The following is a 52,964-nucleotide window of genomic DNA, read 5'->3' on the forward strand; positions in this document are numbered from 1 at the left end:
CACGGTTTCAACGGCGGGTCCGCGTGCTGGCGTCCGCCGATGAAGCCGTCGCAGTTGTCGGGGTGGCGGTCCGGGTCGATCACCTCGCCGGTGCGGTCGTGGGCCATCACGTGCCGCCTCGGGCGATCACCGCGGCGATGACCTCGGCCAGGCCGGCCACGTGGGCGGCGTGGCCCAGGCAGGGCCGGCACCAGCGCCACGGCGCGTGGTCGCAGCCGTCGTCGTGCTGATGCGTGGTCTTCGTCCAGCCGAGCGCGTCGGCGAGCGGCACGAGGCGCCGGTTCCGGATCGAGCCAGAGCCGTTGCACAGCACCGTTTCGGCGGGGTGGCGCTTCTTCTTGCCGGGCTGGTAGCCCGGGCTGAACAGGTGGATCGTGGTGCCGTTGCCCCACGGGCGGACGGCGAGGATCTCGGTCACGCGGGTTCCTTCCGGGCCGTTCGGCGGCAGTGCGCGCAGGTGGCGGACTTGCCGGTGTCGGGGTGGGTGAACAGGCCGCCGTCGACGCCGTGCTCGCAGCGCTGGCGCGGGTCGCGGCGGGCCTCGTCGATGGCTTCGGCGATGAGGGCGCGGCGGGTGTCGGCGGTGGCGTCGTGCGCCTCGGCAGCGCGGCGGGCCGCACCGCAGGCGCCGCACGGCGGCGGGTGCTCGTCGTGCTCGTGCCGTGGGCAGCGGGGGGAGGGTCGTTCGGCCGGACTGGGCGCGGTGGTGACGGGCTCTACGGACTCTTCCCCCTGTTCTTGGGTGAGGGTGAGGGTGAGGGAGTCGTGAACGTTCGCCGCAGGTGCGTCCGAAGTTCGGCCGGACGTTCGCTGCTTGTTCGGGCGAACATTTCCCGAACGAATGCGCTTCATTCGGTCCCTGGCCTTGGCTTTCTCGTCCTCGATGGACGCTGCGGAGCGTTGCTCGTCGAGCCAGTTCGTGTACTGCCAGCCGGTCACGCCGTTGCGCTTGTCCGGCGTCCAGAGACCGACCTCGACGAGCTTCGCGGCGAGCTTTTTTCCGCTCGGCCAGCTCATGACGTAGTGCACGGGAACCCAGCCGTCGGTCAGGTGAGCGGGGTTCATGCACCACGAGCCAGCGGCCGCCCAGAGCCCGAAGGCGGCAATTCCCGCCGCGCGCAGCTGGTCGCTCTCGGCGGCGGTGTCGGGGACACGGAAGTCGGGGATCGGGCTCACCTCCAAGGTGTGAAGCCGCCGGCCGGGCTGGTGGGGAAGGGACCAGCCCGACCGGCGACGGATACGGGGGATGTGCGGGGCAGGCAGGGCTACTTCACGACCGCGACCACGAGGTGTTCGGCTTCGGGGTCGTCGACGAGCGGCGCAGAGATCGCGCCGAGCCCGTTGCGGTCGTCGTTGGGCAGGCTGCTGCCGAACTTGACGCTCATGGTCGGGGTTCCTTTCCTTGCGGGTTCAGGTCGAGGCGCTGGCGGGCGAGCCGCTTCCCGAGGCTCAGCTGCTCGCAGAGCGGCGATCCGCCGTTGAAGAGGCTCAGCAGCCGGGAGACGTCGTGCGTGCCGGTGACGACGAGCACGACGACCGGGTCAGGCCCGAAGCCGTCGCCGGTGTCCTTGTCGTAGGCGCGGGACTCGTACATCAGGAGCCGCCGAGGATGCCGCGCTGGTAGCCCACCGCGACCGCGTGCGCGCGGTCGCCGACGCCGAACTTCTGGAACATCCGGCGGATGTGCGTCTTCACCGTGTCCTCGGTGAGGTAGAGCTGCTGCCCGATCTCGCGGTTCGACAGCCCCTCAGCGATCAAGGTCAGGACCTCGAACTCGCGGTCGGTCAGCTTCATCCGCCGCGCGTGCTCAAGGTTCGCGATCCGGACCCCGGACGGCAGCACGTTGAACCGCGGCAGTTGCTCGGGGCTGACCTTCACAGCCTGGACGTGCACGCCGATCTGCGTCAGCAACGCGTGGATGGGGCCGACGAGGGTGGCATCGACGACGTAGGCGGCGCCGGGCGACGCGGCCGGCGCCGGGCTGATGGCGGTGGGAGCAGCCATGGTGTCCTCGTTTGAGCGGAGATGCGGAGGTCGGTGTAGGGCCAGCCGTCGTGGACGGGTGGCGGTGCGTCGGCGGCCCGGCGCAGGCGAGCCGCAAGCCGGGCCAGGCGGGTCCTCACGGCGTGCCCGCCTTGCGCCAGCTGTCGACGGCGTCGCAGACCATCTGCACGCGCCGGGGGCCCAGGCCGGACACGCGGGAGAGCGCGGACTGGATCGCCGGCGCCGCGCGGTGAGCGTCGACGAGGTAGGCGACGGCCTCGGCGGTGGTGTGGCCGGCGATCCGGAGCGGGGTGGTCTGGTGGTGGCTCAGGCCGTGCGCGTGCAGCTCTTTCAGTTCGGTCACGACTTCCACCCGGCCTTTTTGGCTTCGGCGCGGATCTGGTCGAGCAGCTTCGCCCAGGGCTCCGGCGGGGACGGGGGTACAGGTTCCGTCGGGACGACGGCACGCGGGTACGGGTGGCCGCACTCACAGGCCCGCGGTTCGGTGCCCGGAGCGTCCACGGCGTAGCGGTGTTGGTGCGGCGGCTTGGCCTGCTCGGCGGCAGCCAGCTTCGCGCGGAGTTCGTCGACGGTGGCGTGCAGCTGTTCGGCGTCGGCGTCGCGGCGTTCGATGATCGCGCCGCGGGCCTGCACCTGCTTTTCCAGCTCGGTCACGTGCGCGGTGAGGCGCTCGACGTCGGCCCCGGCCGCAGCGAGCTTTTCGCGCGCCGCGGTGAGGTCCTTCTCCAGCAGCTTGAACGCGGCCGTTCGCTCCTCGAGGGACTTGTCCCGCGCGGCGAGGTCTGCCTTCTGCCGTTCGATGACCTTGCCGCGCGTCTCGGCGGTCTTGCGCAGCTCCGCGATGAGCTCGCCCAGGCGCTGCTTGTCGTCGAGCAGCTGCTGCACCTGGCCGCCGTCGACGGGCCCGGCGGGCGCCTGGCCGAGCAGCGGCCGGACGGCGTCGGTGATCTGCTTCAGGTAGCCGGGTGCGGCGGGTTCGTCGCCGTGGCGGCGGGCCCAGCGGTCGTCGGCGCGGCGGACAACGTCGTCGAGGTCGGCCGGGGCGAGCGTGGTCGTCATGGCTGCACCGGCCGGTGGGCGAAGCACTCGTCGTGCCAGTCGGCCAGGAGCACGCACACGAGGCGCATGTCGCCGCCGAGCAGCAGCGGCCGGAATCCCTGGATGTAGGCCGTCGTCGACGCGGTGGCGTAGCACGCACCACCGAGGACCGTGCAGTCCTCGGTGAAGTCCTGGGCCACCACCGGCCGGGAGGTCGGCGAGTGCACGGTCACCAGGCCGTCGGCCGGGGCCGGGTCGTCGCCGCACGTCCAGGCCAGCTGGACGGCGCCGTTGGCGTTGTGGGCGATGATCGACAGGTCGCCGTCGGCGATCTGGCCGCGGAAGCTGAGCCCGGGGATGTAGAAGGTCGACGGGACAAGTTCGTCCACTGTGGTCGTCACGATGCCTCCAGAGCGGGTTTGCGTTGGTGGTAGTCGCCGAGGTCGTCGAGGTAGACGGGGCCCCAGAGCCAGTGGTCGAACGGGGTGAGGGCGGGGTCGGCGGTCGGGTGGACGAGCCAGCCGCGGTCGTAGTGCTCGGCGCGCTTGTTGGTCACGAGACCGTGGCAGCCGGTCGTGCCGTCTCCGCAGAGGTGGACGATGTTCGACGGCTGCCACGGCCCGCCCTGGCCCCGGCCCTTCCGGTGGTGCAGGGACTCGGCGCGGTGCTGGCCGCAGATCTCGCACACACCGGACGAGCGGACCGGGACGAACTTCCTGCACCGGGACTCGCTCACGTCTTCTCCAGGTGCTGGATGAAGCCGCGGAGCGTGGCCGGGTCGGCGGTGCTCCAGTCGACTTTTCCGTTGGCCCACTTGTCGAACTCGCGCAGCACGTGGATGAACTTCATGCGCTTGCGGTGGCCGACCTTCTGGGCCTCCTTCTTCAGCTGCTTCACCGTCTGCTCGACCGGACCGGCGGTCGACTCCTCGCCAGCGGGTTCCGGCGAGCCGTGCTGTACCTGGGCCTGTTGCCGCCGGAGGTACAACGCGACCTTGAAGCCTCGCTCGGCGGCGATCCGGATCGCGTGGCCGATGGCGATGAGCGCGGCGTCGCCACCCTTGCGGCCGTCGGCGTGGCCGTAGCCCTTGCGGCGCACGCCTTTCACGATGAGCCAGATCCAGAAGCCGCCGTACTCGTCGAACACCGGCAGTCCGTCGGGCCCGACCGCGAACGGTTCGTAGTCCCATTCCGGGTCGACGGAGAACAGCCGTTCGGTGACCTCGGCGTGCCCGATGTACTGGTGGTGCTCGTGGGCGGTGGTGATGATCTGGCGGCAGGTCTCGCACGGCTCGGCGTGGTGCTCGGCGCACTCGCGGAGCTCGCAGTCCCGGCACACGATGATCGGCTTGTGGCCGATCGCCTCGGGTGGGAACGGCGCCGCGAGTGCGTCGCGGTCTTCCTGGGTCAGCATGGCTGCTCGTCGAACGGGTTCGGCAGCTTGACCGCGCCGGAGCGGACCAGCTCGACGATGACAGCGGCCGCGTCGTCGTCGGGCAGGAACCGGACGGTCGACGGGGCTTCCTCGGCGATGACGATGCCGGGGACGTCGGTCTCGCCGCCGGGCCCGAGCGGCATCTTCGCCAGGTTGGACGCTTCGAGGATTTCGGCGCGCAGCTTCGGGGCGACGCGGTCGCGGGCGGTCATCAGGTGTCGGCCGCCGTTGGACCAGAGGAACGCCTTTACCTCGTCCTCGGGCGCGGTGATATCCGCATCGGCCTCGACCGACTTCGGGTAGTGCTCGCGGACCCACTCCAGCAGCGCGCCGGCGTCGCCGACCTGGGCGGTCTTCTTCGGCGCGGACTTCGAGACGGCGCCGAGCTTGGTCACGCCGTCGGGGGCGTAGACCATCTTCCGGTCGCCGCGCGCCATCACCTGCTCGGCCTCGGCGCGCACCGCCTTGTAGGCCTCGGTGGCGGCGTCGGCGGCGAGCTTGCGCGCGGCGACGCGCAGCCAGAGGTCGGTCACGGGTGGGTCCTTTCGGTGATGAACTGCTCGTAGAGGTCCGCGGCGTTGACCCGCGTGCCGTCGTGGGCGACGTAGAACTCGGCGAAGTCCTCGTCGTCGGCCTGGTCGAGGCGGTCGTCTCCGGCGTCGATGCGGGCGATGAGGTAGCCGACGCCTTCGGCGTGGCGGGTCGCGCGCAGGTGGAAGGCCACGCTGCGCTCGATCGCGGCCAGCTCCGGGTCGGCGGCGGCGGTCACCGCTGCGCCCCGGCGTCGCACCACGACGCGGGCTCGTCGCACGTCGGCCGGGCGGCAGGCGTGCCGTCCTCGCCGGTGCGGCAGCCCGCCGTGCTGAGCAGCACCGCGCCCGCCGTGACGGCGGCGAGGTGGAGCCGGAGCGAGCGGCGGAGCCCGCGGGCGAGCCGGGCGGCGCGCGGGTCTTCGGGCGGCTCGGGCGCGGCCGGGGGCGTGGTCTCCGGTTCGGGCGCCGGGCGGGGCGCCTCGAACTCGGAGACATTCTCGACCCAGCGGGCCGCGTCCTTGAACTTGCGGACGATGCCCATCGTCAGAACCTCGTTTCGAATTTCGTCCAGCGGCCGTCGCGGCCGAGGTGGTCGATGTGGATGTCCCGGTCGTCGTGCGCTTCGCGGCGGAGGCGGTCGAGCAGCGGCTCGGCGATCCGGAGCGGGCCGCGCCCCCAGAGGCAGCAGCGGCAGCCCTCGACCGGCTCGGTGAGGACGTCGCCGGGCGGGCACGGGCCCGGGTCGAGCACCGGGTAGGCGCGCCAGCGGATCCAGTGGCCCTCGTGCTGGCACCACGGACACGGCCGCAGCTCGCCCTCGTGCGCGACGGCCTGGTAGGTGCGGAGGTAGTCGCCGAGCGTGCCGGCGGAGCCGACCAGCGACGGGAACGCAGCGACAGCGGCCACGCTGACCTCGACCGCGGATCGGCAGGCGCGCTGCACGACATCGGTGGGCAGGGTGAGGAGCACGGTGGTGGCGGACATCAGCCCATCACCAGCCAGGCCACGAACCAGGTGGAGACGACGGCGGCGAGGACCGACAGCGCGAGGACGCGGGGCGGGGTGAGGTTGCGGCGCAGCCAACCCGGCTCGTCGGCGAGGTCGGCCTCCAGGTCGGCCCATTCGTCGGCGGTGTGCGGTTCGGCGAGGTACTCGGCGACGTCGTCCGGGCTCGGCATGTCCTCGATGGCCGCGAGGAGACGCTCGGCGCCTTCTCGGTCGGTGAGGATCTTGGCGACCGGGATTTCCGGGAGCGTGCCGCCCAGCGCAAGCGGCTCGGTCGGCAGGTCGACGCGGGCGATCGTCTCGGTGGGCCGGTCGTCGGCCGGGACCGCGCGGTGCCGGCCCGTGCTCTCCGCCGTCTGGTCCTCGGCCGCAGCGCGGCGGCTGTCGAGGACGTCCTGGCACACCTCGATGTCCATCAGGGCGCGGTCGCGCAGCTCCGCGGGCAGCGTGGGGAACGCCGCCTTGAGTTTCTCGATGGTGTCCTGCAGCAGGTCGGCATCGGCGTCGAACAGGAACGCCTCGGCGTCGGCGGCGTCGCGGACCCGCTCGACCACGGCCTCCCGGCCGGCGTCGGTGATCTCGAAGCCGCAGTCTTCGGTCCAGCGGACCAGGCCAAGGCCTTCCAGGTTGGTGAGGGTGCTCTCGTCGCGGGCGACCGGCGGCCGGTAGGCGACCCCGCCCGGGGTGGTGTCGGCGAGCAGGGCCTCCAGCTGCTCCAGCTGGACGGCCGTAAGATGCGTGGTGATCAAGAGGAGGTCCTTTCCTCGGGTCAAGCCCCGGCTTCAGGGCTCTGCCTGCTCCGCGCCCGGCATGGCGCGGGGCAGGCCTTTCTTCTGGGGGTCGTGCACCGGCGGTTCAGGCGGTGTCGGGTCACGCCTGAACCGCCGGCAGATCAGGCAGCCGCGGACACGCGGCGAGCGGTGAGCCGTTCGTAGGCGGGCGCGAAGATCGCGCGGAGGTGGTCTTCCTGCTCCCGGGTGAACGGGGGAGCAGCGGCGACGAGCTCGTCCACGTACGCCTCGATCTCGGCGCCGAGGTCGGCGTGTACCCGGGTCGGGGAACGCGTCGGCCGCGGCGGCGCGACCGGGGTAGTCGGTCCCGGACGCCGCGTCGGGTACGCCGGGCGTGTCGGCGCGGGCTGCGCAGGCTGCGGCTGCTGCGGCGACATCACGCCGCTACCGGGTCCGGCTCGCGGATTCGCTCGACGTCGACGCCGAGCGCGTTCGCCATCCGTTGGAGCACCTCGCGCGACACGCGGGGGTTGTAGCCGTTCTCGACGTTGTAGACGGTCTTCCAGGCGACTTCGGCCTTCTCAGCGAAGGTGCGCCTGGACATGCCCTGGCTCACCCTGATCGCCTCGATCTCGGCGCCCTTGGGGATCGGGTTGGGAACTCTTGCCATGCGAGTCACCTTAGGACTCTTTAGGACTATTGACAAGTCATCTCAGGTCGAGGGTTAATGAAGACGACATAAGGAGTCCTAAGGAGTCCTTGATTCGGGGAGGGTACGTGCGCCACGTGAGAAAGATCCGCAGGTCAAGACCCAAAAGTCGCATAGACAGCACCAGGCCGTTACGGCATGCTGTCTACGTGTCCGAAGGAGTCGTAAAGAGTCCTAGTGCCGCCCAGGAGCGCCTCGCGCTGGGCGTCGTGGCCGCGCGCGAACAGCTTCAGCTGACGCAAGAGGAGTTCGCCGAGAAGGCCAGCCTCTCCCTGAAGACCGTGCAGCGCGTGGAGCTCAAACGCGCCGCTCCGCAAGCCAAGACCTTCAACGGACTGGACCAGGGCGCCGGCTGGCTCCCCGGTAGCGCCCGGCTGCTCTACGAAGAGGGGCGCGAGCCCGTCGAGATCGGCCGGGTTGCTGAGTCGGCCTCCGGCGGGCGGCCGGCCGGGTTGCTCGAGTCCTGGACCGACGAGGAGATCGAGCGCCTCCGCGGTGCAACTCGTCAGCAGATCGCGGACGAGGCAGCCTCGATCGCGAAGTTCGCGGGCGAGGACGCCCACTTCAGGTTCCTGCACGACGTCGCGTTGATCAAGCTCGCTGCGGCCGGCGCCGACTCGGCATCACGGTGAAACTAGCTGGCCGCCGCTGAGGACGTGAACTCGATTCGCACGCTCCGCGGATCCGGGCGGCTTCGCGTTGCCGCCCGGTCCAGGTGCACGGTTATGATCGAGCGCACCACCTCGCGCCGCTGTGCAACCGACAGCTCGTCATCCCACACGGACGCTGCGTCGCCCTCGACCAGCCGGGTGATTAGCGGCGACTGCGCGGTCCGCACAGCGGCCAGCTGCCGCTCGGCCTGCTCGATCTGCGGCAGGTACTTCCGTTCCATGCGCGCGAGCCCGGCCGGTGAAAGGCGCTCGTCCTCGTCGTCGGACTCGGCCTGCTGGTAGTACTGCTCCATCTGCAGCTTGAGCATGGCCAGGTGGTCTCGGGCGCGGCGCGCTTCGTCGGAGGTGTCGCGTAGGTACAGCCGACTCGCGTCCTCCCGGTCCATCCGCTTGATCACCGCCAGCCGCACGATGCTGTCGACGAAGGCCTCGCCGCGCATCACGCAGTACTTCCCGCTGCACTGGTACTTCGGCCCGGTCTTGTGCGGGAGGAACCGCAGCGATGCCTCGCACACCGCGCACCGAGCGAGACCGGTCAGCAGGTGCTTGATCGCGCCGTCGCGCTGCTGCCGTTTGGCTGGGTCGTTGAGCCGCTCGACGAGCTGGTGATGCTCGTCGATGGTCAAAAGCGGCTTCCAGTCGCCCTCGCCTACGACCGCGCCCTGGTGCACTCGCAACCCCGCCAGTGCCGGCCGGGTCAGGGCCTGCTTGAGCGTCGCGTTGTGCCACTGCTTTCCCCCGCGGGGAGTCGGCACCTCGCGTGCATTGAGGTCGCGGATCACCGCGTACACGGTCTCCCCGGCGACGATCCGGTCCGCGACCTCCCGAACAAGCGGTGCGGTCACCGGATCGGGCTCCTGGCCGGCCAGCACGCCGGTCCGCTCGTCGTAGACCCGGCGGTACCCCCATGGCGCCGATCCGACCGGCGGCCTACCGCGTGCCGCTCCGCCGCGGTGACCTCGTGCCGCGCGTTCGGAGATCTGGTCGGCTTCGTCCTCGGCACGGAGCGCGTCCAGACCGGTCCGGAACCGGTCCTCGCGCTTCGACATGTCGAAGATCGTCCCGCCGTACCACCACAGCACACGGGCATCCGCGCAGGCGTTCCGCAGACCGGCGTAGAACTCCAGCTCTCTCGTGGCGCGGGAGAACTCCACCGTCATCAGCATGTCGACCTGGCCATCGGCGATCAGCTGCGCGACCTCCGGCCAGCGTTTGCGGGCCTTCTTCGCGTGGCGCGACGCCGAGCCGCTCTCGACGATGACCGCGACGACGACGTACCCTTCGCGCTCGGCCCAGGCGCGGCACTCAGACACCTGGCCTTCGGTCGACTTCCCGCGGTCGACGGACACGCGGGCGTAGATCACGACGCGGTTGCCGCGCTTCGGGACCGGGGTTACAGCGTCGATCAGTTGCTTTTTCGCAGGTCGCACGTTATAAGTGTATACGTAATCCGCTGGTCCCAGTTGAAGATGATGTCGGCGCCGAGGTCTTCGGCGGCCGACGCGGTGCGCCGGATGGTGTCGTAGTCGGCGTGCTGCGGCTGGAGCTGCAGGCCGATCCGGATGCGTCGTTCGGTCATGATCGCAGCCTACGACCGCCGCGGAACGTCTCGCGCGCCCAGATCGTGGCCAAGGGTGGTAGTGCCACCACCAGCCTGCGCCGCTTCGGCACCACCGCCCGCCGCGTCAGGATGTCGTAGTCCAGCGCGACGATCTCGTCGAGGATGCCCTCGTACAACGTCAACGCCGTCCGCACGCACGGCCGCGATTCGGGACGCAGCAACGCCACGCCCGCCTCGGCCCGGCGGTACACCGCTCGCGTCCGCGCGACGAAGTACGCCAGCGCCGCCCGGATCCGGGGATCCGGCCGCCGCCGCTCCAGCAGCTCGCGCGAGACGCCGAAGGCGGCCAGTTCCGAGGCCGGCAGGTAGAGGCGGCCACGGTCGAGGTCCTCGCCGACGTCGCGCAGGAAATTCGTCAGCTGGAACGCCTCGCCCAGCGCGATCGCGCCCGGCTCGGCGTCGGCCAGGGGACCGACCGTGCCGAAGACCGGCAGCATCTGCAGCCCGATCACCGCGGCCGAGCCGTACATGTATTCGCCCAGTTCGGCGAACGTCCGGTACTCGACCGGCGCCAGGTCCATCCGCATCGACTTCAGGAACGCGTCGAACAAGTCCCGCGAGAGACCGTAGCGCCGCACGGTGTCGGCCAAGGCGACGAGCACCGGCTCGGCCGGGTCGCCACCGGAGAAGACGACGTCGACCATCTCGCCGACCCGGTCCAGGGACTCGGCCGGGTCGGTGCCCGGTGCCGGGTTGTCGACCAGTTCGTCCGCCATCCGCGCGAAGCCGTACAGCGTGTGCGCGGCGGGCCGGGCCCGGGCCGGCAGCAGCCGCGTCGCGAGGAAGAACGTGCGGCCGTAGTGGGCGTTGATGCGGCGGCATTCGGTGTACGCGGCCCGCAGGTCCGGCGGAAGGATGCCCGCCGCGTCGAGTTCGTTCACCGGCCGGTGATCCGCTCCGCCGCCAGCCGTCCGGAGATCAGCACCGGCGGGATCCCGACGCCGGGGGTGGTGCCGCAGCCGGCCAGCACGACGTTGCCCGCCGCGCGGACCAGGTTCGCCGGCCGGAACGGGCCGGTCTGGGTGAACGTGTGCGCGAGCGAGAACGGCGTTCCGGCGGTGAGCCCGCGCGCCGCCCAGTCGGCGGGCGTGATCGTCTCGTCGACGGTGAACTCCCCGCCGAAGCCGGTCAGCCCGCGTGCCTCCAGCGTGCGGAACAGCTCTTCGCGGTACGGCCCGCGGACGCGGTCCCAGTCGATCGGCCCGCGGCGCAGGTTCGGCGCGGGCGCGAGCACCGAGACGATCTCGCCGCCGCGCCCGGCCAGCCCGGGGTCCGTTGCCGTCGGCCGGGTGACCAGCAGCGACGGGTCGCTCATCAGCTTGCCCTCGCGGATGATCTCGGCGAACGTCCGTTCCCAGGCGCCGCCGAAGAAGATCGTGTGGTGCCCGAGGTCCCACTTCTCCGTGGTCCGCCCGTGCAGGACCACCGCCGACGGCGAGTAGCGCAGCGGCAGCGGACGGCGGGGCCGCGCGCCGAGCAGCCGGTAGGCCGTGCCCAGCTCGGTGGCGAGCACGACGGCATCGCACGCGATCCGCTCGCCCGAGCGCGTCCGGACCGCGCGCACCCGCGAATGCACCCGTTCGAGCCACGCGGCTTCGGTGCCGAACCGCACGTCCGCGCCCGCCCGCGCGGCGGCCCCGGTCATCGCCCGGCCGATCTCGCCCATCCCGCCTTCGGGGTAGTAGACGCCGCCGACGGTGTCCATGTAGGCGATGACGCCGTACGCGCCGATCGCGCGGGCCGGGTCGAGGCCCGCGTACAGGGCCTGGAAGGTGAACAGCCGCCGGACGCGCTCGTCGAGCAGGTAGCGGCCGACGCGCGGGCCGAGCCGCCCGAAGCCGCCCAGCGCGGCGAGGCGGGCCAGCTCGGGGCGGGCCAGGTCGAGCGGCGAATCGAAGTTCGCCGCCAGGAAGTGGTCCTTCTGCACGGCGTACAGCTCGGTCAGCCAGCGCCGCAGCGCCCGGTAGCCCGCCGCTTCGCGGGCGCCGGCGAAGGCGCGGATCTCGGCCTCCATCGCGTCGCCGTCGGTGTGCAGGGAGAGGGCGCTGCCGTCGGCGAACCGCGCCCGGTACGCGGGGTCGAGCCGGGTCAGGCGCAGGTTCTTGGCCAGGGGCTCGCCGACCGCGGCGAACGCCTCTTCCAGCAGCTCGGGCATGGTGAGCACGCTCGCGCCGGTGTCCACGGCGTTGCCGTCGAAACTCTGCTGCCCGGTGCGGCCGCCCGGGACGTCGGCCTGCTCCAACAGCGTGACCCGCCGTCCGGCGCCGAGCAGGTGCAGGGTCGCCGACAGGCCGGCCAAACCGGCGCCGATGACGACGACGTGGTCGGCGGGACCGTCGATCCTGCGCACGTCAGTACGTCCGCTGGGTGGCCTTGACGACCAGGCCGGTCAGCGCCTCCGGCGCCGGCTCGGCCAGGTGCGCGCGATCCAGGGCGGCCATCGCCGCCGTCGTCAGCTCGTCGATCCGGCGCTCGACCGCGTCGATCGCGCCGACCTGCTGCAACGCCATCCGGACGGTCTCCACGCCCTCGTCGGAGAGGTCCGCGTCGCCGATCGCGTCCGCGATGACCGTGGCCGCGGCCGTCTCGCCCTTCTCCGCGGCGAGCTGCAGGCCGAGGGCGACGAGCAGGGTGCGCTTGCCCTCGCGCAGGTCGTCGCCGGCGGGCTTGCCGGTGACCGACGGGTCGCCGAACACGCCCAGCAGGTCGTCCCGCAGCTGGAACGCCACGCCGACCTCGCCGCCGAACTCCAGCAGCGTGGCGATGAGCTCGGGGGAGGCGCCGCCGAGCGCGGCGCCCAGGTGCAGCGGCCGCTGCACGGTGTAGGCGGCGGTCTTGAGCCGGTCGATCTTGAGCGCGGCCTCGACGGAGGCGTCCCCGGTGGCCTGCGTGCGGACGTCGAGGTACTGCCCGGCGAGGACCTCGGTGCGCATCGCCCGCCAGGCCGGGCGGGCCGCGGCGAGGGTCCGGGCGGACAGGGCTGCGTCGGCGAACATGTCGTCCGCCCAGGCCAGCGCCAGGTCGCCGACCAGCACCGCGGTGGCCAGGCCGAACGTCGCGGGGGAGCCGAGCCAGCCGCGGTCGGCGTGCAGCTTCGCGCCCGCGATGTGCACGGTCGGGTTGCCGCGGCGGGAGTCCGAGGAGTCGATGAGGTCGTCGTGGATCAGCGCGCACGCCTGAATCAGCTCGAGGCTGGACACCGCCTGCAGCACGCCCTCGGCGTCCGGGCCGTCCGGGTCGCCGCCCGCGCCGCGCCAGCCCCACCAGGCGAACGTCGGGCGCAAGCGTTTGCCCCCGCCCAGCACGAACCCGCGCAGCGCGTCGATCCCGGCGGCCACGGTGGGTTCGGTGCCGAGGATTTCCGCGCTCGCCCGATCGAGGAACCCGGCCAGCGCGCGCTCGACGTGGGCGGGCAGGTCACGGTCGGCGGCGGGCGCGTTCATACCCGTAATACTCGCGGAACGCGCGGGAGCGCGGCCCTCCGGGGCACCCCGATGTGGCGAATCAGACTCCGGCCGTGGCGGCCCAGAACGGCCCCGTGAGACCCGCTTCGGCGAAGTAGGCGACGGCGTCCTGCGGCTCCCGCCGCCGGTAGCCACGCTCCAGCCGGCCCGCGTACCAGCCGCGGGCGAGCCGCCAGAGGGTGACCAGGTCGAGCACGGAACCCCGGGACTGCCCGGTGTCCGCCAGCCAGGCGTCCACACAGGACTCGCAGCAGAAGAGGCGCTGGTTCGCGCAGGTGTGCAGCACGTCGTCCCACATCCGCGCGGCCGGCACCGGGAAATGCGCCACCTGCCTGCCCTCGGGCGGCCCGGACCGGTTCACGACCAGCGCGTGCGGCTGCCCGCAGCCGGGGCAGCGGGTCGCGACGAGCACCTCCGGCTCGGCGTCGACCAGGTGGGGGATGGCGAACGAGTCCCACGCGCAGCCGCCCCACCACAGCGTGTGCGCGCCCATCACGGAGAATCCGAGCGACTTCGCGGCGAAGGGGTGGGCGAGGACGACGTGCTCGCACTCGTCCAGCACCAGGTGGCGGGCGACGGCGAGGCGGTGCAGGGCCTGCTTCGCGACGGCCAGCGACCCGCCCGCGGCGGCGGCCAGCTCCGGCGCGCCCGGCGCGCGGCCGTGGCGGGCGAAGGCGCGGTAGACCGCGAGGCGCACGTCCTCGTCCCAGCTCGCGTCGTCTTCCCGCATCGCTCACTCCTGTATCGAGTCTAGAGCCGGGCCCCTTAACATTCGAGGTATGACGTCGGTGATCGAGCGGTTGCGAGGAGACGGGCCCAAGTTCTCCATCGAGTTCTTCCCACCCCGGGACACGGCGGACGAGGCCGTCCTCTGGAAGGCGATCCGGGAGCTCGAGCCGTACGACCCGGCCTACATGTCGATCACCTATGGCGCCGGCGGCTCCAGCCGCGACGGCACGGTCCGCAGCATCGCCCGGGTCGCCACCGAGACGACGCTGGTGCCGATGGCCCACCTGACCGCGGTCAACCACTCCGTCGCCGAGCTGCGGAACGTGATCGGCTGGTACGCCTCGGTCGGCGTCCGCAACATCCTCGCTCTGCGCGGCGACCCGCCCGGCGACGTCTACGGCGAGTGGATCCCGCACCCCCAGGGCCTCACCTACGCCGAAGAGCTGGTGCAGCTGGTCCGCGAGCTGGGCGACTTCTGCGTCGGCGTCTCGGCGTACACCTACGGCCACCCGCGCTCGTCCGACCTGGAAACGGACACGAAGTACCTGGTCCGCAAGCTGCGGGCGGGCGCCGACTTCGCGATCGCTCAGCTGTTCCACGACCCCGAAGACTTCCTGCGGCTGCGCGACCGGGTCGCCGCGACCGGCTGCGACGTCCCCGTGCTGCCCGGCGTGATGCCGTTGACGACCATGCGGACGCTGCAGACGACGATCAAGCTGTCCTGCGCCCCGGCCCCCCGCAAGCTCCTGGACCGGCTCGAACCGCTGGCCGACGACCCCAAGGCGTTCCGCGCGGCAGGCATCGACGTGACCACCGAGCTGTGCGAGAAGCTGATCGCCGAAGGCGTTCCCAACCTGCACTTCTACACGTTCAACCGCTCGAAGGCGACGCGCGAGGTGATCGCCCGGCTGGGGCTCGTCCCAGCCCGTGCTTAAGTACGTACCACCGGGTACTTGTGGCCCGGTAGCGTGCGGCGCATGGCTTCTACTGCTTCCGAAGGCGTGCACGAAATCTGTGACCGCTACGTCGACGACTACGCGGCCGCCGATCCGGTCGCGGCGACCTCGCACGGCATCGCCGGTCACGACCACCGGCTGACCGACTACTCGGCGGACGGGTACGCCGAGCGCGCCGGCCTGGCCGCGCGGGCGCACGCCGCCGTCTCCGCCGCCGAGCCCCGCGACGCCGCCGAGCGCGCCGCCAAGGCCGTGTTCACCGAGCGCATCGGCCTGGAGCTGGAGATCCACGAGGCCGGCCTGGACGTGGCGAGCCTGAACGTCATCTCCAGCCCGGTGCAGGAACTGCGGATGGCGTTCGACCTGATGCCGCTGGACACCGAGCAGGACTGGGCGGTCGTCTCGGCCCGGATCGCCGAGGTCCCGCAGGCGCTGGCGAACGTCCGCAGCGGCCTCCTCACGGCGGCCGACGCGGGGCACGTCTCGGCGCTGCGTCAGGTCGCGAAGGTGGCGGAGCAGTGCGAGACGTGGGCGGGCCTGAAGGAGGAGACGGGCTTCTTCACCCAGCTCGTGGGCGGTGCGCCGTCGCCGTCGTTGAAGGCGGACCTCGAGCACCGCGCGCGGGCCGCGGAGGAGGCGTTCGCGGAGTTCGCCGGCTTCCTGCGGGCGGAGCTGGCGCCGAAGGCCCCGGTCAAGGACGCCGTCGGCGAGGACGTCTACCGCCTGTGGTCGCGGTACTTCGTCGGCGCGGCGCTGGACCTGCGTGAGGCGTACGAGTGGGGCTGGGCGGAGTTCGCCCGCATCGAGGCCGAGATGCGCGCGGTGGCGAACCGGATCAAGCCGGGCGCGTCGGCCGCGGAGGCCGCGGCGGTCTTGGACGCGGACCCGCGCTACCGCGTCCGGGGGCGCGCGGAGTTCGAGGCGTGGATGCAGCGCCTGTCCGACGACGCCCTGAAGTCGTTGCGCGGCAAGCACTTCGAGATTTCCGACCGGGTGATGGCGCTGGAGTGCAAGATCGCCCCGCCGGGTGGCGGCGTGGGCGCGTACTACACGGGACCGAGCGAGGACTTCGCGCGGCCGGGCCGCATGTGGTGGTCGCTCCCGGCGGGCCGCGACGAGTTCAGCACCTGGCGCGAGACGAGCACGGTGTACCACGAGGGAGCGCCGGGCCACCACCTCCAGATCGCGACGGCGGTGGACCAGTCGGACGGGCTGAACAAGTACCAGCGGCTGCTGGCGTTCACCTCGGGCCACGCGGAGGGCTGGGCCCTGTACGCGGAGCGCCTGATGGAGGAACTGGGCTACCTGTCCGACGACGGCGACCTGCTGGGGATGCTGTCGGAGCAGCTGTTCCGCGCGGCCCGCGTGGTGGTCGACCTTGGCATGCACCTGGAACTTCCCATTCCGGCCGGAACGGGCTTCCACGAGGGCGAGCGGTGGACGCCGGACCTGGGCCTGGAGTTCATGCTGACCCGCACGATCACCGACCAGGCCCACATCCGCGACGAGATCGACCGGTACCTGGGCTGGCCGGGCCAGGCCCCGGCGTACAAGATCGGCGAGCGCCTGTGGCTGGCGGCCCGGTCGGAAGCCCAGGCCCGGGCCGGGGCGGGATTCGACATCAAGCGGTTCCACACGGAGGCGCTGAAGATGGGCGGGATGGGGCTGGACACGCTGCGGGAGCAGCTGTCCCACCTGGACTGAGCGTTCGCCGGGCGGGGTCACCGGAAACCCGGTGGCCCCGCTTCGCATCTTCCCGATAAGTTTCCCTGGTGCGCCGAATCCTCTTCGTCACCCCACCGCCTCGCGCCTGAGCGGGGTGGTCCTCCGCCGCGTGGCCTTCAGGGCCTGCGGCTGATTCCTGGTGCGCACTCACCCCGCGTCGTCGATCCCTTTCCTTCGACGCAGGAGCGTTTCCCTTGGTGTCTTTGTCCACGCGCGCCCATTCCTCGGCCGCGCTCGTTCTCGCCGGTGTCCTCTGGGGCACCGGTGGCCTCGCCGGCTCGCTGCTCGCCCGGCGAGCCGGCCTCCACCCGCTCGCCGTCGCCGACTACCGGCTGCTCGTCGGCGGGGTCGTCGGGGCCGTCCTCCTGAAAGGCCGTGCCCTGCCGCGCACGTCCGAAGCGGCGAAGCGTGTCCTCGCCGTCGGCGGGCTCTTCGCGCTCTTCCAGGCGAGCTACTTCGCCGCCGTCGCGCTCAGCTCGGTCAGCGTCGCCACCATGACCACGATCGGCGCCGCGCCCGTCATCGTCACCCTCCTGTCGGTGCGGAAGTTCCGGCGCTGGACGCTGGTGTCCGTGGCGGGCACCCTCGCCGGCCTGGCGCTGCTCCAGTGGTCACCGGGCGAAGCGATTTCGTTCGGCGGCCTCGGGTTCGCCTTGCTCGCGGCGGCCGGTTTCGCGACGCTCACCCTGGTCACCGCGAAGCCGGTCGAAGGCCTCGACCCGCTGTCGACGACGGCGTACGGCTGCCTCGCCGGCGGCGTGCTGCTCCTGCCGGTCGCGAGCTGGTCGGGCATGGCGATCCCGTTGCACGCGGACGTCGTCGCGCTGGTCTGCTACCTCGGCGCGATCCCGACAGCGCTCGCGTACGCCGCGTACCTGCGCGGGCTGGCAGACGCGCACCCGGTGCTCGGGTCGCTGTCGGCGGTGCTCGAACCGCTGACGGCCGCGGTGCTGTCCGCCGCGCTGCTCGGTGAACGGCTGAGCGTCACGGCGTGGTGCGGCGCCGCCGTGCTGGTCGCGGCGCTGGTCGTCGGCTATTGGCGGCCCGAGCCGCGGTGACGGCCCGCTGCCCCTCGGCTCAGCGCGGGTCGAGGGGCAGCGCCCGCCCCAGGATCGCGAACGGCCGCGGGTCGCCGGCGAAGTGGTAGTCGCGCAGGACGTCGACGAACCCGGTGCGGCGGTAGAGCTTCCACGCCCGGCTCGTGCCCTCCGGCGTCGACAGCAGGACGTTCGCGCTCGGGACGCCTTCCAGGAGGCCGCGCAGCAGGTCCTCGCCGATCTGGTGGCCCTGGTTCTCCGGCCGGACGTGGATCTCGGTCAGCTCGAAGTAGTCCGACAGCCAGCGGTCGGCCTCGGCGGTCCCGGACCGGCGGCTCAGGCCGTGGCGCACCTGCTCGTGCCACCACTGCCCGGCGCGGCCGCGGTAGCCGTAGGCCACGCCGAGCAGGACGTCGTCGGCGTCGAGGGCGGCCATGCAGCGCCAGCCCTCGCGCAGCGCGTGGGTGAGCCACATCGGCGCGCGCTGTTCGGCGGTGCCCGCCGGGTACCGCATCGCCCGGACGTAGATGTCGAGCGCTTCGGGCAGGCGGGCACGGAACTCGTCCGCGGAGAGCTGGACGTACCGGGAGCAGCCGGCGGGCATCGCGGTCACGGCTGCCCATTCTCCTCCGCGCCGCCGAGCGCGCCCGGGGTGCCCCCGGTCAACGCCACCAGGTCCGCGAACGTCGTCGGGTAGACGGTCTTCGGGTGCCCGGCGGCGGCCCAGACGACGTCGTGCTCGCGCAGCGCGGTGTCGACGAGCGTCGGCAGGGGTGACGGGTGCCCGGTGGGGGCGACGCCGCCGATCGGCTGCCCGGTGTAGGCACGCACGAAATCGGCGTCGGCCTTGCCGATTTCGCCCCCGGCCAGCTGTTCGAGGGTGCCCGGATCGGCGCGGTGGGCGCCGGAGGTGAGGGCGAGGAGCGCTTTTTTGTCGGACCCCAGGCGGAAGATGAGGCTGTTGGCGATGGCCCCGACGGGCACGCCGAGTGCCTCGGCCGCCTGTGCGGCGGTCCGGACCTCGGCGGGCAGGACACGGATGCCCTCGGCGGCGGCGTGCTGCCCGGCCTCGGTCAGCGCGGCCGCCACCTTGGCGACGGCGGGGTGCTCCAGCGAACTCATGAACCTATGAGATCACGCCACCGACCTGGTGTCCCGCACCACGCCCGCCCGGGGTTGAGCGGGCACCGGGTCCGGGTTACTCTGGAAATTGTTCGAACAGGCGTTCGACATCGGTGAGCGGGCACCGGCTAGGTGCCGGGCTCACCCGCGCAGGAGGAGGGTCGTCATGTCCGTCAAGGTCGTGTCCCCCGCGGATCACGGGCAGCCGGAGCTGCCCATGTCGCTGCGCCCGCAGCCGGCCCCGGCCGGCCCCGGGCGCTCCCGGCAGTGCTTGACGCCGGGAGCAGAGCCGAGGCACCGCCCAGCGGCGGCGGACTCCCGGCAGCCGCAGCTGCCGATCCCCCTGTGCACGTCGGCTGCCGAACGGCCGGATTCGCTGCCCGCCTCGGGTGCCGGGCAGTCCGAGCTGCCGGACACGGCGATCCCCGAGCAGACCCGGCCGCCCCGCACCGGCCGGCCCGCGGTCGCGGATCCCGGGCAGCTCGAGCTGCCGGATTCGGCAGAGTTCCGGCAGCCGGTAGCGCCGTCTCCCGCTACCCGGCCGACGGATGCCAGCCACGCTGAGTCGGCGGGTTCGCCGCAGTCGCGGCCGGTGGGTGCCGGCGCTGACTCCGGCCGCCCGGTGGTTGCGGATTCCGGGCCGGTGGGCGCTTCGGCGCCGGCTCAGCCGCCTGCCGTGTCGGTGCCCGCGGTCGGCGGTGCGTCCGATCGACCTGTTCCCGAGGCTCCGGCCGGAGCCGAGCTCCCGATGTCGCTCCGCCCGCCCGGCGCCGATTCCGACCAGTCGCAACTCCCCATGTCCCTGCGCCCTCCCGCGTCGCCGGCCGCCGCCGGGTTGCTGGCCCAGGCGCGGCGGGGGCTCGCCGAGGCCACCCAGGAGACCCGGCCCGCCGAACGCTTCATCGGGGCCTACCTCGCCGCCCTGCGGGGCGCCGCCGCCGTGCTCGCCGCGCGGGGGCGGCCGCACCGGGGGCGGGCCCGGCCCGCCAGCACCTGGGTGCTGCTCGACTCCGTCGCCCCCGAGCTGCGGGAGTGGTCGGCCTTCTTCGCCAGCAACTCGGCCACGCGCGCCGCCGCGCAGGCCGGGATCACCGGGAAGGTCACCGCCGAGTCGGCCGCCGGGCTGGTCGGGGCCGCCACGCCGTTCCTCGAACTCGTCCGCCGGCTCGTGCACGGCCTGCCGATCACCGGGGAAGCCCATGTCGCGTGAGCACGGCCCGGTCGACCAGGGGCGGTTGCTCACGGCGTTGGGAATCGAAGGCAGGCTGCTGGCCGAAGCGGTGCGCGCGGCGCCGACCGAAGCGCCGGTGCCCGCCTGCCCCGGCTGGTCGCTCGGCGAGGTCGCCCGGCACGTCGGCAGCCTCTACCGGATGGTCCGCCGCCGGCTGACCGACGGCCGGAGCCCCGAAGACTGGCCGCGCGAACCCGAGCCGGGCCAGAGCCTGCAGGACTTCCTGGAGGCGGGCCTCACCGAGCTGCTCGACGAGCTCGCCGCGCACGATCCGGAGGAACGCGCCGACACCTGGTGGCCGGCGGACCGGACGTACGGGTTCTGGCGCCGCCGGATGCTGCACGAAACGGTCGTCCACCGGGTCGACGTCGAGCAGGCGGCGGGCGCGGAGCCGCGCGGCGTGCCGGACGACGTCGCGATCGACGGCATCGACGAGGTGCTCACCCTGTGGTTCGGGCAGAAACTGCCGATGCTCGGCCTGACCGGCACGAAAGCGGGTTCGGTCGGCGTCCGGGCCGGCGCGCACAGCTGGATCGCGCGGGCCGGCCCGGTCACCACGGAGGCCTGGCGCTGTTCGGCCGAGGAGGCCGAGGCCGCGGACGACGTCGTCACGGCCAAACCCGCGCAGATCTACCTGTGGCTCTGGGGCCGCGCGTCCCTGACCGCGGTGACCGTGCGCGGCGTGCACGACCAGGCAGCCCAGCTCTGGGCGCTGCTGCGGCTCGCGACCCGATGACCCGGCCGGTGGGGAAGCCGAACCGGAATCGTCGGAGGTGGCGGTTAGCCTGCGGCGCATGACCACGCGCCTGGTGAACCTGGTGATCGACGCGGCGCGCCCGGAAGTCCTGGCGGACTTCTGGGCCGCGCTGCTCGGCTGGCACGCCGTCGTCGAGGAAGACCGCGAGATCGACGTCCGGGCCCCGGAAAGCGACGGCTGGGACCTGGACCTCGTCTTCGTGCCGGTCCCCGAACCCAAGGAGGTCAAGAACCGCATCCACCTGGACCTGGCGAGCACGACCCCCGAGCACCAGGCCGAGCTGGTGGCGCGCGCCCTGGAGCTGGGCGGCCGCCGGGCCGACCTCGGGCAGGGCGACCTGCCCTGGGTGGTGCTCGCCGATCCGGAAGGCAACGAATTCTGCGTCCTCGAGCCGCGCGAACGGTACGCGGACACCGGAGCGGTGGCGGCGATCCTCGTCGACGCCCACGACCCGGAGCTCCTGGCGGGCTTCTGGGCGCGGATCACCGGCCGGCCGATCCGGGCCCGCGAAGGCGACACCCTGGTCGGGTTGCGCGCGCCGTCCGGACGGGGGCCGTGGCTGGAATTCCTGCGCAACGACGACGTCAAGCGGGTCAAGAACCGCGTGCACCTGGACGTCGCGCCCCCGGCGGGAGCGGATCACGCGGAGGCGGTGACGGAGGTCGTCGCGGCCGGTGCGGCGCCGGCGGACCTGGGCGGTCCCGCACTGCCGTGGCGGGTGCTGACCGATCCGGAGGGCAACGAGTTCTGCGTGCTGACCCCACGCTGACCCAGCTCGCCTGGGAACGCGCAGGATCGGGACCCGCGGTGGTGTTCTGCCACGGCACGCCGTGGTCGTCGTGGCTGTGGCGGCCGCTGGACGCCCCGGTCGCGCTGGCCACCGAGCTGTGGTCCTGGCTGAGTGTTTCGGCGGCGTTGCCCGGGCGCGTCGAACGCTGACCTGCGCGAAACACCGGCGTCCTGGGGAGGCAACAACCCCGGGGGACCGTGGGGGCATGGAGACCTCCGAAGCGTTGCCCCAGCCGGGCCGGACGGCCGTCGTCGAGGAGCCGGCGGCGCCGTCGGCGTGGCGGGTGCGGATCCGGATGCACGACCACCCGGGCACCCTCGCCCGCATCGCCATCCGGCTCGCCGATCTCGAGTGCAACATCCTCGGCCTGTCCGTCCTGCCGGTGCCCGGCGGGGTGCTCGACGAGATCGTGCTGCGTCCCGCGACCGGCCTGCCCCGGCGGCACCTGGTCGACGCCATCCGCGCCGAGGGCTGCGAGTGCACGGCGATCATCGACGCCGACGTCCACGAGCTCGTCGACCCGTCGGCGTCGACGCTGCTGGCGGCTCGCCGCGCGATCGACGACCCGGCGCGCCTGGCCGACGTGCTGAAGCACGTGCTGGCCGCGGACGTCGTCACGCTCGTGCCCGCGACGGAGGCGAACCCGGCGCGCACGGAGAGCGGGCACCGGGCGGTGTTCGCGCTGGCCGACGGCGGCGCGCTGGTGGCGCGCCGCCAGTGGGCGCCGTTCGTGCAGCTGGAGCTGACCCGCGCCGAAGCCCTGGTCACGCTGCTCGCGGCGGCGGCCCGGAACGCGGCCGGCCCGGTGGTCCTCGACCGCCCCGACGGCGCGGCGATCGTGCTGCGCAAGGGCGTCCCCGGCGACGCCGACGCGGTCGCCGAACTGCACCGCCGCTGCTCGATGGCGACGCTGTTCCGGCGCTACCACACGGGAGTGCGGACGGTCCCGCGCCGCAGGCTCCACCGGCTGCTGGTGCCCCCGCGCGGCACGAGCGTGCTCGCCGTCTTCGGCCGCGAGGTGATCGGCCTGGCCCAGCTCATCCCGATGCTCACGGGCGGCGCCGAGATCTCCCTCCTGGTGGAGGACGACTGGCAGCGGCAGGGAATCGGCACGGCCCTGCTGGCGCGGCTCGCGGTGCTGGCGGAGGCCCAGGGCATCACGGAGCTGTCCGCCGACTGCCTCGCGGGCGACGACATCCTGCCCCGCACGGCCGCGCGCGCCGGCCTGCGCACCGAACGCGGCATCGAGGACGCCGCCCGGCTGAGGCTGTTCCTGCCGGCTTGAGCCGTCAGCGCTTCCAGAACCAGTCTTTTTCCCGCGCCGCGCGCAGGGCCGACTTCTTGCGCTCGGCGGTGAGCCGGTCGAGGTAGAGGACGCCGTCGAGGTGATCGGTCTCGTGCTGCAGGCATTGCGCCAGCACGTCTTCGCCTTCGACCTCGATGGGCTCGTTGTGGATGTCGACGCCGCGGACCTTCGCGTGCTTCGCCCGCTTGGTGGGGAACCACAGTTCCGGCACCGACAGGCAGCCTTCGTCGATCTCGTGGGTTTCCTCGGACAGTTCGACGATTTCGGGGTTGACGACATACCCGGTCAGCCCGGCAACGTCGTAGCTGAAGACCCGAAGCCCCACGCCGATCTGCGGCGCGGCCAGCCCGGCCCGCCCGGCGGGCTTGACGGAGTCGACCAGATCCCGCACGAGCGCCTCGAGCTTCTCGTCGAACACGGTGACCGGATCGCAGACGGACTTGAGGATCGGATCGCCGAAATAGCGCAGTTCGCGCATCGCCATGAGCAGAACATCCTTCGTGCGTGTCGGACTGGCAGCTTAGGGCAGTCCGGACCGGTGCCGTCGGCGAATCCGAAACCGATGGACCGGGTGGGTCCAACAGCAGACCCAGCACGGGCCGCAGGAACCGGCGCACGGACTTCACCGGAACCCGGCCGGCGATGCCGTGCGGGCCGTCGGTCGGCCGAGGCGGGCAGCGCCTTCCGACGGGCCGGATGCGGGGCCGCCTTCCCGTTCGCCTCTCAGGCCCGCAGCCGCAGGCCGGAGGGGGTGGCCCGGAAGCCTGCCTCCTGCAGCACCTGCGCCAGCTCGGAGGTCAGTGCTTGCTCGCCGTCCGCGCGTTGGACCGACAGCTGGCCCAGCCAGCCCTCGCGGACGGCGGCCGACAGGGCCTGGGCGGCCTGCGACAACGCCTCGCGCTCCTCGGTGAAACTCAGCAGTGATCGCCCTCCTCGCTCCACGTACAGGGCCGGGACGCCGTCGACCAGGACCGCCAGTGCGCCCGCCTTGCGGGCCGGGCGGTGCTTCGTATCGCCCGTCGCCGCCGGCCATGGGAGGGCTGCGCCGTACGGTTGGGCCGGGTCCGCTGCCGCCAGGACCACGGGGCGGCCCGGTGCCGGGCGCCCGGGACCCGACAGTGCTCGCAAACGGTCCACCGCGCCCTTCGCCGCGAACTGGGCCGCGCCGAGGCCCTCCACCACGTAACCGCGGATCACCTGGCCCGTGTCCTCCATGCCGCGCAGGACCTTGTAGATCCCGGAGAACCCGCCGGTGACGCGTTCGGTGTCGAGCGCGCCGCGGGTCAGGACGCCGTGGCGCTCCAGGAACGCCTCCGTCCGCGCGTGGGCTCGGCGGGTCGCGTCGGTTTCGCGGGGCGGGGTCAGCGCCCACCGGCCCGCGACCGTCGGCGGCCCGGACCGCGACGGCATCTGCGGCCGGCCCGCCCGCAGCCGTGCGTACCGGCCGCGGGGGGCCTGGCGCCGGGGCTTGTGCGCGCCATGCCCCGCGACCTGGGCCCGTAGCGGGCCCAGGGTGTCGCCGGTGACCAGCCCGGCCCAGACCAGGTCCCACAGCGCCGCTACCACTTCGGCGTCGTTGGGCGCCTTCTCCACCAGCACGGTCGCGCGGTCCACCAGCTGGCGGAAGAACAGCGCCCCACCCTCCAAAGTGGACACGATCGCGTCGTGCAGCGGGCCGGTCGGGATGTCCTCGACGACTTCGGGCAGCAGGAGGTCGGCCACGTCGGTCGGGGCCAGGGCGATCCAGCCGTCGCCGCCGGACAGCGCGCCGCAGCCCGCCCAGGTGACCTCGCCCGCCGTAGTCAGCTCGTCGAGCAACGCGGGGGAGTAGCCCGGCAGCCGGCCGGGCAGGATCAGCGACTCCACCGCGCTCGCCGGCAACGGCGCCCCGGCGAGCTGCTCCACCACCGACAGCACGTCATCCGCCGTCGGGGCCGCCCGCACACGGCCGCCGAACCCGTGCCACGCGGGCAGGAACCGGCCCAGCGCCGCCGGTTCGACCGGTTCGACTTCGGCGCGCAGTTTCGCCAGCGACGCCCGGCGCAGCCGCCGCAGCACCGCCGCATCGCAGTACTCGACCCCGACGCCGTGGGTTTCCGGATGCCCGACCGGGCTCAGCTCGCCGCGCACCAGGCGGCCTTCCCCGGTCATCCGGTCGAGCACGCCGGTGACGACCGCCGCGCCGAGCCCGAACCGCGCGGCCGCGTCCGCCGCCGCGAACGGGCCCCGGCCGCGGGCGTAGCGCGACAGCAGGTCCCCGAGCGGGTCCGCCACCGGTTCGGTGAACGCTTCGGGCACGCCCACCGGCAGCGCGGTGCCCAGTGCGTCGCGCACCCGGCCGGCGTCCTCGATGGCCAGGAACCGTTCCGCGCCGCCGATCCGCACCCGGATCGCCCGCCGCGCCGCTTCCAGCTCGGTGAGCCACTCGGCTTGGATCCCGCGCTCCGCGGCTTCCTCGACGGTCAGGTCGCCGAGGAACCGCAGCAGGTCGGCGGCGTCCTCGGCCGAGCGTGCGTGCCTGTCCGGGTCGAGCCGCTGCAGCGACCGCTCCACTTCGGCGACGGCTTCGGGATCGAGCAGTTCCCGGATCGCCTCGGTGCCCAGGAGCTCGGCCAGCAGTGCCGAGTCGAGCGACAGCGCCGCCGCCCGCCGCTCGGCCAGCGGTGCGTCGGTCTCGTACAGGAACATCCCGATGTAGCCGAAGAGCAGGCTGCGCGCGAACGGCGACGCGGCCGGCGTTTCGACCTCCACCAGCCGCACCTTGCGCGACCGGACGTCGGCCATCAGCTCGCGCAGGCCGCTGACGTCGTAGACGTCCTGCAGGACTTCCCGCATCGCTTCCAGCACGACCGGGAACCGCTCGTACTTCGCCGCGACCGACAGCAACTGCGAGGCGCGTTGCCGCTGCTGCCACAGCGGAGTCCGGCGCCGGGGATCCCGGCGGGGCAGGAGCAGCGACCGCGCCGCGCACTCCCGGAACCGCGCCGCGAACACGGCCGAGCCGCCGACCTCGGCGACGATCAGCTGCTCCACCTCCTCGGGGTCGAGCAGCACGTCGTCCGCGCCGATGGTGACCTCGCCGCCCTCGGCGTCGAGCGCATCCGGCAGCCGCAGGACGATGCCGTCGTCGGAGTGCGCCACCTGCGCGTCGACCCCGCGGTTTTCCCGCAGCCGGGCGGCGATGGCCAGCGCCCACGGCGCGTTCACCTGCGCGCCGAACGGCGAGTGCACGACGATCCGCCAGTCGCCGAGCTCGTCGCGGTAGCGCTCCAGCAGGATCGTGCGGTCGTTCGGGACGTGGCGGGTGGCCGCCTTCTGCTCGGAGAGGTAGGCGAGCAGGTTGTCGCACGCCCGCTCGTCCAGCCCCGCCGCCTCGGCCCGCTCCCGTGCCTTGACATCGTCCGAAGTGGACAGTTCGCGGACGAACTTTCCCAGCGCCCGGCCGAGCTCCAGCGGACGGCCCGGCGCATCGCCCTTCCAGAACGGCATCCGCGCCGGTTCGCCGGGCGCCGGCACCACGATGACGCGGTCGTGCGTGATGTCGGTGATCCGCCACGACGACGTGCCGAGCAGGATGGTGTCGCCGACGCGCGACTCGTACACCATCTCCTCGTCGAACTCGCCGACGCGCGAGCCGGGCTTGTCGTCCGCGCCCGGGGTCATGACGGTGAACAGGCCGCGGTCGGGGATGGTGCCTCCCGACGTGACGGCCAGCCGCTGCGCACCGGGCCGCCCGCGCAGCTCACCGCCGATCCGGTCCCAGGTGATCCGCGCCCGCAGTTCGCCGAACTCCTCGCTCGGGTAGCGGCCGGCGAGCATGTCGAGCACCGCGTGCAGGGCGTCGTCCGGCAGCGCGGCGAAGGGAGCCGCCCGCCGGACCAGCGACGCCAGGTCCGGGACCGTCCACGGTTCCAGCGCCACCATGGCGACGATGTGCTGCGCCAGCACGTCCAGGGGGTTGCGCGGGTAGCGGACCGCCTCGATGGCGCCGCTCGCCATCCGCTCGGCGACGACCGCGCAGGAGACGAGGTCACCGCGGAACTTGGGGAACATCACCCCGGACGACACCGCGCCGACCTGGTGCCCGGCCCGGCCGACGCGCTGCAGCCCGGACGCCACCGTCGGCGGCGCCTCGATCTGCACGACCAGGTCGACCGCGCCCATGTCGATGCCCAGCTCCAGCGACGACGTCGCCACCACGCACGGCAGCTGCCCGGACTTCAGCGACTCCTCGACGTGGGTGCGCTGCTCCCGCGACATCGACCCGTGGTGGGCCCGGGCGATCACCGGCGGCGCGCCGGTGCTCACGCCGGACTGGCCGACGGCTTCGGCCGGGAACGCGTCGGCGGGCGTGAGCTCGGTCTGCTCGGCGGCCAGCTCGTTGAGCCGGGCGGTGAGCCGTTCGGTGAGCCGGCGCGAGTTGGCGAAGACGATGGTCGAGCGGTGCGCGCGGATCAGGCTCAGCACCCGCTCTTCGACCGCCGGCCAGATCGACGGCCGCTGGACGGGGTTGCCGGCCATCTCCTCCATCGTGCCCAGCCCGCCCGGCGCAATGTTCCCGGGCGGGAACGCCTCGGTCAGCGACTCGAGTGACTCGAGCGCCCCCGGCGACCCCAGGGCCTCCAGCGCGTCGAGCGGGCTCGGCGCCGGGCCGCTGCGGGGCGCGTCGAGGTTGCTCATGTCCTCGACCGGGACCTCGACGCGGACCTCGATGGTCTTCGCCAGCTTCGGCTGGACCACGCGCACCGGACGGCCGCCGGCCAGGAACGCGCTCACCTCGTCGATCGGGCGGACCGTCGCCGACAGGCCGATCCGCTGCGCCGGCTTCGGCAGCAGCGCGTCGAGCCGCTCCAGCGAGAGCGCCAGGTGCGCGCCGCGTTTGCCGCCGGCGACCGCGTGCACCTCGTCGACGATCACGGTCTCGACGCCGCGCAGCGACTCCCGCGCCGACGACGTGAGGATGAGGAACAGCGACTCCGGCGTGGTGACCAGCACGTCCGGCGGGGTCTTGCCGAACGTGCGGCGCTCGGCCGCGGTGGTGTCGCCGGTGCGCATGCCCACTTCAATCCCGGGCACCGGCAGCCCGAGCCGGCGGCTGGCCTGCGAGATGCCGGCCAGCGGCGCCCGCAGGTTCCGCTGGACGTCGACCGCGAGGGCCTTCAGCGGCGAGACGTAGAGGATCCGGCAGCGTTTGGTGGCTTCCGCCGGCGGCGGCTCCACCGAGAGCCGGTCCAGCGCCCAGAGGAACGCGGACAGCGTCTTGCCGGACCCGGTGGGCGCGACGACGAGGGCGTGCTCACCCGCGTGTGCGGCCCGCCAGGCCCCTTCCTGCGCCGCGGTGGGCGCGGCGAAGGCCCCCGCGAACCAGTCCCGGGTCGCGGGCGAGAAGAGGTCGAGCACGTCAGTAGCCACGTCATTCATGATGCGCGGCACCACCGACAATTTCCGGGGCCCCGGCGACGATCACGCTCTCGGCGAACTGCGGGAACGTCACGTCCACCCGCGGCTCGTCGGTGATCAGCCGGTACTCGCGGTCGAGCGGCGCCCAGTAGGAAAAAGGGGCCTGGTCCAGCTTGGAGTGGTCGGCCAGCACGTACGCTTCGGCGCCCGCGTGGAGCATCGCGTGCTTAGCCACCGACTCCTCCAGTGACGGGCAGCACAGCCCCCGGCCGGCGACCACGCCGTCCGCGCCCAGGAACACCCGATCGGGTGAGATGTGCCGCAGCTGGGCCAGCACGCTTTCGCCGAGGATCGCTTCGCCGGGGTGCCGCAGCCGGCCGCCGAGGACGACGAGGTCGATCCCGGTGAAGCCCGCGAGCTCGCGGATCGCGGTGACGCCGTTGGTCACCACGGTCAGACCCTCGCGGTGGGCGAGGTGGCGGGCCAGCCTGCCGGTGGTCGTGCCCGCGTCGAGTAGCACCACCTCGCCGTCCTGGACGAGCGCAGCGGCCTCCCGGGCGATGGCCTCCTTGGCCGCCGCGTGCTCCCGGTCCTTCTCGCGGGGGCTGCGTTCGGTGTCGAGCGCGCCGCCGTAGGTGCGGACGACGTGCCCGGCGCCGGCGAGCGAGGCGAGGTCGCGGCGGATCGTCGACTCGGAGACGCCGAACTCTTCGGCCAGCTCCGCGATGCCGCCGGAGCCGTCGCGGACGGCTTCCAGCAGCATCGCGCGCCGGTCACGGGTGCCTGGTCGCGGCTGGGACATGCGCCGACCCTTCCACAGTGCCGGGTTTCAGCCCGAAGAACGCCAGCCCGGCGGCCACGGCGAGGAACGCGGCCAGGACGACGAACCCGGTGGCCGGGGTGCCGGTGACGTCGGTGAGCCAGCCCACCAGGTAGGGACCGGTGAAGCCGCCGAGGTTGCCCAGCGCGTTGATCAGGCCCATCGCCACGGCGACCACTTCGATGCCGAGGACCCGGCTGGGAATGGCCCAGAACGGCCCGTACGGCATGTAGACGCCGGTCGCCACGACGCAGAGCAGCACCAGCTGCACGGCCGCCGGCCAGTGCGCGAGGTTGCCCAGCAGCAGCCCAGCGATCGCGACGAGCAGCGGCACGGTGATCGCGAGCCGCCGGTTGCCGGTGCGGTCGGACCAGTGCGCGCACGCGACCATGCCGGCCAGCGCCAGCACGTACGGCACGGCCGACAGGAACCCGACGGCCGTGGCCGAGCCGCCGGTCATCGCCTTCACCACCGACGGCAGCCACAGGGAGAAGCCGTAGAAGCCGGTGACCCAGAAGAAGTAGACGCCGACCAGCAGCAGCACCTGGGGGTTCGCCAGCGCTTTCCGGTAGCCCTGCTTGGCGAACGCCGGCTTCGCGTCTTCTTCGGCCTTCAAGGTGGTATCGAGGTACTCGCGTTCGGCGGCGGAGATCCACCGGGCCTGCGCCGGCCGGTCGGCCACCGCGAACCACCAGACGACCGCCCACACGAGCGGCGGCAGCCCCTGCAGGACGAACACCCAGCGCCAGGACATGTGGTCGAGCATGAACCCGGACAGCGGCGACATGAGGATCGCCGAGATCGGCAGGCACGTCATCCACAGCGCGTTCGCCCGCGCCCGCTCGGCCTGCGGGAACCACGACGCCAGCAGGATCAGCACCGCGGGCCACACGCCGCCCTCGAACAGCCCGAGCAGCAACCGGGCCAGGTGCAGCTGCGTTTCGTTGCGCACCAGCCCGCACAGCACCGCCGCGACCGCCCACGCGACCATCAGCAGCAGCACGGTCTTGCGGGCGCTCCACTTGGCCGCCAGCACCGCCGCCGGGATCTGCAGCACCAGGTAGCCGACGAAGAAGATGCCGCTCGCGAGCCCCTTCGCGCCGGCCGACAACGGGAAGTCGTCGCCGATGTAGGGCAGGATCACCGCGACGTTCGTGCGGTCGAGGTAGGCCAGCATGTACATGACCACCGCGACCGGGATCACGTACGCCCAGCGCTTGCGGGGGATCACCGGAGACCCGGTGGGTAGATGACGGGCAGCTTCCGCGCGTACGGCGCCAGGGTGGCCGCCGCCTTGAACGCCGCTCGCATGGTGCCGTGCGAGGCCCGGCCGGTGCCGGCGATGTCGAACGCCGTGCCGTGGTCGACCGACGTGCGCAGGATGGGCAGGCCGACCGTCACCGACACCGTGCCTTCGAAGTCGTACGTCTTCGACGCGATGTGCCCTTGGTCGTGGTAGAGCGAGAGAACGCCGTCGAACCGGCCCTGGATCCCTTGGTAGAAGACGGAATCCGCCGGGATCGGACCGACCACGTCGAGCCCGGCCGCCCGCGCGGCGGCGACCGCCGGGGCGATCGCGACGATCTCCTCGTCACCGAACTTGCCGTTCTCCCCGCCGTGCGGGTTGAGCGCCGCCACCGCCAGTCTCGGTTTTTCCGTGCCGAACACCTGCAGCGCGGTGTACGCCTCCCGGATCGCGTGCTCGATGTTCTCCCGGGTGATGTGGTCGATCGCCTCGCGCAGGGAAAGGTGCCGGGTGGCGAAAAAGATCTTCAGCCCGGAAACCCAGAACATCGTGTTGAACCGGGTCGACCCGGTCAGCTCGCCGAGCATCTCGGTGTGCCCCAGGTGCCGCGAGCCCGCCGCCCAGATGGCCTCCTTGTTGATCGGCGCGGTCACCACCGCGTCGACCTCGCCGGCCAGCGCGAGCCGGGTGGCGACCTCGATCGCCCCCACCGCCGCGGCGCCCGCGGTCGCGTTGACCTCGCCCCACGGCAGGTCTTCGGTGACCACGCCGAGGTTGAGCACGTCGATCACGCCGGGGGTGAACCGCGCGTCGGCGACCGTGGCGATCGGGTTGACCTCCAGGTTCAGGCCCAGGTGCCGGACCAGGCGTTCCAGCACGATCGCGTCGCCCACCGCCACCCCGCGCGCCAGCTGTAGGGCTTCGGGCTCGGCGAGGGTCTTGAGGGTGATCTCCGGGCCGATGCCGACGGGGTCGCCGAGGGTGACGGCGAGGACGGGGAGGTCGCTCACGGGATGTTCCTTCCGGTGGCCAGGACGTGGTCGCGCAGTTCCGGGCAGGCGAGCGGGGGTGCCTGCCTGCCCGGAACACGGCGCTCGCCTGCCGAAAGTTCGGCTGCCGCAGCAGTGTGTGGCAGCGAGCGGTACCGGGTACCTGCGGACATCTGCGACCTCCAATCCTGCGCATTCCGGTCAACTTTGATGATCGAACTGTGCAACTATCGTGCACCTTGATCACCGCCCGCGTCAAGGAGCAGTGACTTTCCCGGGTCCGCACGCACGGTGACCGCACGCATGGCAGCATCACGCGGGCGCCGTCGTGGCGTGTTCTTCGCGAAGGGGAGTGCTGTGCGGATCCTGTCGGTGGACCTCGGGACGTCCAACACCGTCGCCGTGCTTTCGGCGCACGGGATGCCGCCCCGGGTCGTCGAAGTGGACGGCTCGGCCAACATGCCGTCGGCGGTGTTCGCCACCGAAGAGGGCACAATCATGGTCGGCCGCGACGCCGAGCGGCGCGCCCGGCTCGACCCGACGCGCTTCGAACCGAACCCCAAGCGCCGCATCGACGAGCAGACCCTGCTGCTCGGCACCGACGTCGTCCCGGTGACCGACGCGCTGGCCGCCATCCTGCGCCGGGTGCTCGAGGAGACCTCCCGCCAGCTCGGCGGCGAGCAGCCCGACGAAGTCCGGCTGACCCACCCCGCGCAGTGGGGGCAGACGCGCCGGAACGTGCTGATGTCCGCCGCCCGGCTCGCCGGGATGGGCCCGAACATCCTGCTGGTGCCCGAGCCCGTGGCCGCCGCGGCGCACTTCGCGTCGTTCCCCGGCAAGTCGCTCGCGCCCGGCCAGGCGCTCGCCGTCTACGACCTCGGCGCGGGCACCTTCGACGTCGCGGTCGTCGGCGCCACGCAGAACGGGTTCACCGTGCTCGCCGAGGACGGCCTGCCCGACCTGGGCGGCCTCGACGTCGACCAGGCGCTGATGGTGCACGTCGGGCGCGAGGTGTCGCACTCGGACCCGCAGCGCTGGCAGCGGCTGCTGCGCCCGGAGTCCACCGGCGACCGGCGCACCCGGCGTGCGCTGCAGGAGGACGTCAAGGCGGCCAAGGAGGCGCTGTCGCGGCACCCGCAGACCGAGGTGCCGATGCCCGAGCCGTTCAAGGACGTCCTCGTCACGCGCGGCGAGCTGGAAGGCCTGGTCCGGCCGGCGATGCTGCGCAGCGTCGAGCTGCTGTCGCGGACGCTGCGGTCGTCCGGGCTGACCCCGGACCGGCTGGCCGGCATCTACCTCGTCGGCGGGTCGAGCCGGCTGCCGCTGGTCGGCACGATGATCGCGGAGAAGCTCGGTGTCGTGCCGGCCAGCCTCGACCAGCCGGAGACCGCCGTCGCGCTCGGCGCGCAGCACGTGGCCCGCGACGGGCTGTCCGTGCGCACCCAGAACGTCGAAGGGGCGGTGGCCGCGGGTGCTCCGCCGCACCGCCCGCAGTACGCCCCGCCGCCTCCGCCGCAGTACCCGGGCTACGCGCCGTCGAACTTCCCGCCCAGCGGCCCGCAGCCGGTGCCGTCGAACTTCCCGGCGTACTCGCCCGCCCCGGAGAAGGCCGAGCCGCGCGGGAAGAAGAAACTGCTGATCGGGATCGCGGCCGCGGTCGTCGTGGTGCTCGCGGCCGGGCTGACCTTCTTCCTCACGTCGTCGTCCTCGGTGGCGACCTACACCGCGGACCAGTGCAAGACGCCGGGCCAAGAGGACGACAAGGGCTTCACGGGGTGCCTGCGCCAACTGGCCGGGAAAATCGCCGACACCGGCGACTGCAAACCGGGCATGGGCAACGGCCCGGCGGCGCCGGCACAGCGCCTGGGCGCCGCGTCGACCTGCTCCGCACCGGGCCGGGCGGGCACGCAGGTGACCTACGTCCACGGCGACAGCGCCGACGCGCTCAAGCAGTACACCGACGGCCTGCTCGCTTCGGCGGGCGGTGACCGCACCGAGGCCGACTGGGGCGGCAACGGCCTCAAGGGGCACTACTCGTCGGCCGCGGGGAAGACGTCGGCGGTGCTCGTGTTCACGGTGTCGGACCGGCCGCTGGCCGGGTTCATCTACCAGCTGAACACGAGTGACCAGGCGGCGGCGACCACGCCCGGCACGCTGGCCGACTACTTCGAAGCGAGCGTTCAGCCGGGTCAGTAGGTGGTCACGCCCGCGGTTAGAGTGGGTTCGATGCGGATCACGGTTTTCCGGCGGCTGATGGCCGAGGAGTTCGGTCCCGGGCGGGCCCAGGTGCTGGCCAGGGACCACGTCCTGAGCGGGCTCGGCGGGCGCACCGTCGACCAGGCGCTGACCGCGGGAATCCCCGCCAAGGAGATCTGGCGCGAGGTCTGCGACGCCTTCGACGTCCCGGCCGAACGGCGCTGACCTGCGGTTCTGTGGACCGGCACCGACCCGGGCGGGGGAAAATCCTACCGCAAGGGTGTGTCGCTGCCGACCTCGAACAGGTGTTCGTCTAAGGTGTTGTCCACATCGGGTCCAGCGATCCACAGATTGGGCGCCGCGCCTGGAATTGTCGGTCCCCGCCGCTAGCGTCGGACCGGACAGCTGAAGAACCGACACAGAGAGCCCTCGACGGGGCCTCCGACCAGCGAGGTGGACTTTCCATGCCTGCAGCACCCGACAAGGACAAGGCGCTCGAGCTCGCGCTCGCGCAGATCGACAAGCAGTACGGCAAGGGCTCGGTGATGCGCCTCGGCGAGGACACCCGGCCGCCCATCGCCGTGATCCCCACCGGCTCGATCGCCCTCGACGTCGCACTCGGCATCGGCGGGCTGCCCCGCGGCCGCGTCGTCGAGATCTACGGCCCGGAATCCTCCGGTAAGACGACGGTCGCCCTGCACGCGGTGGCGAACGCCCAGCGCGCCGGCGGCATCGCGGCGTTCATCGACGCCGAGCACGCACTCGACCCGGAGTACGCCAAGGCCCTCGGCGTCGACACCGACGCGCTGCTCGTCTCCCAGCCGGACACCGGTGAGCAGGCGCTGGAGATCGCGGACATGCTGATCCGCTCCGGCGCGCTCGACATCCTCGTCATCGACTCCGTGGCCGCGCTCGTGCCGCGCGCCGAAATCGAGGGCGAGATGGGCGACTCGCACGTCGGCCTCCAGGCCCGCCTGATGAGCCAGGCGCTGCGGAAGATCACCGGTGCGCTGTCCAACTCCGGCACCACGGCGATCTTCATCAACCAGCTCCGCGAAAAGGTCGGCGTCATGTTCGGCTCCCCGGAGACGACCACCGGTGGCAAGGCGCTGAAGTTTTACGCGTCGGTCCGCCTGGACGTGCGCCGCATCGAGACGATGAAGGACGGCGGCGAGGCGGTCGGCAACCGGACCCGCGTCAAGGTCGTCAAGAACAAGGTGGCCCCGCCCTTCAAGCAGGCCGAGTTCGACATCCTGTACGGCCAGGGCATCTCCCGCGAGGGCTCGCTCATCGACATGGGTGTCGACCAGTCCATCCTGCGCAAGTCCGGTGCCTGGTACACCTACGAGGGCGACCAGCTCGGCCAGGGCAAGGAGAACGCGCGCCGGTTCCTGCGCGACAACCCGGACATCGCCAACGAGATCGAGAAGCGGATCAAGGAGAAGCTCGGCATCGGTCCGCAGCTCGACGCCGCCGCCGTCGAGGCTGTTCCGGCGCCGGTCGACTTCTGATCGGAGTAGCGCTCCGGGATTGGGTGAGGTGTGCTGCGGGATTGGGTGAGGTGTGCTCGCGGAGTGCGCTTGCCTTTATCCCTTCGCCGTGTTTTCCGGGGGTCGAACCCCCGGACCCCCGCCAGGGGGCGAGCCCCCTGGACCCCCGGTGGGTTGCGTTGCGCGGTGATGTGCGGCTTTGGTGATGCTCGGAGCTGCGGGATTGGGTGAGGTCTGCTCGCGGAGTGCGCTCGCCTTTATCCCTCCGCCGTGTTCTCCGGGGGTCGAACCCCCGGACCCCCGCCAGGGGGCGAGCCCCCTGGACCCCCGGTGGGTTGCGTTGCGCGGTGATGTGCGGCTTTGGTGATGCTCGGAGCTGCGGGATTGGGTGAGGTGTGCTCGCGGAGTGCGCTTGCCTTTATCCCTTCGCCGTGTTTTCCGGGGGTCGAACCCCCGGACCCCCGCCAGGGGGCGAGCCCCCTGGACCCCCGGTGGGGTTGCGTTGGGTGGTGACCCGCGCGCCGGGTGGTGCGCGGTATCGGTGACGCTCGGCTTGGTCACGTGTGGGCTGGGCTGGTGAGGACTAGGAGTGATCTGGGTGGCCAGGGCGCCGAAGGTGCCGCCGGCTGAGCTTGCTCCTGAGGAGCGGTACAAGAAGGCCAAGGAGATCTGCTTCGATCTCCTGGCCGCTCGGCCGCGGACCCAGGAAGAGCTGCGGCAGGCGTTGCACCGCAAGGGGTTCGACGAACAGACCTGCGAGACCCTGCTCGGCAAGCTCGACCGGGCAGGGCTGGTCAACGACGCGGAATTCGCGGAACTGTGGGTGAAATCCCGGCACGCGAACCAAGGCCTGTCCCGCACCGCGCTGGTGGCCGAACTGCGGCGCAAAGGCGTCGACGGCGAGGTCGCCGCGCAGGCGGCCGGCGAAGTCGACCGCGAATCCGAGGAACAGATGGCCAGGGAACTGGTCCGCAAACGCCTCGGCTCACTCGGCAACGTCGACGAACAGACCGCCCTCCGGCGCCTGCTCGGCTTCCTCGCGCGCAAGGGCTACCCGCAAGGGCTGGCCTACACCGTGATCAGGGAGGAACTCCGCGAGTACGGCGCGGAGTCCACCCTGCTCGACGACGCGGTCATCGACTGACCGGCACCCGGCGCCGCCGGAGGGCCGGGGCCGGGTGATGGCGCGAAGCCCGCGGGTTGGTGGCGGGCCTTGCCCCTGTTGCCGGGTGCGGACGCACATTCCGCCCTTCGGGTGTGGCTCCGCTACAGCGCGGCAGCCTCCGCGGCCAGCTTCTCGATCGTGGCCGGGTCGAGCGAGGCCGTCAGCCACGAGCCGCCGATGCAGCCGACGTTCGGCAGCGCCAGGTAGGACGGTGCCGAGGCCACGGTGATCCCACCAGTGGGGCAGAAGCGCAACGACGGCAACGGACCCGCGATCGACTTCAGGTACGCGACACCGCCGGACGCCTCCGCCGGGAAGAACTTCAGCGCCGTGAGCCCGCGCTCGGCCAGCCGCATCGCCTCGGACACCGTGCTCGCGCCCGGCAGGAACGGCAGCCCGGTGTCAAAGCACGCGTCGACGACGGCGTCCGTGCAGCCGGGCGTCACGAGGAACTTCGCGCCCGCGTCGGCCGCCTGCTTCGCCTGGTCCGGCGAGACGACGGTGCCGGCGCCGATGACGATGTCCGGCACCTCCGCGGCGACGCGCTCGATCGCCGACAACGCGGCCGGCGTGCGCAGGGTCAGCTCGATGACCCCGATCCCGCCGGCGAGCAGGGCCCGGGCCGTGGGCACCGCGTCGTCGGCGTCGTCGATCACCACGACGGGCATCACGGGGGACAGCTCGAGCAGGTCCTGACCGGTGGTCACTGACCGACCTCCTGGGTTGTGAAAGCGGGCGTTCCGAAGTGTTCCGGAGTCAAGCCGCCGAACACGGAAGCGCCCTGGTCAGCTGGGCCGACGGCACGGCGCAACGCGGCGAACAGCTCTCGGCCGGTGCCGGTCCAGGATGCTTCGGACGGTGGGGCGTCCACAAGTTCACGCCGGGCGAGTTCTTCGTCACCGACCAGCACGTCGAGCGAACCCGCGGAAGCGTCGAGCCGGATCACGTCGCCGTCCGCGACGCGGGCGATCACGCCTCCCGCCGCGGCTTCCGGCGTCACCTGGATGGCGGCCGGGATCTTGCCCGACGCGCCCGACATGCGGCCGTCGGTGAGCAACGCCACGGCGTGCCCGCGGTCCATCAGCACACCCAGCGCCGGTGTCAGGCCGTGCAGCTCCGGCATGCCGTTGGCCTGCGGGCCCTGCTGCCGGATCACCACGACGACGTCCCGGTCCAGCTCGCCGGCCTCGAACGCGGCGGTGAAGTCCTCCTGGGTGGTGAACACCCGCGCCGGCGCCTGGACGACCCGGTGCTCGGGCGCCACCGCGGACACCTTCACCACCGCGCGGCCGAGATTGCCCTCGACCATCCGCAGCCCGCCGTCTGCGGCGAACGGCCGCCACGCCGGGCGCAGGACGTCCTCGTCGAGGCTGCGGGTGGGGACGTCCCGCCAGACCAGTTCGCCGTCGGACAGGATCGGCTCGGCGCGGTAGCGGTGCAGGCCGAACCCGGCCACCGTGTGCACGTCCTCGTGCAGCAGCCCGGCGTCGAGCAGCGTGCCGACCAGGAACTGGATGCCGCCGGCGGCGTGGAAGTGGTTGATGTCGGCGCTGCCGTTGGGGTAGACCCGCGCCAGCAGCGGCACGACGGCCGAGAGGTCGGAGAAGTCGTCCCAGGTCAGCTGGATGCCCGCAGCCGCGGCGATCGCGACCAGGTGCATCGTGTGGTTGGTCGAGCCGCCGGTCGCGAGCAGCGCGATGACGCCGTTGACGAACGCCTTCTCGTCGAGGATCCGCGAGACCGGCGTGTACTCCTCGCCGCGCGAGATCGCCACGACCCGGCGCCCGGCTTCCTCGGTGAGCGCCTGGCGCAACGAAGAACCCGGCTGCACGAAGCTGGCGCCCGGCAGGTGCAGGCCCATCACCTCGACGACCATCTGGTTCGAGTTGGCGGTGCCGTAGAAGGTGCAGGTGCCGGCCGAGTGGTACGACGCCGCTTCGGCGTCGAGGAGGTCTTCGCGGGTCGCGCGCCCCTCGGCGTACAGCTGCCGGACGCGCGCCTTCTCCTTGTTCGGCAGCCCCGAGTTCATCGGCCCCGCAGGCACCAGCAGAGCAGGCAGGTGACCGAACGACAGCGCACCGATCAGCAACCCCGGCACGATCTTGTCGCAGACGCCCAGCAGCAGCGCGGCGTCGAACATGTCGTGCGACAGCGCGATCGCCGTCGACATCGCGATGACTTCGCGGCTGAACAACGACAGCTCCATGCCCGCGCGGCCCTGCGTGATGCCGTCGCACATCGCGGGCACGCCGCCGGCGAACTGGGCGACCCCGCCGGCCGAGCGCACGGACTTCTTCAGCCACGCCGGGTACTCCTGCATCGGCTGGTGCGCCGAGAGCAAGTCGTTGTAGGACGACACGATCGCGACACCGGGAGCACGCGCGGCCCGCAGCGCTTCCTTGTCGACGCCGTCCATCGCGGCGAAGCCGTGGGCGAGGTTGCTGCACGCGAGGCCGCGGCGGACCGGGCCGTCGGCGTGCGCGGCGGCCATGCGGTCGAGGTAGGCGGTGCGGGTCGCGGCACTGCGCGCGGCGATGCGGGCGGTGACTTCGGCGATGACGGGGTGCAACGATGGGGTCGGGCTCATGTCCGGCTCCGGATCACTGGGGATGGGTGGTCCGCGGGACGGCAGCGCTGACGCCTCAGGGTCGTGACACTGGCCACACTACCTCGGGAAAACGCCGAATCAAAATCGATTCAGAAGATCGATTTGCGTGACCCCGATCACCTCCGGAACCGTTAGTGTGCTAGTTGTCACACTGCACGACGCGTGGCAGTGCCTTCGAAGGTTCCTTCGCCGGTTCCCTGCCAGCCCCACCACACGGGAGGCATGATGTCCACCTCCGAGATCGCCGAGCTGCGGCGAACCATCGGCCAGCTCCGGCAGTGCGTCGGCGCACTGCGCTCTCGCTACGGCGACGCGTCGGCGATCCGCCGGCTCGCCAACGACGTCGAGCGCCTCGACATCGACACCGCGGACCTCGACGGCGTCCCCCTCGCGGTGCCCGCACAGGCGAAGGCCGCGGAGCGCGTCCCCGTCCCCGACACCCCCTACGACCCGGCGCTGTGGCACGGCGCCGATGACGAAGGCGTCGGCGGCTACAAGCGCGACCAGCGGTGAGCGCTCCCGCTGACAACGGCGTCGGCACCGGCGTCCGGGCCCCCAAGCGGGCCCGGATCGCCGAGCGCACCCTCCGCACGGACCGGTGGTGGCTCCAGCCGCTGCTGACCGTGCTCGGACTGTCGGCGTTCATCGTCTACGCGACGGTCCGGTCGTTCGTGCGCACCGCCTACTGGGTGCCCGACTACCACTACCTGACGCCGTTCTACTCGCCTTGCCTGTCCACTTCCTGCGTCGAAGGCTCGAGCCACTTCGGCCACTGGTTCGGCGACCTGCCCGGGTTCATCCCGCTCGGCTTCGTCGTGCTGCCGTTCCTGCTCGGGTTCCGCCTGACCTGCTACTACTACCGCAAGGCCTACTACCGGTCGGTGTGGTTCTCCCCGCCCGCCTGCGCCGTCGCGGAACCGCACGCCAAGTACACCGGCGAGACGCGGCTGCCGCTGATCATCCAGAACGTCCACCGCTACTTCTTCTACGTCGCGCTGATCGTCTCGCTGGTCAACACCTACGACGCGATCACGGCGTTCCACGGCAAGACCGGCGGCTTCGGCTTCGGGCTCGGCAACATCATCCTGCTGGGCAACGTGATCCTGCTCTGGGCCTACACGCTGTCGTGCCACTCGTGCCGGCACGTGACCGGCGGGCGGCTGAAGCACTTCTCCAAGCACCCGGTGCGCTACTGGATCTGGACGCAGGTCACGAAGCTCAACACCCGCCACATGACGCTGGCCTGGACGACGCTCGGCACGCTGGTGCTGACCGACTTCTACGTCATGCTCGTCGCCAGCGGCGCGATCTCGGACCTCCGGTTCGTGAACTAGTTCTTCCCAACAACAGACGTCCCCAGTTCCGAGGTGGAATCTCTTCATGACCGAGGTCGAACGGCACAGCTACGACGTGGTGGTGATCGGTGCCGGTGGCGCCGGTCTGCGCGCCGTGATCGAAGCCCGCGAACGCGGCTTCCGCGTCGCGGTCGTGTGCAAGTCCCTGTTCGGCAAGGCGCACACGGTGATGGCCGAGGGCGGGTGCGCGGCCTCGATGGGCAACGCGAACTCGAACGACAACTGGCAGGTGCACTTCCGCGACACCATGCGCGGCGGGAAGTTCCTCAACAACTGGCGGATGGCCGAGCTGCACGCCAAGGAGGCGCCGGACCGCGTCTGGGAGCTCGAGACCTACGGCGCCCTGTTCGACCGCACCGCCGACGGCCGGATCAGCCAGCGCAACTTCGGCGGGCACACGTACCCGCGGCTGGCGCACGTCGGTGACCGCACCGGGCTCGAGCTGATCCGCACGATGCAGCAGAAGATCGTTTCGCTGCAGCAGGAGGACTTCGCCGAGACCGGGGACTACGAAGCGAAGATCAAGGTCTTCGCCGAGTGCACCGTCACCGAGCTGCTCACCACCGAGGGCCGCATCTCCGGCGCGTTCGGCTACTGGCGCGAGAGCGGCCGCTTCATCCTCTTCGAGGCACCCGCGGTCGTGCTCGCCACCGGCGGCATCGGCAAGTCGTTCAAGGTGACGTCGAACTCGTGGGAGTACACCGGCGACGGCCACGCGCTGGCCCTGCGGGCGGGCGCGAAGCTGATCAACATGGAGTTCGTCCAGTTCCACCCGACCGGGATGGTCTGGCCGCCGAGCGTCAAGGGCATCCTCGTCACCGAGGGCGTGCGCGGTGACGGCGGCGTGCTCAAGAACTCCGACGGCAAGCGGTTCATGTTCGAGTACGTGCCCGACGTGTTCAAGGGCCAGTACGCGGAAAGCGAAGAGGAAGCCGACCGCTGGTACACCGACGCGGACAACAACCGGCGCACGCCGGACCTGCTGCCCCGCGACGAGGTGGCCCGCGCGATCAACTCCGAGGTCAAGGAGGGCCGCGGCTCCCCGCACGGCGGTGTCTTCCTCGACATCGCCAGCCGGCTGCCGGCCGAGGAGATCCGCAAGCGGCTGCCGTCGATGTACCACCAGTTCAAGGAGCTGGCGGACGTCGACATCACCGCGGAGCCGATGGAGGTCGGCCCGACCTGCCACTACGTCATGGGCGGCATCGAGGTCGACCCGGACACGGCGGCGGCGAGCGTGCCCGGCCTGTTCGCGGCCGGCGAGTGCTCGGGCGGCATGCACGGCTCCAACCGGCTCGGCGGCAACTCGCTGTCCGACCTGCTCGTGTTCGGAAGGCGGGCCGGGCTCGGCGCGGCCGAGTACGTGCTGGGCCTCGAGGGCAGGCCGGTGGTGCAGGAGTCCGATGTGGACGCCGCGGCGAAGATGGCGCTGGCGCCGTTCGACCCGCCCGCCAGTGCGTCCGCGGAGAACCCGTACACCCTGCACACCGAGCTGCAGCAGTCGATGAACGACCTGGTCGGGATCATCCGCAAGGCGGGTGAGATCGAGCAGGCGCTGGTGAAGCTGGCGGAGCTGCGGGAGCGGATCCTGCGCGTCACCGTCGAAGGGCACCGGCAGTTCAACCCCGGCTGGCACCTCGCGATCGACCTGCGCAACATGCTGATGGTCAGCGAGTGCGTCGCCAAGGCGGCGCTGACGCGGACCGAAAGCCGCGGCGGGCACACGCGCGACGACTTCCCGAGCATGGAAGCCGACTGGCGCAACAAGCTCCTCGTGTGCTCGGCTTCCCAGGGCGACAACCCGGTGGTGCCGGACATCGACGTCGAGGTGAAGGCGCAGGAGCCGCTGCGGCAGGACCTGCTGGAGCTGTTCGAGTTCGGCGAACTCGGGAAGTACTACACCGATGCGGAGCTCGAGACGCACCCCGGGAGCAAGGCATGAGCTACAAGGCGAGTTTCCGGGTCTGGCGCGGCGACGCCGACGGCGGCGGGCTGCAGGACTTCACGGTGGAGGTGAACGAGGGCGAGGTCGTCCTCGACATCATCCACCGGCTGCAGGCGACGCAGGCCGCGGACCTCGCCGTCCGCTGGAACTGCAAGGCGGGCAAGTGCGGCTCGTGCTCGGCGGAGATCAACGGCCGCCCGCGCCTGCTGTGCATGACGCGGATGTCGACGTTCACCGAGGACGAGGTGATCACGGTGACGCCGATGCGGACGTTCCCGGTGATCCGCGACCTCGTGACCGACGTGTCGTTCAACTACACGAAGGCGCGCGAGATCCCGTCGTTCACCCCGCCGGCGGACCTGAAGCCGGGCAAGTACCGGATGCAGCAGGTCGACGTCGAGCGGTCGCAGGAGTTCCGCAAGTGCATCGAGTGCTTCCTGTGCCAGAACACCTGCCACGTGGTGCGTGACCACGAGGAGAACAAGGAAGCCTTCGCCGGGCCGCGGTACCTGATGCGCATCGCCGAGCTGGAGATGCACCCGCTGGACGTCGCGGACCGCCGTGACGCGGCGCAGGACGAGCACGGGCTCGGCTACTGCAACATCACGAAGTGCTGCTCGGAGGTGTGCCCCGAGGGGATCCACATCACGGACAACGCGCTGATCCCGATGAAGGAGCGCGTCGCGGACCGCAAGTACGACCCGATCGTGTGGCTGGGCAACAAGCTCTTCCGCCGGGACAAGTGAGCCGTCCCCACCTGGCATGGTGGGGACATGGAGATCGCACTGCTGCCGCCGTCGGCTGACCACGCCGTGATCGAACGGGTCACGGCGCTGGTCAACCAGGTCTACGCCGAATCCGAGAAGGGGCTCTGGCTCGGGAGCACCGACCGGACGTCCGTCGCCGAGGTCGCCGGGTTCGTGGCGGCCGGGGAGATCGCCGTTGCCTTCGTCGAAGGCGATGTCGCCGGGTCGGTGCGGATCCAGCGGCTCGACGAGGCGACCGGGGAGTTCGGCATGCTCGCCGCCGACCCCGCGCGGCGGGGGACCGGTGTCGGGCGGGAGCTCGTGCGGTTCGCCGAGCGGGTGAGCCGGGACGCCGGGTGCCGGGAGATGCAGCTCGAGCTGCTCGTGCCGCGAGACTGGACGCATCCGTCGAAGCAGTTCCTGGCCGAGTGGTACGGCCGGCTCGGCTACCGCGTGACGCACCGCGCCGATCTCGCCGAGGACTACCCGCACCTCGCGCCGTCGCTGGCCACGCCGTGCGATTTCCTGATCTACCGCAAGGACCTCCGGTGACGGTGCTGGGTGGGGCGCGCGTGTTCGATCCCGAAACCGGGGAGAGCACCCGCGCGGACGTGCGGCTGGACGGCTCACGCATCGCCGAGGTCGGCCTGGGCCTGGACGGCCCGCGCGTCGACTGCTCCGGGGGCTTGCTGATCCCCGGGCTCATCGACTGCCACGTGCACGTGGCCTTCCCGCGGCCGGAGCCGTTGCCGCGCAGCGCCCGGATCCTCGAGGCCGTGCCGGTGCCGCGCGGGCTGCTGGCGCGCGGGATCACCACCGTCCGGGACGCCTGGGGCGCCGACGCCGGGGTCAAGCACGCCCTTCGCGAAGGGTGGCTCACCGGGCCGGACCTGCTGATCAGCCTGCGTCAACTGGGGCCGACCGGAGGGCTCGGCGACAGCTGGGAGCCGCCCGCGGGCGCCGTCGACCACTACGGGGACCCGTCGCTGCCCGACCCGGTGTTCGACGGGCCGGACGCGGCGCGCGCGGCCGTCCGCCGGATGGTGCGGGCGGGCGCCGACTGGATCAAGGTCGGCGCGAGCGGGGCGATGCGGGCGCCCGCTTGAGCTTCACCCCGCCTCGACGCAGTGAATGACTCATTCCTGGCGTCTGACGTCAGGAATGAGTCATTCACTGCGACGGGCCGGCGCCTTACGCTTTCGCCGATCAATGACAGCGAGTTCGCCGAGCCGCGCCTCCGCTCGCTGCGGTTCGCGGTGGAAGCCGGGGTCCGTGTCGCCGCTGGTTCCGACCTTGCTCCGCGCCCCCATGTCGACTTGACGACTGAGCTACGGCTCTTGGCCGTGGTACTCGGCGAAGCCGCCCGGCTGCTCCGCCTCGACGACGACCGCGGCCGGATCGAGCCGGGGTTGCGGGCCGACCTGGTGCTGCTGGACGGCACGGATCTCGACGTGACCGACCTGCCCGGGCGGATCCGGGCGGTCTGGCGGGACGGGGAGCGGGTCAGCGCAGGGAGCTGAGCAGAGCGCTCCACGCGGGGTGGGGGACGGTCAGGTGCCCGGCGGCGGGCGCCTTCGAGTCGCGGACCGCGGTGGTTCGGGACTCGAGGGCAATCTCGACGCAGGTGCTGTGTTCGGTGTCGGCATCGCTGTGACTGCTCTTGAACCACTTCCGTTCGCGGCCCGCCATCGGTCACTCCTTCATGCGCTCGAACTCGTCCGCCAGCCGGATGAGCACCTCCCTGGATTCTCCCTCGGATAGGGCGGCTTGTTCCAGCCTCGTGGCCAGGACGTAGAACGCCTCGACCGCGATCCGGTCGTCGATGAACAGGCCGGCCGCGTAGGTTTCCTCGTAGACCACCGGCAGGTGTTCGGGAAACTCCAAGATGGTGAACCGGCTGCCCACGAGGTGGTAGGGGAGCGCGGTTTCCGGCAGGACCCGGATGGTGCAGTGCGGCAGGTTGGTCGACAGCACCAGGTACTGCAGCTGATCGTGCATCAGCGCCGGATCGCGGACGATGGTCCGGAGGCTGCGCTCGTAGACGAAGTAGCGGCAGCGCGGCGGGTTGGGCCGCTGCAGGAGCTGCTGCCGGTCGAGTCGGGCCTGCACGAGGAGCTTCAGCCGGTCCGCGGTGTAGCGCCCGGTCAGTTCGTAGAGCTCCCGCACGTAGTCTTCGGTCTGCAACATGCCCGGGATGGCGGTCGGGCTGTGCGAGGTGATCGTCTCGGCCAGGTTCTCCTGGACGATCAGCGACTTCATCGGGTCGACGAGCTTGTCGAAGTAGGGCCGCACCCAGTAGAGGTCGCCGGGCGGCTTGACCAGCTCGAGGAGCCGCGCGCGTTCGGCGGCCTTGGTCCCGCAGTGGGCGAGGTAGATGGCGGCGTCGATCGCCGAGATGCGGCGGCCGTTCTCCCAGGCCGACACCTTCGACGCCGACCAGTCCGCGCGGCGGGCCATCTCGCGCAGGGTCATCCCGTTCAGCTCGCGCTGGCCCTTGAGTTCGTATGCCATTTCCCGGGTGCGCACCGTGCTCTTTTCGGTCATGCCACGGACGGTAGGGGTGACCTCCGACAAAACGACGGCCGCCGCGCGCGAATTCACCGCAAGGAGGTCGGTGTTCCGCCTGTGTGACAACAGAATCAGCGTGCGAAGGGCTGCGAAGGCTGCGAAGCTGCTTCGCGCGGCGAAGGCGCTTCGTGGTTTCTTAAACGGTATCTCGAATATTGATTTGGAAATGTCGGGCGGCCGGTGTTGAATGCAGGCATGGCACCACCGAAACCGCGGGACCTGGCCGCGCTGCTGCTGACGCTGACCGTCGTCACCGGGGTGGTCGACGCCGTCAGCTTCCTCGGGCTGGGCCGGGTCTTCGTCGCCAACATGACCGGGAACGTCGTGTTCCTCGGGTTCGCCGCGGCGGGGGAGACGACGCTGTCGGTGCTCGCGTCGCTGACCGCCGTGCTCGCGTTCTTGGCCGGCGCGCTCGCCGGCGGGCGGCTGGCCCGGCGCGAGGACGACCACGACGCCCTGCGGCAGGCGACCGCGGTGCAGGCGGCGCTGATCGCGGTGGCCGTCGCGCTGTCGGCGACCCTCGGCGGCGGCACCCGGCTGGGCGCCGAACTGCTGATCGTCGTGCTCGGGCTGGCGATGGGGCTGCAGAACGCGGCCGTCCGGCGGATCGGCGCGCCCGACCTGACGACGACCGTGCTGACGATGACGCTGACCGGCTTCGCGGCCGACTCGAAGGCCGCCGGTGGGCCGGGGTCGCACCCGCTGCGGAAGGTCGCCGCCGTGGGTGCCATGCTCGCCGGGGCCTTCGCGGGCGGGCTGCTGCAGCTGCACGTCGCGATGTGGGCCGCGCTGGGGGTGGCGCTCGCGCTGGTCCTCGGGGTGCTCGCCGTGCTGCACCACGCGCAGCGGAAGGTTGCCGAAGGGAAAACTTCGTCCGCAGAGGACGTATCGGGGGAGCAGGGATGACCTACGGAAGCGTACGGCTGTACCGGCGGGACTGGTCACCGGAGCAGGTGCACCGCCGGGTGGACTCGCTCGCGGCGGCCGGGATGGTGCTGGGCCACCTCCGGACCGGGCGGATCACCGCGCTCAGCGGGGAGTGGGAAACCTGCGGCGAGCAAGTCGAAATGGACCGGGAAAGCCTGCTGGCCGCCATGATCAGGCTGGACGGGAAGCACTTCACCTTCCAGTACTGGATGGCCGACGACGAGGACGCCGACGTCGTGTGCACGCTGACGCGGCTCGGCGACGTGGTCGTCGAGGACTACGGCCTCGACGGCTTCGGCGGTCCGGTATACCGGAAGGGACAGGACACGGTGATCCGCCCGTTGCTGGCCGAGTTCCGGGCGACCGGGCCGTCCGCGGTCGGGCTGGTCGTCGACCGCTGGGGGCCCGCGCTCGACACCGACCTCGACGACATCGTGACCGGCGGGCCGACTCCGGTCACCGTGGTGCCGGAGCTGATGGTGCTGCGGCCTGACATCGCCCGCCGGAACTTCGACCTCGGACGCCTGGTTCCGTTCGGTGACTTCCTCGCCCGCGACACGGACGGGATCCTCGCCCTGGCCGGGTCGGAATGACTTACGGATTCGTGCGGCTGTATCGGCGGGATTGGTCGTTGAAGCAGGTGCGGCGGCGGGTGGATTTGCTGGCGGCGCGGGGGATGGTGTTGCGGCATGTCCGCACCGGCCGGATCACTGCGATCAGCGGGGAGTGGGAGACGATCGGCGAGCAGGTCGAAATGGATCGGGAGGGCCTGCTCGCCGCGATGAGCGCGCTGCCGGAAGGCAAGCAGTTCACGTTCCAGTACTGGATGACGGGCGACGAGGACGCCGGCGTCACCTGCACGCTGACGCGCCTCGGCGACGTGGTCGTCGAGGACTACGACCTCGACGGCTTCGGCCTTCCGGTATACCGGAAGGGACAGGACACGGTGATCCGCCCGTTGCTGGCCGAGTTCCGGGCGACCGGGCCGTCCGCGGTGGCGCTGGTGGTCGACCGCTGGGGGCCCGCGCTCGACACCGACCTCGACGACATCGTGACCGGCGGGCCGACTCCGGTGACGGTGACGCCGGAGCTGATGGTGCTGCGGCCCGACATCGCCCGCCGGAACTTCGACCTCGGACGCCTGGTTCCGTTCGGTGACTTCCTCGCCCACGACACGGACGGGATCCTCGCCTTGGCTCGTTAACATGCCCAGCATGGCCATCAAACTGGAGAACGTCGGCATCGCCGTTCGCGACCTCGAAGCCACGATCGCCTTCTTCACCGATCTGGGGCTCACCGTCGTCGGCCGCGACACGGTCAGTGGTGAGTGGACCGACACTGCCGTCGGTCTCGATGGGAACCACGCCCGCATTGCCATGCTTCAGACGCCGGACGGTCGCGGCCGCCTCGAGCTCTTCGAGTACATCCATCCCGAAGCGATCGAAACGACGCCCACTCTTCCGAACGAGATCGGCATGCACCGCGTGGCCTTCTCCGTCGACGACATCGACAAAGCCCTCGAGACAGCCGCGAAGCACGGCTGCTTTCCGCTTCGGGGCGTGGCGACCTACGAGGACGTCTACAAGCTCACCTATGTCCGCGGCCCCAGCGGCATCATCGTGATGCTCGCCGAAGAACTGAAGAAAACCGACGGCTAACCGAGCGCGCGGCCGCCGTCGACCAGCAGGCGCTGGCCGGTGACGAAGGCCGCCTCCTCCGAGGCGAAGAAACTCACCGCCGCGGCCACGTCCTCCGGGGTGCCCAGTCGGCCCGCCGGGACCAAGGCCAGGTAGGCCGCACGCTCAGCCTCCGGCACCTCCGCGTGCCGCTCCACCGGGATGAACCCCGGCGCCACCGTGTTGACCGTGATGCCGTCCGGAGCCAGCTCGCGCGCCCACGCGCGGACCAGGCCGATCTGGGCGCTCTTGGCCGTCGCGTACGCCGAGCGGCCGGGTGGCGGGCGGTCCGCCACCTCCGAGTCGACGTGCACGATGCGGCCGTGGCGGCGGGCGCGCATCCCCGGCAGCACCGCGTGGCCCAGCAGCACCGGCGACCGCACGAAGAAGTCCAGCTGGGCCAGGTGATCCGGCCAATCCACTCCGGACAGCGGCGCTTCCGGCCGCGGGCCGGTGGCGTTGAGCACCAGCACGCCGATCGGGCCCAGCACCGCCGTGACCGCGTCGACCAGCTCGCCGACCTGGCGCCGGTCGGTGACGTCCGCCGCGAAGGCCGAAGCGCGGCCGCCCTCGGCGAGGATGCCCTCGGCGGCCGATTCGAGGTCGGCGTCGTCGTGGCGGCCGTTGACCGCGACGGCGAACCCGTCGCGGGCCAGCCGGCGCGCGATCACCCGGCCTAGGCCGCGGGAACTGCCGGTCACCAGTGCGACACCCATGCCGCCGACGCTAGGGGACACCCCGGGACACGACAAGGCCCCCGGGACGTGTCCCGGGGGCCTCGAACGGGTGACTCAGGCCGAAGCGGCCACGAGGTCGTCGGTCGCGGCGGGCGGGGCGGCCACGACCTTCTTGTTGCGGCGGTTGCGCCGCTCCAGGTACGTCGCCAGCGCCGTCAGCAGCAGGCACATCACGACGTAGATGGCGGTCGCCACGATCGTCGACGGCACGATCGGCCGCCCGAACGTGCCCTGCGAACCGATGTAGCGGGCGTAGTAGAGCAGCTCCTGATAGGTGATGATGAAGCCGAGCGCGGTGTCCTTCAGCAGGACGACGAGCTGGCTGATGATCGTCGGCAGCATCGCCCGGATCGCCTGCGGCAGCAGGACCAGGAACATCACCTGGGTCTTGCGCATGCCCAGCGCGTACGCGGCTTCGCTCTGGCCCTTCGGCAGCGACTGGATGCCCGCGCGGAAGACCTCGGCCAGCACCGAGCCGTTGTACAGCGTCAGGCCGAGGACCACGCCGAGGAACGGGCTCGTCGGCACGCCGACGGTCGGCAGGCCGAAGTAGAAGAGGAACATCAGGATCAGCGCGGGGATGGCGCGGAAGAACTCGACGACGAACCCGGAGATCCGGCGGACCCAGGCGTGGTCCGACAGCCGGCCGGCCGCGAAGATCGCACCGAAGATCAGCGCCAGCACGGCCGCGGCGGCGAACGCCTGGAGCGTCGAGAGCACCGCGTTGCCCAGGTCGCGCTGCACCTGCGCGTACTGCAGCCACTCCCACTTGCGGGCGGTGAACTGGCCGCTGTCGTAGAAGCGCCACCCGATGTAGGCGACGAACGCGAGAACCACGAGCGTGCCGAGCACCGCGTACGTGCGGTACCGCAGCCGCGCCTTCGGCCCCGGGACGTCGAACAGGACGTTGCTCATCGGGCCACGCTCCAGCGCTTCTCCAGGCTGCGTTGGACGAACGACAGCACGGCGACCAGGATGATGAAGCCGAGCGCGACCCACAGCAGCCCGATCAGCTGGTTCTCACCGCGTTCGGACAGGTACGAGCGGATCGCGCCGGCCTCGGCGACCGAGAAACCGGCCGCGATGGTGGTGTTCTTTAGCAACGCGATCAGCGTGCTGATCAGCGGGGGGACGACCGAGCGCAGCGCCTGCGGCAGCACGACCTGGCCGAGGATCTGGCCGAAGGTCAGCCCCAGCGCCCGGCCCGCCTCGGCCTGGCCCACCGGCACGGTGTTGATGCCCGAGCGCACGACCTCGCAGATGAACGCCGAGGTGTACACGATCAGGGCGGTCACGGCGGCCGGGAAGTAGTCGAGCTTGACGATGTCCAGCAGCGGGTACGCGAACACGAAGAACGCGAACACCAGGGTGAGCGGCGTGTTCCGGGCGATCGTCACGTACGCCGTGCCGACGGCGCGGAAGACGGGGACCGGGCTCACCCGCAGCATGGCCAGGATGGTGCCCCAGATCAGGCTGCCCACGGCCGAGAGCAGGAACAGTTCGATCGTGGTGAGGAAGAACGGACCGAACAGGTCCAGGTTGTTGAGCAGGACGTCCATGGAGCCTTCCCCGCGTCCGTGGTCAGGTGGTGGATGGAGAAGGCCGGTGGACCGGGAAGCCCGATCCACCGGCCGTCACGCGAGCGTCAGTACTTCTCGAGGGTCGGCTTCTTGGCGGGCGAACCCGACTTGCCGAGCGTCGCGGCGTAGATCTTGTCCCAGGTGCCGTCGTCCAGCGCCTTCTGCAGGATCTCGTTGACCTTGTCGCGCAGGACCTTGTCGTCCTTGTTCAGGCCGATGCCGTACTTCTCCGTGGAGAACGTCTGGCCGACGACCTTCAGGTTGTCCGGGTCCTGGGCCGCGTAGCCCTTGAGGATCGCGTCGTCGGTGGTGACCGCGTCGACGTCCTTCGACAGCAGCTTCTCGACGCACTGCGAGTACTTCTGGAACTCGACGATGTTGCCCGGCTCGGTCAGGTTCTCCGAGCGGACCTTCTGGATCGGGGTCGAGCCGGTGACCGAGCAGACCTTCTTGCCCTTGAGGGTGTCCTTGCCGGTGATCGAGCTGTCGTCCTTGCGCACCAGCAGGTCCTGGCCGGCGACGAAGTACGGGCCGGCGAAGGAGACGAGCGCCTTGCGCTTGTCGGTGATCGAGTACGTGCCGACGTAGTAGTTCACGTCGCCGTTCGCGATCGTCTGCTCACGGGCACCCGAGTCGACCGTGCGGAAGGTGATCTTCTCCGGGTCGAAGCCGAGGCCGGCCGAGACGAGCTTGGCGATCTCGATGTCGAAGCCGCCGAACTTGCCGGTCGTCGGGTCCTTCAGGCCGAGGCCCGGCTGGTCGTCCTTGGCGCCGACGGTCAGTGCGCCCGCCGACTTCATCTTGGCGAACACCGGCGAGCCCTGCAGGTCGACGCCCTGCGCGACCGGGTAGCTCAGCGCCGCCGGGGCGTTCGTGCCGCTCTGGTCGCCCGAGCCCGGCGAAGTCGGCGTGCCTTCCTTGCCACAGGCGGTCAGCGTGGTCAGCGCCAGGCCACCGGCGAGCAGTCCCACCGCAAGGGTGCGGATCCTCATGTGAATCTCTCCTGTGTGTCGTCACCCGGACGCCGACGGCGCCGCGGAACGTTGGTTCTCAGTGAGTCAGGATCTTGCCGAGGAAGTCCTTCGCGCGCTCGCTCTTCGGCGCGGTGAAGAACTCTTCGGGTGTCGTGTCCTCGACGATCTCGCCGTCGGCCATGAAGATCACCCGATCGGCTGCCCTCCGGGCGAAGCCCATCTCGTGGGTGACGACGAGCATCGTCATGCCGTCCTTGGCCAGACCGGTCATCACGTCGAGGACCTCCTGGACCATCTCCGGGTCCAGTGCCGAGGTCGGCTCGTCGAACAACATGACCTTGGGCCGCATGGCCAGCGCCCGCGCGATGGCGACGCGCTGCTGCTGACCACCCGAAAGCTGCGCCGGGTACTTGTCGGCCTGGTTGGCGATGCCGACCCGCTCCAGCAGCTCCATCGCGGTCTTGCGCGCTTCGGCCTGCGGGGTCTTGCGGACCTTCACCGGCGCGAGCATCACGTTCTCGACGATGGTCTTGTGCGCGAACAGGTTGAACGACTGGAACACCATGCCGACGTCGGCCCGCAGCGCGGCCAGTGCCTTGCCCTCGGCGGGCAGCGGGACGCCGTCGACGGCGATCTCGCCCGAGTTGATCGGCTCCAGCCGGTTGATCGCCCGGCACAGGGTCGACTTGCCCGAGCCCGACGGGCCGAGCACCACGACGACCTGGCCGCGAGGCACCTCGAGCGTGATCTCCCTGAGCACGTGCAGGTCGCCGAAGTACTTGTTCACGGCGGACGCCTTGATCATCGGCGCCGCCACCTCCGCGGTCATCTGGCCTCCCGGGTCGTTCGTGCAAATCGGGCATGGGTCACCACGCGATGGCGAGAACCTACCGTTGCTTTACCGGCTGGCAAGGCCGCTTGAGCAATACTTAGGGTTTCAAGTGAGTATCGATGTCCAATTTGGCGGGTGTCCACCCGAGGTCACGGGGAGTGACCGTCCGGGTGGCCGGTGCGGGAGCCGCCCGGACGTCCTAGAGTTCGCGTCACCGGCCGGTGGAGCAGGTCACCATGGGAGGCGGACGGGTGCGGGTGCTGCTGGTGGAGGACGACGACCGGGTCGCGGGTGCGCTCATCCCGGCGCTGACCCGCCGTGGCCTGGCGATCGCCCGGCTGGCCACCGGCGCCGGCGTGCTCGACCGGGTGCACGAGGTCGACGTCATCCTGCTCGACCTCGGCCTGCCGGACATCGACGGCGTGACGCTGTGCCGCCAGATCCGCGCGGTCAGCGACGTCGCGATCATCGTCGTCTCGGCGCGCGGCGAGGTCGACGACCGGATCCAGGGCCTGCGCGCGGGCGCCGACGACTACCTGGTCAAGCCCTACGACGTCGAGGAGCTGCTCGCCCGGGTCGAGGCCGTGCGCCGCCGCCGCGGGGAGCACCCCGCCGCCGAGCCGGTGGTCATCCGGGTCGGGGACGTCACCGTCGACGTCTCGCGGCACGAGGTGCTGGTCGGCGGCAAGGCGGTCGCGCTGTCCCGCAAGGAGTTCCAGGTGCTGGCGCTGGTGGCGGGCGCGCGCGGCGCGGTCTGCTCGCGCGAGCACGTGCTCACCGAGGTGTGGGGCCACCGCGGCCCGGCGGAGAGCCGTTCGCTGGACGTCCACGTCGCGACGCTGCGGAC

Annotated in this window: 65 protein-coding genes and 1 pseudogene (2 of these 66 running past the window's edge); 26 read left to right on the plus strand and 40 right to left on the minus strand. The window is 71.6% G+C overall.

Annotated features, from left to right (window positions below; translation table 11 throughout):
• From ACFPLC_RS26980 to ACFPLC_RS27060, 17 genes are all read right to left on the minus strand, one after another.
• A protein-coding gene (locus tag ACFPLC_RS26980; protein ID WP_378235945.1) for a hypothetical protein crosses the window boundary here: on the minus strand, positions 1–110 show its 5' portion. The gene continues 94 nt to the left of window position 1, outside the view; only the first 110 of its 204 coding nucleotides appear in the window; it begins with the start codon at positions 108–110; its stop codon lies beyond the left edge, outside the window.
• Complete coding sequence (locus ACFPLC_RS26985) at positions 107–418, minus strand: hypothetical protein (protein ID WP_378198439.1); 312 nt, start codon at positions 416–418, stop codon at positions 107–109. The genes ACFPLC_RS26980 and ACFPLC_RS26985 overlap by 4 nt, the downstream gene beginning before the upstream one ends.
• Positions 415–1,176 (minus strand): hypothetical protein, encoded by a 762-nt coding sequence (locus ACFPLC_RS26990; protein WP_378198436.1) that lies wholly within the window; start codon positions 1,174–1,176, stop codon positions 415–417. The genes ACFPLC_RS26985 and ACFPLC_RS26990 overlap by 4 nt, the downstream gene beginning before the upstream one ends.
• A 205-nt stretch (positions 1,177–1,381) precedes the next feature.
• Positions 1,382–1,594, minus strand: coding sequence for a hypothetical protein (locus tag ACFPLC_RS26995; protein WP_378198434.1), 213 nt, complete (start codon positions 1,592–1,594; stop codon positions 1,382–1,384).
• Positions 1,594–2,004 carry a response regulator transcription factor gene (locus tag ACFPLC_RS27000; protein WP_378198431.1) on the minus strand — a complete coding sequence of 137 codons (411 nt, stop codon included), beginning with the start codon at positions 2,002–2,004 and terminating at the stop codon, positions 1,594–1,596. The genes ACFPLC_RS26995 and ACFPLC_RS27000 overlap by 1 nt, the downstream gene beginning before the upstream one ends.
• Before the next feature lie 115 nt (positions 2,005–2,119).
• Entirely contained in the window at positions 2,120–2,347 is a 228-nt protein-coding gene (locus tag ACFPLC_RS27005; protein ID WP_378198428.1) for a hypothetical protein, read from the minus strand.
• On the minus strand, positions 2,344–3,063 hold the full coding sequence (locus tag ACFPLC_RS27010; protein ID WP_378198425.1) for a hypothetical protein: 720 nt from the start codon (positions 3,061–3,063) through the stop codon (positions 2,344–2,346). Before ACFPLC_RS27010 ends, ACFPLC_RS27005 begins: the two co-directional genes overlap by 4 nt.
• Positions 3,060–3,443, minus strand: a complete 384-nt coding sequence (locus tag ACFPLC_RS27015) for a hypothetical protein (protein WP_378198422.1) — start codon at positions 3,441–3,443, stop codon at positions 3,060–3,062. The genes ACFPLC_RS27010 and ACFPLC_RS27015 overlap by 4 nt, the downstream gene beginning before the upstream one ends.
• The gene (locus ACFPLC_RS27020) at positions 3,440–3,778 is read right to left on the minus strand and encodes a hypothetical protein (RefSeq protein WP_378198419.1); all 339 of its coding nucleotides are present in this window, start codon (positions 3,776–3,778) and stop codon (positions 3,440–3,442) included. Before ACFPLC_RS27020 ends, ACFPLC_RS27015 begins: the two co-directional genes overlap by 4 nt.
• The gene (locus tag ACFPLC_RS27025; protein ID WP_378198417.1) at positions 3,775–4,455 is read right to left on the minus strand and encodes a hypothetical protein; all 681 of its coding nucleotides are present in this window, start codon (positions 4,453–4,455) and stop codon (positions 3,775–3,777) included. The genes ACFPLC_RS27020 and ACFPLC_RS27025 overlap by 4 nt, the downstream gene beginning before the upstream one ends.
• Positions 4,449–5,009, minus strand: a complete 561-nt coding sequence (locus ACFPLC_RS27030) for a hypothetical protein (protein ID WP_378198415.1) — start codon at positions 5,007–5,009, stop codon at positions 4,449–4,451. Before ACFPLC_RS27030 ends, ACFPLC_RS27025 begins: the two co-directional genes overlap by 7 nt.
• Positions 5,006–5,269, minus strand: a complete 264-nt coding sequence (locus tag ACFPLC_RS27035; protein WP_378235948.1) for a hypothetical protein — start codon at positions 5,267–5,269, stop codon at positions 5,006–5,008. Before ACFPLC_RS27035 ends, ACFPLC_RS27030 begins: the two co-directional genes overlap by 4 nt.
• Positions 5,242–5,550 (minus strand): hypothetical protein, encoded by a 309-nt coding sequence (locus ACFPLC_RS27040; RefSeq protein WP_378198409.1) that lies wholly within the window; start codon positions 5,548–5,550, stop codon positions 5,242–5,244. The genes ACFPLC_RS27035 and ACFPLC_RS27040 overlap by 28 nt, the downstream gene beginning before the upstream one ends.
• A gap of 2 nt (positions 5,551–5,552) precedes the next feature.
• Positions 5,553–5,993, minus strand: a complete 441-nt coding sequence (locus tag ACFPLC_RS27045; protein ID WP_378198406.1) for a hypothetical protein — start codon at positions 5,991–5,993, stop codon at positions 5,553–5,555.
• Entirely contained in the window at positions 5,993–6,763 is a 771-nt protein-coding gene (locus tag ACFPLC_RS27050) for a hypothetical protein (RefSeq protein WP_378198403.1), read from the minus strand. Before ACFPLC_RS27050 ends, ACFPLC_RS27045 begins: the two co-directional genes overlap by 1 nt.
• A 143-nt stretch (positions 6,764–6,906) precedes the next feature.
• Complete coding sequence (locus ACFPLC_RS27055; RefSeq protein ID WP_378235947.1) at positions 6,907–7,185, minus strand: hypothetical protein; 279 nt, start codon at positions 7,183–7,185, stop codon at positions 6,907–6,909.
• Entirely contained in the window at positions 7,182–7,415 is a 234-nt protein-coding gene (locus ACFPLC_RS27060; protein ID WP_378198397.1) for a helix-turn-helix domain-containing protein, read from the minus strand. Before ACFPLC_RS27060 ends, ACFPLC_RS27055 begins: the two co-directional genes overlap by 4 nt.
• A 248-nt stretch (positions 7,416–7,663) precedes the next feature.
• Between ACFPLC_RS27060 and ACFPLC_RS27065 the strand changes: the two genes are divergently transcribed.
• Complete coding sequence (locus ACFPLC_RS27065) at positions 7,664–8,086, plus strand: helix-turn-helix domain-containing protein (protein WP_378236283.1); 423 nt, start codon at positions 7,664–7,666, stop codon at positions 8,084–8,086.
• 2 nt (positions 8,087–8,088) lie between these two features.
• Here the strand turns inward: ACFPLC_RS27065 and ACFPLC_RS27070 are convergent, their stop codons facing one another.
• The 6 genes and pseudogenes from ACFPLC_RS27070 to merB all read right to left on the minus strand — a co-directional run bounded on the left by ACFPLC_RS27070 (position 8,089) and on the right by merB (position 13,940).
• A complete protein-coding gene (locus tag ACFPLC_RS27070; RefSeq protein WP_378198392.1) occupies positions 8,089–9,555 on the minus strand; it encodes a recombinase family protein in 1,467 nt (488 codons plus the stop codon).
• Positions 9,556–9,581: 26 nt separating this feature from the next.
• Positions 9,582–9,704 (minus strand): annotated as a pseudogene (locus ACFPLC_RS27075) (LLM class F420-dependent oxidoreductase); the annotation flags it as partial.
• Positions 9,701–10,627: a phytoene/squalene synthase family protein gene (locus tag ACFPLC_RS27080; protein ID WP_378198389.1), complete on the minus strand. Its 927-nt coding sequence runs from the start codon at positions 10,625–10,627 to the stop codon at positions 9,701–9,703. The gene ACFPLC_RS27080 and the pseudogene ACFPLC_RS27075, both read right to left, overlap by 4 nt.
• Positions 10,624–12,096: a phytoene desaturase family protein gene (gene crtI, locus ACFPLC_RS27085; protein WP_378198386.1), complete on the minus strand. Its 1,473-nt coding sequence runs from the start codon at positions 12,094–12,096 to the stop codon at positions 10,624–10,626. The genes ACFPLC_RS27080 and crtI overlap by 4 nt, the downstream gene beginning before the upstream one ends.
• A 1-nt stretch (position 12,097) precedes the next feature.
• The gene (locus ACFPLC_RS27090; protein WP_378198384.1) at positions 12,098–13,189 is read right to left on the minus strand and encodes a polyprenyl synthetase family protein; all 1,092 of its coding nucleotides are present in this window, start codon (positions 13,187–13,189) and stop codon (positions 12,098–12,100) included.
• A gap of 61 nt (positions 13,190–13,250) precedes the next feature.
• The gene (merB, locus tag ACFPLC_RS27095) at positions 13,251–13,940 is read right to left on the minus strand and encodes an organomercurial lyase (protein ID WP_378198381.1); all 690 of its coding nucleotides are present in this window, start codon (positions 13,938–13,940) and stop codon (positions 13,251–13,253) included.
• 49 nt (positions 13,941–13,989) lie between these two features.
• Here merB and metF point away from each other — a divergent pair, with 49 nt between their 5' ends.
• The 3 genes from metF to ACFPLC_RS27110 all read left to right on the plus strand — a co-directional run bounded on the left by metF (position 13,990) and on the right by ACFPLC_RS27110 (position 17,678).
• Positions 13,990–14,874: a methylenetetrahydrofolate reductase [NAD(P)H] gene (metF, locus tag ACFPLC_RS27100; protein WP_378198378.1), complete on the plus strand. Its 885-nt coding sequence runs from the start codon at positions 13,990–13,992 to the stop codon at positions 14,872–14,874.
• A 42-nt stretch (positions 14,875–14,916) separates the two neighbouring features.
• Complete coding sequence (locus tag ACFPLC_RS27105) at positions 14,917–16,599, plus strand: DUF885 domain-containing protein (RefSeq protein ID WP_378198375.1); 1,683 nt, start codon at positions 14,917–14,919, stop codon at positions 16,597–16,599.
• 215 nt (positions 16,600–16,814) lie between these two features.
• Positions 16,815–17,678 (plus strand): DMT family transporter, encoded by an 864-nt coding sequence (locus ACFPLC_RS27110; RefSeq protein WP_378198372.1) that lies wholly within the window; start codon positions 16,815–16,817, stop codon positions 17,676–17,678.
• A gap of 19 nt (positions 17,679–17,697) precedes the next feature.
• On the opposite strand, the gene ACFPLC_RS27115 is transcribed toward ACFPLC_RS27110, so the two are convergent.
• Entirely contained in the window at positions 17,698–18,270 is a 573-nt protein-coding gene (locus tag ACFPLC_RS27115; protein ID WP_378198369.1) for a GNAT family N-acetyltransferase, read from the minus strand.
• Positions 18,267–18,779 carry a YbaK/EbsC family protein gene (locus ACFPLC_RS27120; protein ID WP_378198367.1) on the minus strand — a complete coding sequence of 171 codons (513 nt, stop codon included), beginning with the start codon at positions 18,777–18,779 and terminating at the stop codon, positions 18,267–18,269. The genes ACFPLC_RS27115 and ACFPLC_RS27120 overlap by 4 nt, the downstream gene beginning before the upstream one ends.
• A 166-nt stretch (positions 18,780–18,945) precedes the next feature.
• Between ACFPLC_RS27120 and ACFPLC_RS27125 the strand changes: the two genes are divergently transcribed.
• The 5 genes from ACFPLC_RS27125 (at position 18,946) to ACFPLC_RS27145 (ending at position 22,842) form a co-directional block, all read left to right on the plus strand.
• Positions 18,946–19,989 carry an SAV_6107 family HEPN domain-containing protein gene (locus ACFPLC_RS27125; RefSeq protein WP_378198365.1) on the plus strand — a complete coding sequence of 348 codons (1,044 nt, stop codon included), beginning with the start codon at positions 18,946–18,948 and terminating at the stop codon, positions 19,987–19,989.
• On the plus strand, positions 19,979–20,746 hold the full coding sequence (locus ACFPLC_RS27130; RefSeq protein ID WP_378198363.1) for a maleylpyruvate isomerase family mycothiol-dependent enzyme: 768 nt from the start codon (positions 19,979–19,981) through the stop codon (positions 20,744–20,746). Before ACFPLC_RS27125 ends, ACFPLC_RS27130 begins: the two co-directional genes overlap by 11 nt.
• A 58-nt stretch (positions 20,747–20,804) precedes the next feature.
• Entirely contained in the window at positions 20,805–21,536 is a 732-nt protein-coding gene (locus tag ACFPLC_RS27135; protein ID WP_378198361.1) for a VOC family protein, read from the plus strand.
• Between the two features lie 38 nt (positions 21,537–21,574).
• Complete coding sequence (locus ACFPLC_RS27140; RefSeq protein ID WP_378198359.1) at positions 21,575–21,706, plus strand: hypothetical protein; 132 nt, start codon at positions 21,575–21,577, stop codon at positions 21,704–21,706.
• 74 nt (positions 21,707–21,780) lie between these two features.
• Complete coding sequence (locus tag ACFPLC_RS27145; RefSeq protein WP_378198787.1) at positions 21,781–22,842, plus strand: GNAT family N-acetyltransferase; 1,062 nt, start codon at positions 21,781–21,783, stop codon at positions 22,840–22,842.
• A 4-nt stretch (positions 22,843–22,846) separates the two neighbouring features.
• On the opposite strand, the gene def is transcribed toward ACFPLC_RS27145, so the two are convergent.
• The 6 genes from def to ACFPLC_RS27175 form a co-directional block, all read right to left on the minus strand.
• Positions 22,847–23,347, minus strand: a complete 501-nt coding sequence (gene def, locus ACFPLC_RS27150) for a peptide deformylase (protein WP_378198357.1) — start codon at positions 23,345–23,347, stop codon at positions 22,847–22,849.
• Positions 23,348–23,586: 239 nt separating this feature from the next.
• The gene (locus ACFPLC_RS27155) at positions 23,587–28,284 is read right to left on the minus strand and encodes a DEAD/DEAH box helicase (protein WP_378198355.1); all 4,698 of its coding nucleotides are present in this window, start codon (positions 28,282–28,284) and stop codon (positions 23,587–23,589) included.
• Positions 28,277–29,065, minus strand: coding sequence for a DeoR/GlpR family DNA-binding transcription regulator (locus ACFPLC_RS27160; RefSeq protein ID WP_378198353.1), 789 nt, complete (start codon positions 29,063–29,065; stop codon positions 28,277–28,279). The genes ACFPLC_RS27155 and ACFPLC_RS27160 overlap by 8 nt, the downstream gene beginning before the upstream one ends.
• Complete coding sequence (locus ACFPLC_RS27165) at positions 29,037–30,314, minus strand: MFS transporter (RefSeq protein ID WP_378198351.1); 1,278 nt, start codon at positions 30,312–30,314, stop codon at positions 29,037–29,039. The genes ACFPLC_RS27160 and ACFPLC_RS27165 overlap by 29 nt, the downstream gene beginning before the upstream one ends.
• Positions 30,311–31,339, minus strand: coding sequence for a 4-hydroxythreonine-4-phosphate dehydrogenase PdxA (gene pdxA, locus ACFPLC_RS27170; protein WP_378198349.1), 1,029 nt, complete (start codon positions 31,337–31,339; stop codon positions 30,311–30,313). The genes ACFPLC_RS27165 and pdxA overlap by 4 nt, the downstream gene beginning before the upstream one ends.
• Positions 31,336–31,491, minus strand: a complete 156-nt coding sequence (locus ACFPLC_RS27175) for a hypothetical protein (protein ID WP_378235949.1) — start codon at positions 31,489–31,491, stop codon at positions 31,336–31,338. The genes pdxA and ACFPLC_RS27175 overlap by 4 nt, the downstream gene beginning before the upstream one ends.
• Before the next feature lie 184 nt (positions 31,492–31,675).
• Between ACFPLC_RS27175 and ACFPLC_RS27180 the strand changes: the two genes are divergently transcribed.
• From ACFPLC_RS27180 to ACFPLC_RS27195, 4 genes are all read left to right on the plus strand, one after another.
• A complete protein-coding gene (locus ACFPLC_RS27180; protein WP_378198784.1) occupies positions 31,676–33,514 on the plus strand; it encodes an Hsp70 family protein in 1,839 nt (612 codons plus the stop codon).
• Between the two features lie 30 nt (positions 33,515–33,544).
• Positions 33,545–33,739, plus strand: coding sequence for a DUF3046 domain-containing protein (locus ACFPLC_RS27185; protein WP_176175862.1), 195 nt, complete (start codon positions 33,545–33,547; stop codon positions 33,737–33,739).
• A 239-nt stretch (positions 33,740–33,978) separates the two neighbouring features.
• Positions 33,979–35,025, plus strand: coding sequence for a recombinase RecA (gene recA, locus ACFPLC_RS27190; protein WP_086845885.1), 1,047 nt, complete (start codon positions 33,979–33,981; stop codon positions 35,023–35,025).
• Between the two features lie 595 nt (positions 35,026–35,620).
• Positions 35,621–36,148, plus strand: a complete 528-nt coding sequence (locus ACFPLC_RS27195; protein ID WP_191311142.1) for a regulatory protein RecX — start codon at positions 35,621–35,623, stop codon at positions 36,146–36,148.
• A 122-nt stretch (positions 36,149–36,270) separates the two neighbouring features.
• Here the strand turns inward: ACFPLC_RS27195 and eda are convergent, their stop codons facing one another.
• Both eda and edd read right to left on the minus strand, forming a co-directional pair.
• Positions 36,271–36,876: a bifunctional 4-hydroxy-2-oxoglutarate aldolase/2-dehydro-3-deoxy-phosphogluconate aldolase gene (gene eda / locus ACFPLC_RS27200; RefSeq protein ID WP_378202974.1), complete on the minus strand. Its 606-nt coding sequence runs from the start codon at positions 36,874–36,876 to the stop codon at positions 36,271–36,273.
• Positions 36,873–38,756, minus strand: a complete 1,884-nt coding sequence (edd, locus tag ACFPLC_RS27205; RefSeq protein WP_378202971.1) for a phosphogluconate dehydratase — start codon at positions 38,754–38,756, stop codon at positions 36,873–36,875. Before edd ends, eda begins: the two co-directional genes overlap by 4 nt.
• 246 nt (positions 38,757–39,002) lie before the next feature.
• Here edd and ACFPLC_RS27210 point away from each other — a divergent pair, with 246 nt between their 5' ends.
• From ACFPLC_RS27210 to ACFPLC_RS27240, 7 genes are all read left to right on the plus strand, one after another.
• A complete protein-coding gene (locus ACFPLC_RS27210) occupies positions 39,003–39,290 on the plus strand; it encodes a hypothetical protein (RefSeq protein WP_378202968.1) in 288 nt (95 codons plus the stop codon).
• On the plus strand, positions 39,287–40,111 hold the full coding sequence (locus ACFPLC_RS27215; RefSeq protein ID WP_191311031.1) for a hypothetical protein: 825 nt from the start codon (positions 39,287–39,289) through the stop codon (positions 40,109–40,111). The genes ACFPLC_RS27210 and ACFPLC_RS27215 overlap by 4 nt, the downstream gene beginning before the upstream one ends.
• Positions 40,112–40,157: 46 nt before the next feature.
• Positions 40,158–42,074: a fumarate reductase/succinate dehydrogenase flavoprotein subunit gene (locus ACFPLC_RS27220; protein WP_378202965.1), complete on the plus strand. Its 1,917-nt coding sequence runs from the start codon at positions 40,158–40,160 to the stop codon at positions 42,072–42,074.
• Complete coding sequence (locus ACFPLC_RS27225; protein ID WP_378202962.1) at positions 42,071–42,823, plus strand: succinate dehydrogenase/fumarate reductase iron-sulfur subunit; 753 nt, start codon at positions 42,071–42,073, stop codon at positions 42,821–42,823. The genes ACFPLC_RS27220 and ACFPLC_RS27225 overlap by 4 nt, the downstream gene beginning before the upstream one ends.
• Positions 42,824–42,850: 27 nt before the next feature.
• Entirely contained in the window at positions 42,851–43,375 is a 525-nt protein-coding gene (locus ACFPLC_RS27230) for a GNAT family N-acetyltransferase (RefSeq protein ID WP_378202959.1), read from the plus strand.
• Entirely contained in the window at positions 43,372–43,929 is a 558-nt protein-coding gene (locus ACFPLC_RS27235; RefSeq protein ID WP_378202956.1) for an amidohydrolase family protein, read from the plus strand. Before ACFPLC_RS27230 ends, ACFPLC_RS27235 begins: the two co-directional genes overlap by 4 nt.
• A gap of 210 nt (positions 43,930–44,139) precedes the next feature.
• Positions 44,140–44,343: an amidohydrolase family protein gene (locus ACFPLC_RS27240; RefSeq protein WP_378202953.1), complete on the plus strand. Its 204-nt coding sequence runs from the start codon at positions 44,140–44,142 to the stop codon at positions 44,341–44,343.
• Here the strand turns inward: ACFPLC_RS27240 and ACFPLC_RS27245 are convergent.
• Positions 44,327–44,512: a DUF397 domain-containing protein gene (locus ACFPLC_RS27245; RefSeq protein WP_378202950.1), complete on the minus strand. Its 186-nt coding sequence runs from the start codon at positions 44,510–44,512 to the stop codon at positions 44,327–44,329. The two genes, ACFPLC_RS27240 and ACFPLC_RS27245, sit on opposite strands and share 17 nt — an antisense overlap.
• Positions 44,513–44,515: 3 nt before the next feature.
• Positions 44,516–45,367: a helix-turn-helix domain-containing protein gene (locus tag ACFPLC_RS27250; protein WP_378202947.1), complete on the minus strand. Its 852-nt coding sequence runs from the start codon at positions 45,365–45,367 to the stop codon at positions 44,516–44,518.
• Here ACFPLC_RS27250 and ACFPLC_RS27255 point away from each other — a divergent pair.
• From ACFPLC_RS27255 to ACFPLC_RS27275, 5 genes are read left to right on the plus strand one after another with little or no spacing between them, the layout of a single operon-like run.
• Complete coding sequence (locus ACFPLC_RS27255; protein WP_378235950.1) at positions 45,342–45,578, plus strand: hypothetical protein; 237 nt, start codon at positions 45,342–45,344, stop codon at positions 45,576–45,578. The genes ACFPLC_RS27250 and ACFPLC_RS27255 overlap by 26 nt on opposite strands.
• Before the next feature lie 8 nt (positions 45,579–45,586).
• Positions 45,587–46,297: a YoaK family protein gene (locus tag ACFPLC_RS27260; RefSeq protein WP_378202944.1), complete on the plus strand. Its 711-nt coding sequence runs from the start codon at positions 45,587–45,589 to the stop codon at positions 46,295–46,297.
• Complete coding sequence (locus ACFPLC_RS27265; RefSeq protein WP_378202941.1) at positions 46,294–46,911, plus strand: hypothetical protein; 618 nt, start codon at positions 46,294–46,296, stop codon at positions 46,909–46,911. Before ACFPLC_RS27260 ends, ACFPLC_RS27265 begins: the two co-directional genes overlap by 4 nt.
• On the plus strand, positions 46,908–47,522 hold the full coding sequence (locus ACFPLC_RS27270) for a hypothetical protein (RefSeq protein WP_378235952.1): 615 nt from the start codon (positions 46,908–46,910) through the stop codon (positions 47,520–47,522). The genes ACFPLC_RS27265 and ACFPLC_RS27270 overlap by 4 nt, the downstream gene beginning before the upstream one ends.
• A gap of 10 nt (positions 47,523–47,532) precedes the next feature.
• Positions 47,533–47,976 (plus strand): VOC family protein, encoded by a 444-nt coding sequence (locus tag ACFPLC_RS27275; protein ID WP_378202935.1) that lies wholly within the window; start codon positions 47,533–47,535, stop codon positions 47,974–47,976.
• Here ACFPLC_RS27275 and ACFPLC_RS27280 read toward each other — a convergent pair.
• The 5 genes from ACFPLC_RS27280 to ACFPLC_RS27300 form a co-directional block, all read right to left on the minus strand.
• Positions 47,973–48,710 carry an SDR family NAD(P)-dependent oxidoreductase gene (locus ACFPLC_RS27280; RefSeq protein WP_378202932.1) on the minus strand — a complete coding sequence of 246 codons (738 nt, stop codon included), beginning with the start codon at positions 48,708–48,710 and terminating at the stop codon, positions 47,973–47,975. The genes ACFPLC_RS27275 and ACFPLC_RS27280 overlap by 4 nt on opposite strands.
• Before the next feature lie 75 nt (positions 48,711–48,785).
• Positions 48,786–49,646, minus strand: a complete 861-nt coding sequence (locus tag ACFPLC_RS27285; protein ID WP_378202929.1) for an amino acid ABC transporter permease — start codon at positions 49,644–49,646, stop codon at positions 48,786–48,788.
• Positions 49,643–50,290, minus strand: coding sequence for an amino acid ABC transporter permease (locus tag ACFPLC_RS27290; RefSeq protein WP_378202926.1), 648 nt, complete (start codon positions 50,288–50,290; stop codon positions 49,643–49,645). The genes ACFPLC_RS27285 and ACFPLC_RS27290 overlap by 4 nt, the downstream gene beginning before the upstream one ends.
• An 86-nt stretch (positions 50,291–50,376) precedes the next feature.
• The gene (locus ACFPLC_RS27295) at positions 50,377–51,303 is read right to left on the minus strand and encodes a glutamate ABC transporter substrate-binding protein (RefSeq protein WP_378202923.1); all 927 of its coding nucleotides are present in this window, start codon (positions 51,301–51,303) and stop codon (positions 50,377–50,379) included.
• Between the two features lie 58 nt (positions 51,304–51,361).
• The gene (locus ACFPLC_RS27300) at positions 51,362–52,090 is read right to left on the minus strand and encodes an amino acid ABC transporter ATP-binding protein (protein WP_361099240.1); all 729 of its coding nucleotides are present in this window, start codon (positions 52,088–52,090) and stop codon (positions 51,362–51,364) included.
• A gap of 278 nt (positions 52,091–52,368) precedes the next feature.
• Here ACFPLC_RS27300 and ACFPLC_RS27305 point away from each other — a divergent pair, with 278 nt between their 5' ends.
• On the plus strand, positions 52,369–52,964 hold the 5' portion of the coding sequence (locus tag ACFPLC_RS27305) for a response regulator transcription factor (protein ID WP_191311144.1). Its footprint extends 79 nt past the window's final position; only the first 596 of its 675 coding nucleotides appear in the window; it begins with the start codon at positions 52,369–52,371; the stop codon falls past the right edge of the window.

Source organism: Amycolatopsis plumensis (genome assembly GCF_042652605.1).
GTDB classification, from domain to species: domain Bacteria; phylum Actinomycetota; class Actinomycetes; order Mycobacteriales; family Pseudonocardiaceae; genus Amycolatopsis; species Amycolatopsis plumensis.

Excerpts from the sequence above, each read along its gene's own strand:
- ACFPLC_RS26995 (WP_378198434.1), bottom strand. The coding sequence starts at position 1,594 with ATGTACGAGTCCCGCGCCTACGACAAGGACACCGGCGACGGCTTCGGG.
- ACFPLC_RS27000 (WP_378198431.1), bottom strand. The coding sequence starts at position 2,004 with ATGGCTGCTCCCACCGCCATCAGCCCGGCGCCGGCCGCGTCGCCCGGC.
- ACFPLC_RS27010 (WP_378198425.1), bottom strand. The coding sequence starts at position 3,063 with ATGACGACCACGCTCGCCCCGGCCGACCTCGACGACGTTGTCCGCCGC.
- ACFPLC_RS27025 (WP_378198417.1), bottom strand. The coding sequence starts at position 4,455 with ATGCTGACCCAGGAAGACCGCGACGCACTCGCGGCGCCGTTCCCACCC.
- ACFPLC_RS27040 (WP_378198409.1), bottom strand. The coding sequence starts at position 5,550 with ATGGGCATCGTCCGCAAGTTCAAGGACGCGGCCCGCTGGGTCGAGAAT.
- ACFPLC_RS27045 (WP_378198406.1), bottom strand. The coding sequence starts at position 5,993 with ATGTCCGCCACCACCGTGCTCCTCACCCTGCCCACCGATGTCGTGCAG.
- ACFPLC_RS27060 (WP_378198397.1), bottom strand. The coding sequence starts at position 7,415 with ATGGCAAGAGTTCCCAACCCGATCCCCAAGGGCGCCGAGATCGAGGCG.
- ACFPLC_RS27090 (WP_378198384.1), bottom strand. The coding sequence starts at position 13,189 with ATGAACGCGCCCGCCGCCGACCGTGACCTGCCCGCCCACGTCGAGCGC.
- merB (WP_378198381.1), bottom strand. The coding sequence starts at position 13,940 with ATGCGGGAAGACGACGCGAGCTGGGACGAGGACGTGCGCCTCGCGGTC.
- metF (WP_378198378.1), top strand. The coding sequence starts at position 13,990 with ATGACGTCGGTGATCGAGCGGTTGCGAGGAGACGGGCCCAAGTTCTCC.
- ACFPLC_RS27105 (WP_378198375.1), top strand. The coding sequence starts at position 14,917 with ATGGCTTCTACTGCTTCCGAAGGCGTGCACGAAATCTGTGACCGCTAC.
- ACFPLC_RS27120 (WP_378198367.1), bottom strand. The coding sequence starts at position 18,779 with ATGAGTTCGCTGGAGCACCCCGCCGTCGCCAAGGTGGCGGCCGCGCTG.
- ACFPLC_RS27125 (WP_378198365.1), top strand. The coding sequence starts at position 18,946 with ATGTCCGTCAAGGTCGTGTCCCCCGCGGATCACGGGCAGCCGGAGCTG.
- ACFPLC_RS27130 (WP_378198363.1), top strand. The coding sequence starts at position 19,979 with ATGTCGCGTGAGCACGGCCCGGTCGACCAGGGGCGGTTGCTCACGGCG.
- ACFPLC_RS27135 (WP_378198361.1), top strand. The coding sequence starts at position 20,805 with ATGACCACGCGCCTGGTGAACCTGGTGATCGACGCGGCGCGCCCGGAA.
- def (WP_378198357.1), bottom strand. The coding sequence starts at position 23,347 with ATGGCGATGCGCGAACTGCGCTATTTCGGCGATCCGATCCTCAAGTCC.
- ACFPLC_RS27155 (WP_378198355.1), bottom strand. The coding sequence starts at position 28,284 with ATGAATGACGTGGCTACTGACGTGCTCGACCTCTTCTCGCCCGCGACC.
- ACFPLC_RS27160 (WP_378198353.1), bottom strand. The coding sequence starts at position 29,065 with ATGTCCCAGCCGCGACCAGGCACCCGTGACCGGCGCGCGATGCTGCTG.
- ACFPLC_RS27175 (WP_378235949.1), bottom strand. The coding sequence starts at position 31,491 with ATGTCCGCAGGTACCCGGTACCGCTCGCTGCCACACACTGCTGCGGCA.
- ACFPLC_RS27185 (WP_176175862.1), top strand. The coding sequence starts at position 33,545 with ATGCGGATCACGGTTTTCCGGCGGCTGATGGCCGAGGAGTTCGGTCCC.
- recA (WP_086845885.1), top strand. The coding sequence starts at position 33,979 with ATGCCTGCAGCACCCGACAAGGACAAGGCGCTCGAGCTCGCGCTCGCG.
- edd (WP_378202971.1), bottom strand. The coding sequence starts at position 38,756 with ATGAGCCCGACCCCATCGTTGCACCCCGTCATCGCCGAAGTCACCGCC.
- ACFPLC_RS27210 (WP_378202968.1), top strand. The coding sequence starts at position 39,003 with ATGTCCACCTCCGAGATCGCCGAGCTGCGGCGAACCATCGGCCAGCTC.
- ACFPLC_RS27220 (WP_378202965.1), top strand. The coding sequence starts at position 40,158 with ATGACCGAGGTCGAACGGCACAGCTACGACGTGGTGGTGATCGGTGCC.
- ACFPLC_RS27225 (WP_378202962.1), top strand. The coding sequence starts at position 42,071 with ATGAGCTACAAGGCGAGTTTCCGGGTCTGGCGCGGCGACGCCGACGGC.
- ACFPLC_RS27230 (WP_378202959.1), top strand. The coding sequence starts at position 42,851 with ATGGAGATCGCACTGCTGCCGCCGTCGGCTGACCACGCCGTGATCGAA.
- ACFPLC_RS27245 (WP_378202950.1), bottom strand. The coding sequence starts at position 44,512 with ATGGCGGGCCGCGAACGGAAGTGGTTCAAGAGCAGTCACAGCGATGCC.
- ACFPLC_RS27250 (WP_378202947.1), bottom strand. The coding sequence starts at position 45,367 with ATGACCGAAAAGAGCACGGTGCGCACCCGGGAAATGGCATACGAACTC.
- ACFPLC_RS27260 (WP_378202944.1), top strand. The coding sequence starts at position 45,587 with ATGGCACCACCGAAACCGCGGGACCTGGCCGCGCTGCTGCTGACGCTG.
- ACFPLC_RS27265 (WP_378202941.1), top strand. The coding sequence starts at position 46,294 with ATGACCTACGGAAGCGTACGGCTGTACCGGCGGGACTGGTCACCGGAG.
- ACFPLC_RS27270 (WP_378235952.1), top strand. The coding sequence starts at position 46,908 with ATGACTTACGGATTCGTGCGGCTGTATCGGCGGGATTGGTCGTTGAAG.
- ACFPLC_RS27275 (WP_378202935.1), top strand. The coding sequence starts at position 47,533 with ATGGCCATCAAACTGGAGAACGTCGGCATCGCCGTTCGCGACCTCGAA.
- ACFPLC_RS27280 (WP_378202932.1), bottom strand. The coding sequence starts at position 48,710 with ATGGGTGTCGCACTGGTGACCGGCAGTTCCCGCGGCCTAGGCCGGGTG.
- ACFPLC_RS27285 (WP_378202929.1), bottom strand. The coding sequence starts at position 49,646 with ATGAGCAACGTCCTGTTCGACGTCCCGGGGCCGAAGGCGCGGCTGCGG.
- ACFPLC_RS27290 (WP_378202926.1), bottom strand. The coding sequence starts at position 50,290 with ATGGACGTCCTGCTCAACAACCTGGACCTGTTCGGTCCGTTCTTCCTC.
- ACFPLC_RS27295 (WP_378202923.1), bottom strand. The coding sequence starts at position 51,303 with ATGAGGATCCGCACCCTTGCGGTGGGACTGCTCGCCGGTGGCCTGGCG.
- ACFPLC_RS27300 (WP_361099240.1), bottom strand. The coding sequence starts at position 52,090 with ATGATCAAGGCGTCCGCCGTGAACAAGTACTTCGGCGACCTGCACGTG.